The sequence below is a fragment of the Kitasatospora phosalacinea genome, assembly GCF_030268885.1.
In the GTDB taxonomy this organism is placed as follows: Bacteria; Actinomycetota; Actinomycetes; order Streptomycetales; family Streptomycetaceae; genus Kitasatospora; species Kitasatospora phosalacinea_C.
In genome coordinates, this window is sequence record NZ_BSSA01000030.1 from 55,556 (window position 1) to 103,139 (window position 47,584).

General features: G+C 75.3%; 42 protein-coding genes and 2 pseudogenes (1 of these 44 only partly in view). 25 read left to right on the plus strand and 19 right to left on the minus strand.

Annotated features, from left to right (window positions below; all coding sequences use genetic code 11):
* Positions 1–243: the start of a PP2C family protein-serine/threonine phosphatase gene (locus QSK52_RS31410; RefSeq protein WP_285739618.1), read on the minus strand. 900 nt of this gene lie to the left of the window's left edge; 243 of the gene's 1,143 nt are visible here — the first part of the coding sequence; the start codon lies at positions 241–243; its stop codon lies beyond the left edge, outside the window.
* A gap of 267 nt (positions 244–510) precedes the next feature.
* On the opposite strand from QSK52_RS31410, the gene QSK52_RS31415 reads away from it, so the two are divergent.
* The 3 genes from QSK52_RS31415 to QSK52_RS31425 all read left to right on the plus strand — a co-directional run bounded on the left by QSK52_RS31415 (position 511) and on the right by QSK52_RS31425 (position 3,892).
* Complete coding sequence (locus tag QSK52_RS31415) at positions 511–2,064, plus strand: APC family permease (protein WP_285739619.1); 1,554 nt, start codon at positions 511–513, stop codon at positions 2,062–2,064.
* Complete coding sequence (locus tag QSK52_RS31420; RefSeq protein ID WP_285739620.1) at positions 2,061–2,426, plus strand: cupin domain-containing protein; 366 nt, start codon at positions 2,061–2,063, stop codon at positions 2,424–2,426. The genes QSK52_RS31415 and QSK52_RS31420 overlap by 4 nt, the downstream gene beginning before the upstream one ends.
* A gap of 74 nt (positions 2,427–2,500) precedes the next feature.
* Positions 2,501–3,892, plus strand: coding sequence for an NAD(P)/FAD-dependent oxidoreductase (locus QSK52_RS31425; protein ID WP_285739621.1), 1,392 nt, complete (start codon positions 2,501–2,503; stop codon positions 3,890–3,892).
* A gap of 72 nt (positions 3,893–3,964) precedes the next feature.
* Here QSK52_RS31425 and QSK52_RS31430 read toward each other — a convergent pair whose 3' ends face one another.
* From QSK52_RS31430 to QSK52_RS31440, 3 genes are all read right to left on the minus strand, one after another.
* Positions 3,965–4,600 (minus strand): hypothetical protein, encoded by a 636-nt coding sequence (locus QSK52_RS31430; RefSeq protein WP_285739622.1) that lies wholly within the window; start codon positions 4,598–4,600, stop codon positions 3,965–3,967.
* 66 nt (positions 4,601–4,666) lie between these two features.
* Positions 4,667–5,359: an IMP cyclohydrolase gene (locus tag QSK52_RS31435; RefSeq protein ID WP_285739623.1), complete on the minus strand. Its 693-nt coding sequence runs from the start codon at positions 5,357–5,359 to the stop codon at positions 4,667–4,669.
* A gap of 125 nt (positions 5,360–5,484) precedes the next feature.
* Positions 5,485–6,111, minus strand: coding sequence for a DinB family protein (locus QSK52_RS31440; protein WP_285739624.1), 627 nt, complete (start codon positions 6,109–6,111; stop codon positions 5,485–5,487).
* A gap of 77 nt (positions 6,112–6,188) precedes the next feature.
* On the opposite strand from QSK52_RS31440, the gene QSK52_RS31445 reads away from it, so the two are divergent.
* Entirely contained in the window at positions 6,189–6,641 is a 453-nt protein-coding gene (locus QSK52_RS31445) for a cytidine deaminase (protein ID WP_285739625.1), read from the plus strand.
* Between the two features lie 27 nt (positions 6,642–6,668).
* Here QSK52_RS31445 and QSK52_RS31450 read toward each other — a convergent pair whose 3' ends face one another.
* Positions 6,669–6,938: an acylphosphatase gene (locus QSK52_RS31450; RefSeq protein WP_285739626.1), complete on the minus strand. Its 270-nt coding sequence runs from the start codon at positions 6,936–6,938 to the stop codon at positions 6,669–6,671.
* 93 nt (positions 6,939–7,031) lie between these two features.
* On the minus strand, positions 7,032–8,318 hold the full coding sequence (locus QSK52_RS31455) for an MFS transporter (protein WP_285739627.1): 1,287 nt from the start codon (positions 8,316–8,318) through the stop codon (positions 7,032–7,034).
* A gap of 362 nt (positions 8,319–8,680) precedes the next feature.
* Between QSK52_RS31455 and QSK52_RS31460 the strand changes: the two genes are divergently transcribed.
* From QSK52_RS31460 to QSK52_RS31485, 6 genes are all read left to right on the plus strand, one after another.
* On the plus strand, positions 8,681–10,558 hold the full coding sequence (locus QSK52_RS31460) for an FUSC family protein (protein ID WP_285739628.1): 1,878 nt from the start codon (positions 8,681–8,683) through the stop codon (positions 10,556–10,558).
* A 159-nt stretch (positions 10,559–10,717) separates the two neighbouring features.
* Positions 10,718–11,746 carry a LacI family DNA-binding transcriptional regulator gene (locus QSK52_RS31465; RefSeq protein WP_285739629.1) on the plus strand — a complete coding sequence of 343 codons (1,029 nt, stop codon included), beginning with the start codon at positions 10,718–10,720 and terminating at the stop codon, positions 11,744–11,746.
* Positions 11,747–11,814: 68 nt separating this feature from the next.
* On the plus strand, positions 11,815–13,023 hold the full coding sequence (locus tag QSK52_RS31470) for a hypothetical protein (RefSeq protein WP_285739630.1): 1,209 nt from the start codon (positions 11,815–11,817) through the stop codon (positions 13,021–13,023).
* Entirely contained in the window at positions 13,007–13,780 is a 774-nt protein-coding gene (locus QSK52_RS31475) for a hypothetical protein (protein ID WP_285739631.1), read from the plus strand. Before QSK52_RS31470 ends, QSK52_RS31475 begins: the two co-directional genes overlap by 17 nt.
* Before the next feature lie 124 nt (positions 13,781–13,904).
* A complete protein-coding gene (locus tag QSK52_RS31480) occupies positions 13,905–15,113 on the plus strand; it encodes an MFS transporter (RefSeq protein WP_285739632.1) in 1,209 nt (402 codons plus the stop codon).
* A gap of 108 nt (positions 15,114–15,221) precedes the next feature.
* Positions 15,222–16,199 carry an LLM class flavin-dependent oxidoreductase gene (locus tag QSK52_RS31485; RefSeq protein ID WP_285739633.1) on the plus strand — a complete coding sequence of 326 codons (978 nt, stop codon included), beginning with the start codon at positions 15,222–15,224 and terminating at the stop codon, positions 16,197–16,199.
* 22 nt (positions 16,200–16,221) lie between these two features.
* On the opposite strand, the gene QSK52_RS31490 is transcribed toward QSK52_RS31485, so the two are convergent.
* Positions 16,222–17,325 (minus strand): phytanoyl-CoA dioxygenase family protein, encoded by a 1,104-nt coding sequence (locus QSK52_RS31490; RefSeq protein ID WP_285739634.1) that lies wholly within the window; start codon positions 17,323–17,325, stop codon positions 16,222–16,224.
* Between the two features lie 281 nt (positions 17,326–17,606).
* A complete protein-coding gene (locus tag QSK52_RS31495; RefSeq protein WP_352230331.1) occupies positions 17,607–20,057 on the minus strand; it encodes an ATP-binding protein in 2,451 nt (816 codons plus the stop codon).
* Between the two features lie 149 nt (positions 20,058–20,206).
* Here QSK52_RS31495 and QSK52_RS31500 point away from each other — a divergent pair, with 149 nt between their 5' ends.
* Positions 20,207–20,848: a GNAT family N-acetyltransferase gene (locus tag QSK52_RS31500; protein ID WP_285739636.1), complete on the plus strand. Its 642-nt coding sequence runs from the start codon at positions 20,207–20,209 to the stop codon at positions 20,846–20,848.
* Positions 20,849–20,915: 67 nt separating this feature from the next.
* Entirely contained in the window at positions 20,916–21,212 is a 297-nt protein-coding gene (locus QSK52_RS31505) for a hypothetical protein (protein ID WP_285739637.1), read from the plus strand.
* Here the strand turns inward: QSK52_RS31505 and QSK52_RS31510 are convergent.
* Positions 21,178–23,481: an FdhF/YdeP family oxidoreductase gene (locus tag QSK52_RS31510; protein WP_285739659.1), complete on the minus strand. Its 2,304-nt coding sequence runs from the start codon at positions 23,479–23,481 to the stop codon at positions 21,178–21,180. The genes QSK52_RS31505 and QSK52_RS31510 overlap by 35 nt on opposite strands.
* 220 nt (positions 23,482–23,701) lie before the next feature.
* Here QSK52_RS31510 and QSK52_RS31515 point away from each other — a divergent pair, with 220 nt between their 5' ends.
* The 3 genes from QSK52_RS31515 (at position 23,702) to QSK52_RS31525 (ending at position 27,252) form a co-directional block, all read left to right on the plus strand.
* Positions 23,702–24,517: an ABC transporter ATP-binding protein gene (locus tag QSK52_RS31515; protein WP_285739638.1), complete on the plus strand. Its 816-nt coding sequence runs from the start codon at positions 23,702–23,704 to the stop codon at positions 24,515–24,517.
* A complete protein-coding gene (locus QSK52_RS31520; RefSeq protein WP_285739639.1) occupies positions 24,514–25,899 on the plus strand; it encodes an FtsX-like permease family protein in 1,386 nt (461 codons plus the stop codon). The genes QSK52_RS31515 and QSK52_RS31520 overlap by 4 nt, the downstream gene beginning before the upstream one ends.
* Before the next feature lie 63 nt (positions 25,900–25,962).
* Complete coding sequence (locus tag QSK52_RS31525; protein WP_285739640.1) at positions 25,963–27,252, plus strand: sensor histidine kinase; 1,290 nt, start codon at positions 25,963–25,965, stop codon at positions 27,250–27,252.
* On the opposite strand, the gene QSK52_RS31530 is transcribed toward QSK52_RS31525, so the two are convergent.
* A complete protein-coding gene (locus tag QSK52_RS31530) occupies positions 27,187–28,110 on the minus strand; it encodes a helix-turn-helix domain-containing protein (protein WP_352230332.1) in 924 nt (307 codons plus the stop codon). The genes QSK52_RS31525 and QSK52_RS31530 overlap by 66 nt on opposite strands.
* Positions 28,111–28,264: 154 nt before the next feature.
* On the opposite strand from QSK52_RS31530, the gene QSK52_RS31535 reads away from it, so the two are divergent.
* Positions 28,265–29,080, plus strand: a complete 816-nt coding sequence (locus QSK52_RS31535) for a phytanoyl-CoA dioxygenase family protein (RefSeq protein WP_285739641.1) — start codon at positions 28,265–28,267, stop codon at positions 29,078–29,080.
* The gene (locus QSK52_RS31540; protein ID WP_285739642.1) at positions 29,077–29,415 is read left to right on the plus strand and encodes a hypothetical protein; all 339 of its coding nucleotides are present in this window, start codon (positions 29,077–29,079) and stop codon (positions 29,413–29,415) included. Before QSK52_RS31535 ends, QSK52_RS31540 begins: the two co-directional genes overlap by 4 nt.
* A gap of 49 nt (positions 29,416–29,464) precedes the next feature.
* Here QSK52_RS31540 and QSK52_RS31545 read toward each other — a convergent pair whose 3' ends face one another.
* Together QSK52_RS31545 and QSK52_RS31550 are read right to left on the minus strand one after the other, a co-directional pair.
* Positions 29,465–30,127, minus strand: a complete 663-nt coding sequence (locus QSK52_RS31545) for a response regulator transcription factor (protein WP_285739643.1) — start codon at positions 30,125–30,127, stop codon at positions 29,465–29,467.
* Positions 30,128–30,157: 30 nt separating this feature from the next.
* Positions 30,158–30,328 carry a hypothetical protein gene (locus QSK52_RS31550; protein ID WP_285739644.1) on the minus strand — a complete coding sequence of 57 codons (171 nt, stop codon included), beginning with the start codon at positions 30,326–30,328 and terminating at the stop codon, positions 30,158–30,160.
* Positions 30,329–30,390: 62 nt separating this feature from the next.
* Here QSK52_RS31550 and QSK52_RS31555 point away from each other — a divergent pair, with 62 nt between their 5' ends.
* Positions 30,391–31,023, plus strand: coding sequence for an AAA family ATPase (locus QSK52_RS31555; RefSeq protein WP_285739645.1), 633 nt, complete (start codon positions 30,391–30,393; stop codon positions 31,021–31,023).
* Between the two features lie 62 nt (positions 31,024–31,085).
* Here QSK52_RS31555 and QSK52_RS31560 read toward each other — a convergent pair whose 3' ends face one another.
* Positions 31,086–31,682, minus strand: a complete 597-nt coding sequence (locus QSK52_RS31560) for a TetR/AcrR family transcriptional regulator (protein WP_285739646.1) — start codon at positions 31,680–31,682, stop codon at positions 31,086–31,088.
* A 96-nt stretch (positions 31,683–31,778) separates the two neighbouring features.
* Here QSK52_RS31560 and QSK52_RS31565 point away from each other — a divergent pair, with 96 nt between their 5' ends.
* On the plus strand, positions 31,779–32,837 hold the full coding sequence (locus tag QSK52_RS31565) for a zinc-dependent alcohol dehydrogenase family protein (protein WP_352230333.1): 1,059 nt from the start codon (positions 31,779–31,781) through the stop codon (positions 32,835–32,837).
* A 56-nt stretch (positions 32,838–32,893) separates the two neighbouring features.
* Here QSK52_RS31565 and QSK52_RS31570 read toward each other — a convergent pair whose 3' ends face one another.
* Together QSK52_RS31570 and QSK52_RS31575 are read right to left on the minus strand one after the other, a co-directional pair.
* On the minus strand, positions 32,894–33,205 hold the full coding sequence (locus tag QSK52_RS31570) for a cupin domain-containing protein (RefSeq protein WP_285739647.1): 312 nt from the start codon (positions 33,203–33,205) through the stop codon (positions 32,894–32,896).
* 147 nt (positions 33,206–33,352) lie between these two features.
* The gene (locus tag QSK52_RS31575) at positions 33,353–33,838 is read right to left on the minus strand and encodes a hypothetical protein (RefSeq protein WP_285739648.1); all 486 of its coding nucleotides are present in this window, start codon (positions 33,836–33,838) and stop codon (positions 33,353–33,355) included.
* Positions 33,839–33,968: 130 nt separating this feature from the next.
* Here QSK52_RS31575 and QSK52_RS31580 point away from each other — a divergent pair, with 130 nt between their 5' ends.
* A complete protein-coding gene (locus QSK52_RS31580; RefSeq protein ID WP_285739649.1) occupies positions 33,969–34,469 on the plus strand; it encodes a peptidylprolyl isomerase in 501 nt (166 codons plus the stop codon).
* A gap of 78 nt (positions 34,470–34,547) precedes the next feature.
* Here QSK52_RS31580 and QSK52_RS31585 read toward each other — a convergent pair whose 3' ends face one another.
* From QSK52_RS31585 to QSK52_RS31600, 4 genes are all read right to left on the minus strand, one after another.
* Entirely contained in the window at positions 34,548–37,019 is a 2,472-nt protein-coding gene (locus tag QSK52_RS31585) for a glycoside hydrolase family 3 C-terminal domain-containing protein (RefSeq protein ID WP_352230334.1), read from the minus strand.
* Entirely contained in the window at positions 37,016–37,864 is an 849-nt protein-coding gene (locus tag QSK52_RS31590) for a carbohydrate ABC transporter permease (protein WP_285739650.1), read from the minus strand. Before QSK52_RS31590 ends, QSK52_RS31585 begins: the two co-directional genes overlap by 4 nt.
* Entirely contained in the window at positions 37,861–38,823 is a 963-nt protein-coding gene (locus tag QSK52_RS31595; protein WP_285739651.1) for a carbohydrate ABC transporter permease, read from the minus strand. The genes QSK52_RS31590 and QSK52_RS31595 overlap by 4 nt, the downstream gene beginning before the upstream one ends.
* A 109-nt stretch (positions 38,824–38,932) precedes the next feature.
* On the minus strand, positions 38,933–40,246 hold the full coding sequence (locus QSK52_RS31600; RefSeq protein ID WP_285739652.1) for an ABC transporter substrate-binding protein: 1,314 nt from the start codon (positions 40,244–40,246) through the stop codon (positions 38,933–38,935).
* Between the two features lie 300 nt (positions 40,247–40,546).
* Here QSK52_RS31600 and QSK52_RS31605 point away from each other — a divergent pair, with 300 nt between their 5' ends.
* The 5 genes and pseudogenes from QSK52_RS31605 (at position 40,547) to QSK52_RS31620 (ending at position 47,458) form a co-directional block, all read left to right on the plus strand.
* Positions 40,547–44,029 carry a discoidin domain-containing protein gene (locus QSK52_RS31605; RefSeq protein ID WP_285739653.1) on the plus strand — a complete coding sequence of 1,161 codons (3,483 nt, stop codon included), beginning with the start codon at positions 40,547–40,549 and terminating at the stop codon, positions 44,027–44,029.
* Positions 44,030–44,162: 133 nt separating this feature from the next.
* Positions 44,163–44,582: pseudogene (locus tag QSK52_RS39550) on the plus strand (discoidin domain-containing protein); the annotation flags it as partial.
* Between the two features lie 105 nt (positions 44,583–44,687).
* Positions 44,688–45,560, plus strand: a pseudogene (locus QSK52_RS39555) (DUF1996 domain-containing protein); the annotation flags it as partial.
* A gap of 101 nt (positions 45,561–45,661) precedes the next feature.
* Complete coding sequence (locus QSK52_RS31615; RefSeq protein ID WP_285739655.1) at positions 45,662–46,234, plus strand: hypothetical protein; 573 nt, start codon at positions 45,662–45,664, stop codon at positions 46,232–46,234.
* 174 nt (positions 46,235–46,408) lie between these two features.
* A complete protein-coding gene (locus tag QSK52_RS31620) occupies positions 46,409–47,458 on the plus strand; it encodes a LacI family DNA-binding transcriptional regulator (RefSeq protein ID WP_285739656.1) in 1,050 nt (349 codons plus the stop codon).
* Positions 47,459–47,584 lie beyond the last annotated feature (126 nt).

Sequence of the window (47,584 nt, forward strand, 5' to 3'; positions counted from 1 at the left end):
CAGCGCCAGCACCACCTCCGTGACCACCGAGAGCACGCCGATCACCAGCGTCCCGAAGGAGCCCCAGGTCGCCGCGGCGAGGGCGGGTGCGGCCGCCACGAACCGGTCGTAGCGCTGTCCGGCGGGGGTCTCCGCGTCCGCCGCCGCCGACAGGGCGATCAGCAGGAAGGGCGAGAGCCGGACGATCCGGGTCAGGAAGGGCCGGACGCGGCCGGAGGGGGAGTGGTCGTCGATGGTGGGCATGGCCCGAAGAACGCTACCGGCGCCGCCCGCCCGGTTGTGGGAGGCGCGGGCGGCCGGTGATCGCCGCCGGTCCGGTGCGCGGCCGGGGAGAGCGGTCTGACCTGGCACGTTGCGGCCCTGACGGGGTGTGGCCGGAGCCAGGCACTGTGTCAGGGGCGCAACAGGACGCCTGACAGATTGAATGATTGTCCTATGTCAATGGGGCGACCAGACTCGTGCCTTCGACACCACGACACATCCGTGCCGACCCCGATTGCCAAGGTGAAAATGACCGCCATCCCCGTGGCCCCGCCGGAGAACCGGTGGGCGACGCCCAAGCGCGTGAGCCTGGTCCCGCTGGTTGCCCTGATCTTCTTCAGCGTCTCCGGCGGTGCCTACGGCATCGAGCCGCTGTTCTCGACCTCCGGCCCCGGCATGGGCATCCTGCTCATCCTGGTCGCCCCGCTGATCTACAGCGTGCCGCACGCCCTGGTCTGCGCCGAGCTCGGCACCGCCATCCCCGTCGAGGGCGGCTACTACCACTGGGTCAAGCGCGGCCTCGGCCGGTTCTGGGCCTTCCAGCAGGGCCTGCTGCAGTGGGTCTGCAGCTTCGTCGACATGGCGCTGTACCCGGTCATGTTCACCTCCTACCTGTCGAGCCTGATCAGCGCCGTCGCCCCGGGGCAGCACGTGCTGTTCGAGGCCGGCCCGGTCCAGGTCGACGTGAACTGGCTGATCTGCGTCGGCGTCATCGTGGTCTTCACCCTGCTCAACCTGATGGGCGCGGGCTGGGTCGGCGACTCCTCGGTGGCCTTCGCGGTCGTCTGCCTGACCCCGATGCTGATCCTCACCGCCATCGGCGGCTACCACCTGCTCAGCGACGGCATCAACCCGGTCTCCTCGATGACGGCCGAACAGGGCCAGTCCACCTGGAACGCCTTCGGCGCGGGCCTGTTCATCGTGATGTGGAACTACTCCGGCTGGGACTCCGTCTCCACCGTCGCCGGCGAGATGGAGAACCCGAGGAAGCACCTGCCCAAGGCGCTGTTCTGGTCCGTCCTGCTGATCGTCGTCGGCTACCTGCTGCCCTCGCTGGCCTCCCTCGCGGTCGGCCCGGACGGCGAGAACGGCTGGAAGAAGTGGGAGGACGGCGCCCTCCCGGACATCGCGGGCGAACTGGCCGGGCCCTGGCTGCAGTACGTCGTCACCATCGGCGGCCTGTTCGCCTCGGTCGCGATGTTCTCCGCGCTGCTCGCCTCCTACTCCCGGCTGCCCTCCTCGCTCTCGCACGACGGCTACCTGCCCCAGTGGGTCTCCAAGGAGAGCAGGCGCTACAAGATGCCGATCGCCTCGATCGTCGGCTCCTCCGTGGTCTACGCGCTGTTCTGCTTCTCCAGCTTCCAGAGCCTGGTGATCTACGACGTCTTCCTCACCAACATCGGCATCCTGCTGGAGGTCGCCGCGCTGATCGCGCTGCGCATCCGCGAACCCCACCTGGAGCGCCCCTACAAGATCCCCGGCGGCTGGTGGAGCGTCGGCCTGATCGCCCTCTGCCTGAGCGGCGTCAGCGTCTGGGCCGCCCTGGAGCAGTACAACGAGGAGGGCACCAAGGCCGTCGTCTACTCGCTGATCGTGGTCGGCGCCTCCCTGCTGCTCTACCCGCTGCTCGCCGCCCGCAAGGCCGCCCGGGCCTCGGCCGCCGCCGACCGGGCCGCCGCGAACGGCCGGGACGCCGGGGAGCCCGGCCCGTACGAGGCGTACGGGCTGTCAGGGTGGCGGCCGGACTCGGCACAGGGTGACAGGGCCGCCGACGGGGCCGGAGCCGATAGCGTCGAAGCATGATCAACAGCTTCGCCCTGCACGTTCCGGACGCCGAACTGGAGCCCGAACCGCTCGACCCCGGGCAGATCATCTCCGGCACGCCCGAGGTCACCGGCAAGGTGGTCCGGGAGTCCGCCGACGGGCGCCAGGTCCACGGGATCTGGCAGATCACCCCCGGCGTGGTCACCGACACCGAGGCCGACGAGGTGTTCGTCGTCCTCAGCGGCCGGGCCACCGTCGAGTTCCAGGACGGGCCGGTCCTGGAACTCGGTCCCGGCGACCTCGCGGTGCTCCGCGAGGGCGACCGGACCACCTGGACCGTCCACGAGACGCTCCGCAAGGTCTACACCGTCAACCTCGGCCCGGACGCGGCCGGGGCCTGACGCCCCCGAAGCACCCGACGGCCCGGCCGCCCTCACGGCCGGGCCGCACCCTCCCTAGGCAAGGAACCGAGAGCATGGACCCCGTACACGCACTGCGGGACGCCAAACCCACCCCGTTCTGGCTGGAGGACCCGGGCCGCCCGGAGGCGAACTCCGCCCTCACCGGCGACGTCCGCTGCGACCTGCTGGTCGTCGGCGGCGGCTACAGCGGCCTGTGGACCGCGCTGATCGCCAAGGAGCGGGACCCCGGACGCGACGTGGTCCTGATCGAGGCCGAACAGACCGGCTGGGCCGCCTCCGGCCGCAACGGCGGCTTCTGCGCCGCCAGCCTCACCCACGGCCTCGGCAACGGCCTGGAGCGCTGGCCCGACGAACTGGCCGCACTCGAACAGCTCGGCGCCCGCAACCTGCAGGCCATCGAGGACGCGGTGGCGACGCACGCGATCGACTGCGACTGGGAGCGCACCGGCGAACTCGACGTCGCCACCGAGCCCCACCAGGTCGAGGAGCTCGCCGCGTTCCACGAGACCGCCAAGCAGTACGGCGACTACGAGTTCCTGGACGCCGACGCCGTCCGGGCCCAGGTCGCCTCCCCGACCTACCTCGGCGCGCTCTGGGACAAGGACGGCGTGGCGATGCTCCACCCCGCCAAGCTCGCCTGGGGCCTCAAGCGGGCCTGCGAGCGGCTCGGCGTGCGGATCTTCGAGCACACCAAGGCGCTCGACCTCGCCGAGTCCGGCCCCGGCATGGCCGTGCGCACCCCCTACGGCCGGGTGTTCGCCCGCCAGGTCGCCCTCGGCACCAACGTCTTCCCGTCCCTGGTCAAGCGGATCCGCCCGTACACCGTGCCGGTCTACGACTACGCGCTGATGACCGAACCGCTCAGCGCCGAACAGCTCGCCGCGATCGGCTGGCAGGGCCGCCAGGGCATCGGCGACAGCGCCAACCAGTTCCACTACTACCGGCTGTCCGCCGACAACCGGATCCTGTGGGGCGGCTACGACGCGATCTACCACTACGGGGCCAAGGTCCGCGCCGAGTACGACCACCGGCCGCAGACCTACCAGACCCTCGCCCGGCACTTCTTCCGGACCTTCCCGCAGCTGGAGGGCCTGCGCTTCACCCACGCCTGGGGCGGCGCCATCGACACCTGCACCCGGTTCTCCGCCTTCTTCGACACCGCCCACCACGGCAAGGTCGCCCTCGCCGCGGGCTACACCGGCCTGGGCGTCGGCGCGACCCGCTTCGGCGCCGAGGTGATGCTCGACCTGCTCGCCGGGGCCCGCACCGAGCGCACCGCCCTGGAGATGGTGCGCCGCAAGCCGCTGCCCTTCCCGCCCGAACCCGTCCGCTGGGCCGGGATCGGCCTCACCAAGTGGTCGCTGGACCGCGCCGACCGCAACGCCGGCCGCCGCAACCTCTGGCTCAAGACCATGGACCGGCTCGGCCTCGGCTTCGACAGCTGACGTCCCGGTCCGCCCCGCCCGCCCGGCCGCCCGCCCGCTCCCCGCGGGCGGGCGGCCGTCGTTCCCGCCCCGTCAGGAGCCGCTCCCGCACTGGCGGTCCAGGGTGGCGAGGTCGGCGTTGATGTCGGTCACCACCTCGTTCGGGTCGGCCATCACCATGCCGTTCAGGCGGAAGCCCAGCTCCTGGAACTCCTGGGCCAGGCGGACGATCGTCGGGCGGACGGGCGGGTCCGCGTCGGTGCCCGCGCGCATCAGGCCCTGGTAGGCGAGGTTCGCGGCGTCGGCCTGCGAGCCGCGGGTGGAACCGGCGTCGCGGCGGTAGGCGGCGACGGCGGCGGCGGCCTCGCGGCACCCGGCCGGGGGCACGGGGGGCAGGTGGACGGGGGCCTCGGCGGTGGGAGACGGGTCCGGTTCGGCGTCCGGCTCCGGCTCCGGCTCCGGGGAGGGTGAGTCGGACGGCGTGGGCGTGGGCGTCGGGGCGGGGGAGCGGCGCGGGCTCGGGGTGGTGCGTTCCGGGGCGGGCTCCGCCGAGGAGTCCACGACCGGGGCGGGGGCGGGCCCGGGGCGGGGCGGGTCCGGGGGCAGCAGGTAGGCGAGCAGGGCCACCAGGGCCGCGGCCACGCCCGACAGGGCCGCCACCGCTCCCCAGTCGGGGCGTCCGCGGCGGCGGCCCGCTTCCGGCGGCTCCTCGGGCTGACGGTCCGTCATACCGCCATCGTGGGTGGCCCGGTGGCCGTTCGTCCAGTGACCGGCGGACCCGGCCGGGGGCCGGGCTCAGTCGGTGGCGTGCCGGAGCAGGACCTCCGGGAAGGCGGACGGGGCGAAGACCGCGGCGGCGACCCGGTACTCGGCCGGGAGGGCGGACCACAGGCGGTCGAGGAGCGCGGCGGCGTCCGGGTACGGGGTGGAGACCTCCAGGTAGGGCGCGCCGGTGCCGGGCGCGGACGGGGCACCCCGGTAGGTGGTCAGCAGCACGCCCTCGCCGGGTGCGAGGGCGTCCAGGCGCAGGAAGAGGCGGTCGGTGGCGGTGCGGGCCGCGGCGCTGCGGCGGGCCGCGCCGAACCAGGCGGGGCCGCCCGGGCGGACGTCGGCGACCACGGTCAGGCGCGGGGTGAAGATCGGCGGGTCCGGCTCGTAGTCCAGGCCGTCCAGGGCCTCCAGCGGGGACCGGCCCGCGTCCAGGCGGTCCGCGACCGTCGCGACCTGCTCGCCGTTGCCGTACACCACCCGCCCGCCGCTGCGCCGCACCGCCGGGTAGTGCCGCAGGTCGTCGTGCGCGCGGACGTCGGTCGGGACGACGGTCAGCGCGCCGTCCGGGGTGACGCGCAGGGCGCGGGCGCGGGAGGCGGGGCTGCGGCCGGTCAGGAAGTAGGCGGCCAGGTCGGCGCCGTCGGCGGTGCGGCAGCGCAGCACGCCGCGGCCCGGGTACGGGTGGGCGGCGAGGGCCTCGGTGAGGTCGGTCGGCACGGGGCTGGTCCTCCGGTGCGGGCGGGGCGGTGGCGGTCGGTCGGGAAGATCATTCCAGCGGCGCGGTCCCGCCCCGGCGGCGGCCCCCGGCCGACCGGGCCCGGCCTCCCGGGCGGGTGGCCGCCTCAGTCCTCCGGCAGGCGCTCGCCGGCCGCGGCGGCGGCCTCCCGGGCGGCGCGCTCCACCCGTTCGCGGTGGGCCGACCACCAGGCCGCGTCGCCCTCGGGCAGGACCGAGCCGTTCGGGCGCAGGCCGGTCGCGCCGTCCACGAGTTCGCGGACCAGGTCGGCGTGGCCCGCGTGCCGGTGGGTCTCGGCGACCACGTGCAGCAGGATCCGGCCCAGCGTCAGCTCGCTGTGCGGCGGCCACGGAACCCTGCCCACCGCGTCCAGCGGCAGGTCGTCGATGGTGGCGTCCGCGTGCGCCCAGACCCGGCGGTACCCGTCGAGCAGCGCCTCCCGGCTCTCCTCCGGCCGCGCCCACAGGTCGGCGTTCGGCTCGGCGGCACCCGCCACCCACAGGCCCGGGCCGTCCGCGAACGGCCGGTCGAAGGCGGCGCCGAAGTACGCCGCCTCCGCGCCCGTCAGGTGCTTCACCAGCCCCAGCAGGTTCGTCCCGGTCGGGGTCAGCGGGCGGCGGACGTCGTACTCCGACAGGCCGTCGAGCTTCCACACCAGGGCGCCCCTGGCGTCCTGCAGGTACAGCTTCAGGTCCCGCTTGGTCGCGGTGAGTTGATCGTCCGTGTGCGTCATGGCCGGAGTCTGTCCGCCGTCGGCCACCGGCCACAAACCCTTTTCGCCGCCCGGAGCCGGTTCGGTAGCGTTCGGGCATGGCCATCGACCGTTCCCTCGTGGACGCCGCGATCGAACTGACCCGCCGTCGCTTCCCGGGCCGGGACCTGGCGGGCGCGGCGGCCCTGCGCCTGGACGACGGCACCGTGCTCACCAGCACCGCCCCCGAGGCCCCCAACGGCGCGGTCCAGCTGTGCCACGAGACCGGCGCGCTCTGCGAGGCGTTCAAGCTCGACCGCAGGGTGGTCGCCTCGGTCTGCGTCACCGCCGTCGACGGCGGCCGCGGCTTCTGGGTGCTCGCCCCCTGCGGCGTCTGCCAGGAACGCCTGTTCGCCCACGGCCCGGACGTCGAGGTCGGCGTCCCCCTCCCCGAGGACCCGCGCCGCTGGCGCACCCTGCGCCTGCGGGACGTCCAACCGCACTGGTTCGCCCGGGTGTTCCCCGACGACGTGTGGCCGTACGAGGGCGGGGAGGGAGCCGGGGACGGCTGAGGGGGCCGCCGCCCCGGGCGCGACCGGTCAGGCGGTGACGGCGAAGACCAGCAGGCCCTCCGGCTGCTCCTCCAGCACCTCGACCTGCTCGACCACCGCGCGGGACGGGCCGTGGCGCATCCAGGCGACCATCAGGTCGACCGCGGCGGGCTCGCCCTCGAAGACGGCCTCGACCCGGCCGTCCGGCAGGTTGCGCACCCAGCCCGCCACGCCCGCCTCCGCGGCCGCCCGGCGGCAGGAGTCGCGGAAGAAGACGCCCTGCACCGTGCCCGAGACCAGTACGCGCCGCCGGATCACCCGCCACCTGCCCTTCGTCGTCGTTGCCAGCAGGGTTATACCGCAGCGGGCCGGGGCGCGGGCGGCAGGACGCGCTGGTGGCGGCGGGCGCGGTCAACCGGTGGCGGTGGCGGGGACGACGGCGGTGGCGGGGAGCGGGGCGGGAGCGGGGGCGACCTGGTCGAGGCGGCGGCCGAACGGGCGCCAGGCGAACAGCGTCAGGCCGGTCATCACGGCGGCGGAGAACCAGAACGGGCCGGTCAGGCCGAGCAGCCGGGCGATCGGACCGCCGAGCAGCGCGCCGAGGGCCGAACCGCCGACCGCCAGCGCCATGAAGGCGTTGTTGACCCGGCCGCGCAGCTCGTCCGGCACGGCGCGCTGCACCAGCGTCCGGTCCACGCTCACCCAGATCGCCCCGTGCACGCCGAACACGCCCAGCACCGCGCCCGCGACCCACGGCGAGCCGGCCAGCGCCAGGCCGACGTGCGTCAGCGTCTCCAGCACCAGGCCCAGCCGCAGCAGCACCGAGGCGGAGAACCGGGCCTGCAGGCGCGGGGCGACCAGCGCCCCCGCCAGGCCGCCGACCGCCGAGGCCGTCAGCAGCAGGCCGTAGCCGAAGCCCGACAGGCCCAGGCGCTCGCGGGCGTACAGCACCATGACGGAGAAGGCCGCCAGCAGCGTCACGTTCATCAGGCACAGCGCCAGCGTGAGCGTCCGCAGCGCGGGCCGCTGCCACAGCCAGCGCACGCTGTCGGTGAACTGGCGGCCCAGCGGTGCCCGTCGGACGGGGGCGGGGGCTGGGGGTTCCGGGCGGGGGAGCAGGCGCAGCGTGGAGACCAGGGCGGCGGCACCGGCGAAGCTCAGGGCGTCGACCGTCAGCGGCAGCCCCGCGGCCACGCCGAACAGGGCCGCGCCCAGCGGCGGCCCGCAGAGCCGGTTGAGCACCGACTCGGTGCCGAACATCCGGGAGTTGGCGCGCGGCAGGTCCGCCGAGTCGACCACGGCGGGCAGCAGCGCCGAGGAGGCGTTGTCGCCCAGCGCGGCGCAACTGCCCAGCAGCAGGCCGATCGCGTAGATCAGCGGCAGCGACACCGCGCCCGCGTACACCGCGGCCGCCAGCACCGCCGTCAGCACGGCGCGCGCCGCGTTCGCCGCCACCGTCAGCCGTCGGCGGTCCACCCGGTCGACCAGCACCCCGCTGACCGGGGCCAGCAGCAGCCACGGGAGCTGCTGCACGAACACCGCCAAGGCGACCGGCACCGGATCCCTGGTCAGTGACGTCACCAGCAGCGGGGCCGCGGCCGACACGATCCCGTCGCCCAGCGAGGACACCGCCGCCGCCGACCACAGCGAGGCGAAACCGCGCCCCAACCCGCGGCCGCCGCCGCCCTCGCGCCCCACAGGTGCCCACCTTCTTCGCGTTCGTCCGGTTCCGGTCGAGTTCGAAGGGTGAGGCTAATCGGCGCTCCGGGTGCTCGGCACGCGGTTTTCCGGCCGCCGGTGGACAACTCCGCGGCGCTGCGCGGTTCCGGCAGCTTCCGCAGCTTCCGCGCAGCTCGGCGGCGTGGCACGTCAGGACGGGAACGGCCCCGGTCGGCGGTCGTCACCGCGGCGTAACGCGGGCGCAGCGGACGCGACAAGATCCACACCTAGGCTGCGGACGGAGCAGGGGAACGGACGCACACGAGGAGGGGGTCCCCACGGACAGCAGACGAGCGCGACCCGACTGGCTCACCCACCCGCTGCGCTGGCAGCGCGGCCCCGTGCCCTGGGCGGCGACCGTGCGCGGCGCGGCCGGGATGGCGGTGCCGCTCGGGCTCGCCGTCGCCGCCGGACGGCCCGCCGAGGGCGTGCTGGCCGGGCTCGGCGCGATGTTCGCGGGCGTCAACGACCGTCCCGCCGGGCGGCGCACCGGCGCCGTCCAGCAGGCCGTGCCCGCGCTCGCCGGAGCCCTCGGCCTGCTGCTGGGCGCCGCCACCGGCTGGTGGGCGGTACCGCTGCTGGGTGCGGTCGGCGTGCTCTGCGGGGCGATCAGCGTCACCGGGCCGGTCGCCTCCGCCGCGGCCGTCCAGCTGATGGTGCTGACCGTGCTCGGCTGCGGCATGCCCGTCCCGCTGCCCGGCTGGGCCAAGGCCGCCTGCTACCTGGCCGGCGCCGGCTGGCTCCTGCTGCTGCGCCAACTCACCACCCACCCGCGGCCCCTGCACGCCGAACGGCAGGCCGTCGCCGCCGTCTTCGACGCCCTCGCCGACGCCCTCGACGCGACCGGCACCGACCGCGCCGAGACCGCCCGCCGCCGCCTCACCGCCGCCCTCGACCGGGCCGGGGAACAGCTGCGCACCGACCACCGGCACACCCGCACCCTGCGCACCCGGCTCGCCGCCGCGTCCGCCCTCAGCGAGGCGGGCGTCGCCCTGCTGCGCGACGCCCGCCCGCTGCCCGCCCGGCTCGCCACCGGCCCGCGCCGCCTCGCCGCCGCCGTCCGCGCCGACCGCCTCCCCGGCCCGCTGCCCGTCCCCGCCGCCGAGACGCCCGCGGCCGCGGCCTTCGACCGGGCCGTGCTGCAGGCCGCCACCGCCTTCGGCGGGACGCCGCAGCCCCCGGGGCCCCGCGAACGGGCCCGCCGCCACGGGCTGCGCCGCCGGCTGGCCGGCTGGGTGCTGGGGGTGCGGCCGCAGCGGCGCCCCGGAGCGGTGCCGGGCGTGCGCCCGTGGGGACGGGCCGGGCGGGCGTACGGGGTGCGGGTCGGGGTGTGCGTGGCCGCCAGCGCGGCGCTCGCGCTCGGCCTGCGGGCCGGGCACTGGTACTGGCTGCCGGTCACCGCCGCGTTCCTGGTCAAGCCCGACCTGGGTCCGCTGTTCTCCCGGGTCGTCAACCGCTTCGCCGGGACGGTCGCCGGGGTCCTGCTGGTCGCCGCGCTCGCGCCCGCGCTGCCCGACCCGTGGTGGCCGGTCGCCGCGGTGGCCGCGACCGGGGCGCTGATACCCGTCGCGCAGCGCCACTTCGCCGCGCAGACCGCCGTCATCACCGTCACCGTGCTGGCCTTCGTCACCACCGGCGGCGACCGCGGCGCCGCCCCCGGGCGGCTCACCGACACCACGCTGGCCTGCGTCCTCGTCCTGCTGGTCGGCCACCTCCCCGGCCTCGCCGACACCCGGGCCCGGGTCGGCCAGCGCGCCGCGCACGCCCTGCGGCACACCCAGCGCTACCTCGACCACGTCCTGCTGACCGAGCGCCAGGACCGGGCCCGCCCCACCGACGACGCCGTCGCCGCCCGCCGCGCCGAACTGCGCCGCACCGCCTACCGCGCCCTCGCCCAGGCCCGCGCCGCCGCCGAGACCGCCGCCGCCGAACTCCGCCCCGGCGCCCCCGCCGAACCCGACTGGCTGCGCCTGACCGTCCACGCCGAACGCCTCGCCGACGCCGCCACCGCGTACGCCGTCGCCCGCGACCACGGGACCCCCGTCCCCGCCACCCCCGCCGCGGCCCGCACCCTCACCCGCACCCTCGCCGCGGCCGCCGACGCCCTCGACCACCCCGGCCCCGTCCCCGTCCCGCCCGCCGCCCCCGCCGCACTGCCCCCCGAACTCGACGGCGTCGCGACCGAGGTCCGCCGCATCCGGGCCCTGTCGGCCGGCTGAGCACGCCCCGCCCGGAGCACCCACCGCGCCGCGGAGGCGGAGAACACCCGGCCCGGTGGCGGTGCGGGGCGGTAGCCTGCGGGTCCGGGCCCGCCGCCGGGCTCCGCGGGGCGGACGGCGGGGCGCGGCAGGGGACTTCGGACGGACGGGGGCGGGAGCATGGACGGCAGAGGGACGGCGGCGGAGGGCAGACGGCCGACCTTGGAGGCGGTCGCCGCGCGGGCGGGCGTCGGGCGGGGCACCGCGTCCCGGGTGGTCAACGGGGCGGAGAACGTCAGCAGCAAGGCGCGGGAGGCGGTGCTCCGGGCGATCGGCGAGCTCGGCTACGTGCCCAACAACCTGGCCCGGGGCCTGGTGCGGCGCCGCACCGACACCGTCGCGCTGGTGATGGGCGTCTCCGAGGACACCGTCTGGGACGAGCCCTACTTCTCCGTCCTGGTCCGCGGCATCAAGCGCGGGCTCGCCGGGACGGGGCTCCAACTGCTGCTCGCCATCGCCCAGTCGGCGCCGGAGGAGGAGCAGCTGATGCGCTACCTGACGGCCCAGCACGTCGACGGCGTCCTACTGACCTCGTTGCACGGCAACGACCCGATGCCCCGCCACCTGGAGGAGAGCGGCATCCCCACCGTGGTCATCGGCGCCCCCATCGGCTTCGACCCGCCCTGCTGCGTGGACGTGGACAACCGCGACGGCGCCCGACGCGCCGTCCGCCACCTCGCCCGGCAGGGGCGCCGCCGGATCGCCACCATCACCGGCCCGCAGGACACCCGGCCCGGCCTGCAGCGCCTCCAGGGGTTCCACGACGCGCTCGCCGCCGCCGCGCTGCCCGCCGGGCCGGTCGCCCACGGCGACTTCTCCGCCGACTCCGGGGCACGCGCGATGCAGGAGCTGCTCCGGCGCGACCCGGGACTCGACGCCGTCTTCGCCGCCTCGGACAGCATGGCGATCGGCGCGATGCGGGTCCTGAAGGAGCAGGGGCGCCGCGTCCCCGAGGACGTCGCGGTGGTCGGCTTCGACGACTCGCCCATCGCCGTGCACACCGACCCGCCGCTGACCTCCGTCCACCAGCCGCTGGAGAAGATGGGCCGGGAGATGACGCGGATGCTGATCGCCCGGATCAACGGCGAGACGGTGGACCGCCCGATGGTGGTCTTCGAACCGCAACTGGTGGTGCGGGACTCCACCTGAGCCCGCCCACCCCCCTCGGTGGAGTCAGTGAACGACAGCGAACGGCAGCGAACGGCAGGTGCAGTGCGATGGACGCGGCAGAACGGGCGGAGGCCCGCCTCGACGACTCCGGCCACGTGCTGGTCGTGCCCCGGCGGGCGCGGGAGGAGGAGGCGGCGGTCGGCGACTTCTTCGGCGCCGTGGTCACGCCGGAGGAACTGGCCTCCGGCGCGGTCGACCTCACCGGGCGGACCGTCCACCTGCACCCCGACGCGGCCGCGACCGACCCGGCCCTGCTGCGCGCCGCCGACCGGGTGCTCACCGACCCGGGCCGGGCACCGCGGCGGGTCGGCGGCCCGGGGGGCCAGGACGGCCCCGGCCCGGCCCTCGGCGTGTACTACCGCCGGTTCTTCGACCCCGCCGAGGGCCACTTCCGGCGGATCAGCACCGAGCACGCGTTCCAGTCGCTGACCGAGTCCACCAAGCCCGGGACGGCCCACCGCAGCGGCATCTACCTGACGCCCGTCACCGCGGACGGCGCCGACCTGCACTTCCGCCTGCTGCGCTGCTCCACCAACCTCTCCGGCCCCACCGAGGGCTTCCGTGCCACCGACACCCGCATCGTCGAGGCCCTGAACCGGGAGGCCGCCACCGTCCTGCGGGGCCACGCGCCGCTGAACCACGTCCTCGCGCAGATCTACCACAACACCCCGGCCGCGGCCGGGCGCAAGCAGTCCAAGGCCCGGATCTCGGCCCACGCCGACAAGACCAAGGACATGCCCGCCAACGGCCTGATGGCCTTCTGCACCTTCTACGACGAGCGGCTCGACACCCTGCCGCCGCTGCCGGCGGACCCCGACGACCGCGGCCTGAACGGCGTCAGCGCGCTGACCGGGCTGCGCTTCCGCCGCAAGGAGCAGCCCGCGCCACCGGGAACGGGCCCGCTGCCCGCGCAGTTCACGGTGACGCTGCACCCCGGCTCGGTCCTGCTCCTGCCGCTCTCCACCAACCGCCTCTACACCCACGAGATCCGGCCCTCCGCGCTGGACGCCGCCCTGCTCCCGACCCGCCTCGGGTACGTGGTGCGCTGCTCGAACGCCGAAGCCGTCCACCGGGACGGCCGCACGTACCTCAAGACCGCCGACGGGCCGGTCGAACTCGGGCCGCCCACCGAGGCCGGGACGGACGAACTGCGCCGCCGGTACGCCGAGGAGAACCGCAGCACCTCCTTCGTCGACTACGGCGCGCGGTTCCCGTTCAGCCTGAACGAGGGGGACTACCGTGCCCCGCGCCCCTGAGCCCGCCGCGGACGTCCGCACCCACCACCTGCCGACCGGCCGGGACCTGTTCGCCGAGCTGTCCGCGGCCACCCGCTGGGAGGAGGTCGGCAAGGGCCGCTGCAGCGCCGTGCTGGTGCGGCCGGACGCGGCGGGCGGCGTGCCGCTGGTGCGCACCACCGCCCGGTACGCGCACCCGGCGCAGCGCTTCCGGCCGGTGCACGCGTGGCTGGCGGAGCAGGTCCGCGAACGCGCCGGGCTGCCGGACGCGTTCGACAACGCCCTCGCCGAGGTCTACACCCGCGCCTACACCAGGATGGGCGCCCACAGCGACCTCGCCCTCGACCTGGCCGAGGGCTCGTCCATCGCCGTCTTCTCCTGCTACCGGGACGCCGCGGCGGTGCTGCCGCGCACCCTGCGGGTCCAGGCCAAGGAGGACGGGGGCGGTGAGTTCGAGGTGCCGCTGCTGCACCACGGCGTCGTGGTGTTCTCCGTCGCGGCCAACCGGCGGCTGCGGCACCGGATCGTGCTGGACCCGCCCGCCCGGGCGGTGGACAACGAGTGGCTGGGGGTGACCTTCCGGACCTCGCGGACCAGGCTCGACTTCCGCGACGGGCGCCCGCACCTCCCGGACGGACAGGGGGAGTTGACGCTCGCCACCGAGGAGCAGCGCAGCGAGTTCCACCGGCTGCGGCGCCGCGAGAACGCGGAGAGCGACTTCCGCTACCCGCCGCTGGCGTACACCGTCAGCGAGAGCGACCTGCTGCCGCCGCACTGACCGCCCGGTGGGCGGACCGCGGGCAGCGGGCGTCGGCGGGGCCGGTAGACTCGGCGGGCACTGACAACGTTGACATCCGCCTCGGTGCACCGCCGGACCCGCCCCGCCCGCCTGGAGTACCCGCATGCCACTGGCGCTCGTCGCCCTCGCCGTCACCGCGTTCGCGATCGGCACCACCGAGTTCTCCGCGATGGGGCTGCTCCCGCAGATCGCCCACGGCCTGGACCGGACGATCCCGCAGACCGGCTGGCTGATCTCGCTGTACGCGCTGGGCGTGGTGATCGGGGCGCCGCTGCTGACCGCGGTGGCCGCGAAGCTGCCGCGCAAGACGGTGCTGATCGGGCTCGCCGGGCTGTTCACCCTCGGCAACCTGCTGTGCGCCGTCGCCCCGAACTTCGCCTTCCTCGCGGTGGCCCGGCTGATCACCGGCCTGCCGCACGGCGCGTTCTTCGGCGCCGGGGCGGTCGCCGCCGCCGAGATGGCCGCCCCGCACCTGCGGGCCCGCGCCGTGTCGGTGATGTTCTCCGGGCTGACGGTCTCGAACATCCTCGGCGTGCCCGCCGCCACCCTGCTCGGCCAGCAGCTCGGCTGGCGGGCCGCGATGCTCGTCGTGGTGGTGATCGGCCTGCTCGGCGCCGCCGCCATCGCCCGCTTCGTCCCGCACCTGCCCAGCCACCCCGGCGCGGGGCTGCGCAGCGAACTCGCCACCTTCCGCAGCGGACAGCTCTGGCTGGCCCTGGCCACCGTGGTGTTCGGCTGCGCCGGACTGTTCGCCTGCTACACCTACATCACCCCCACCCTCACCGAGGTCGCCGGGTTCGCCGAGGGCTCGGTCACCCTGGTCCTCGCCCTGTTCGGCGTCGGCATGACCATCGGCAACGTGATCGGCGGCTACGCGGCCGACCGGGCGCTGCGCCCGTCGATCTGCGCGACCTTCCTGGCGATGGCCGCAGCGCTCGGCCTGTTCGCGCTCACCGCGCACAACCGCTGGTCGGCCGCCGCCACGGTGGTGCTGATCGGCACGGCGGGCTTCGCCACCGTCCCGACCGTGCAGACCCTGGTCATCCAGAAGGCGCGCACCGCCCCCACACTGGCCTCCGCGACCGTGCAGGGCGCCTTCAACCTGGCCAACGCGACGGGCGCCTGGCTCGGCGGCCTGGCCATCGACGCCGGGTTCGGCCTGACCTCGCCCTCGCTGGTCGGCGCGGGCCTGTCGCTGCTCGGCTTCGCGATCGCCGCCGCCTCCTGGTCGGTGGACCGCCGCACCCCGGTGGCCGTCGCCGACCGGCCGGTGGCGGCCGGGCCCGCGGAGGCGGTGGCCACGACGGGCTGACGGGGCGGGCCAGCGGGGCTGGCCTCGACGGGACCGGGCGGTAGATGATCTTATGAGTCCGTCCGGGTCCTCGTGCGGGAGGCCCGCGCAGCCCGAAGGAGACCCCTCATGACCAGCCCCGACACCCGCCCCGGCCGGGTCGGCGTCATGCTGCCCCGCGACCTGCCCGTGCACCAGCTCCTCCCGTACGCGCGCCGCGCCGAGGAGCTCGGCTTCGACGAACTGTGGGTGGTCGAGGACCTCGGCTGGCGCGGCGGCGTCGCCCAGGCCGCCAGCGTGCTCGCCGCCACCGAGCGGATCACCGTCGGCATCGGCATCCTGCCCGCCGGGGCCCGCAACGCCTGCTTCGCCGCGATGGAACTCGCCACCCTCGCCCAGCTCCACCCCGGCCGCCTCACCGCGGGCGTCGGCCACGGCATGCGCGCCTGGATGGAACAGGCCGGCGGCGCCTGGCCCGCCAGCCCGCTCACCCTGCTGCGCGAGTACGCCACCGCGCTGCGCACCCTGCTGCGCGGCCAGGACGGCCCCGCCGACGGCCGCTACGTGCGCTGCCACGGCGTGCGGCTGACCGAGACCCCCGAGGTGGTGCCGCCCGTGCTGCTGGGCGTGCGCGGCCCCCGGTCGCAGGCCCTGGCCGGGCAGGTCGCCGACGGCCTGCTGCTCGCCGAACCCGCCGCCCCCGCCTACGTCGCCGCCTCGCTGCGCCACCTCGGCCGCCGGGACGCCGAGGTGGTCACGTACGACGTCGCCGCCGTCGACGAGGACGGCGGGGCCGCCGTCGACCGCGTCCGGGCCGGGCTGGCCGCGATCGGCGAACCCGACTGGGCGCCGCACGTCGACCCGCTCCCGTTCGCCGCCGAGTTCCGCGCCCACCGCGCCGCCAGCGCCGACGGCGCGCAGTTCGCCCGCACCCTGCCCGCCGAGTGGGTGCGCGCCCTCGCCGTCACCGGCACCCCCGCCGAGGCCCGGGCCGCGATCGCCGCCCGCCACGCGGCCGGGGCCACCTGCGTCGTCCTCGCCCCCGTCGGGCCCGACCCGCTGGGCGCCCTGAAGTCGCTTTCCCTCGCCCTGCCCGGCAACGGCTGACCCGGCGCCCGGAGCCGCCGGGTCACAGCGGCGCGGTGCACCGGTCGGCCCAGGACAGGGCCGGTTCGAGCGGCTCGTACCAGGAGCTGAGGCCGAGCAGCCTGCTGCCGAGCTCGGTGAGCCGCGCCGTCGGGTAGCGCTTGGACTCGTCCAGGACCGGGGCGCCGTCGGGGGTGCCGCCCGTGGTGCGGTCCCAGCGCGGGGTGCGCAGGTGGCGCCAGGCGTCGACGCGGGACTTGCGCAGCCGCTCGTGCTCCTCCAGGGCGGGCGCCATCGACAGGTACTGCACGGCGCGCACGCCCCGCTCGGAGCGGTTGGGGGCGACGCCGTGCGCCAGCAGGCCGTTCCAGATCAGCAGGTCGCCGGGGTGCAGCTCGGGGCGGACCAGCGGGAACTCGGCGCGGTCGACGGCCGGGCGCAGCGGGTCGCGGCCCGGCGGCTGGGCGAGCCGCCACGGCTCGAACCGGCGGAACAGCTCCGGGCTGCAGTGGAAGCCGCCGGTGTCCGGCGCGGTCTCGTTGAGCGCGATCAGCCCCTGCACCCGCTGCGGCGGCACGCCCAGGGAGGTGTCCACGTCCCAGTGCAGCTCGACCCCGTCGGAGCCGCGGTCGTCGGAGCAGCGGTCGACGGGGTCGAGGCGGGCCCGGTCGCGGCTGCCGCGGTTGGGCGGGTTGAGGTTGAGCCGGTCCAGGGTGACCCACAGCTCCTCGCAGTCCCAGACGTCCACGAAGGCGTCGTAGACCCGCTGGTCCTGCCGGCTGTCCCACTGCAGCTGGTGGTGGTACGCCTCGACGAAGCCGTGGACGTGCAGCTCCCGGTCCAGGTCGGAGCGGAACGGCCGGTCGGTGAACCAGCCGGCCGGGTCGTGCGGGTCCAGGCCCTGGAACTCCCAGGCGAAGTCGAGCATCCGGCGGGCGTGCTCGGCGGGCACCGCCTCGCGGACCACCACGTAGCCGTGGGTCTGCCAGTGCGCGAAGTCCTGCGGGGAGAGCACCCGCAGCGGACGGGACTTGGCCAGTTCGCGCAGGGTGTGCTGGGCGAGGAAGGACTCGCCGTCGGTGCTGAAGTACGGGCGGTCGCTCGCGGCCCGGTACAGGTGGGCGCGGCGGGACGGTGCGAACAGCATGGGGAAACCCCTCCGAGGAGCGTGCGGGAGGCGGGCGGACGGCCGTGCGCCCCGGCGGCGGCCCGCGAGCACGGCAGCGGCCCGCGGACACGGCGGCGGGCCCGGCCGGGCGGTTGACCCGGCAGGGCAGGGGCGCGGGCGACGGGGAAGGGCGGCACGGGGAGTGCGCCGCGGTCGCTCCGATCGCCAGATTGGTTCAGACCAAAGGTGTTGTCAAGTTCCTGACCGGTAACCAGGAGGGCCGCACGTCAAGCCCGTTGGGACCACGACCCGGCGGACGGTCAGGACCGGAACCGGGAACGGCGGGAGGCCGCCTCCGGACCCGGCGCCTCCGGCGGCCCGGAGGCCGCCGCGTCCGCCAGCACGGCCAGCGCCTCGTGCCACAGCGGGACCGCCTCCTCGGGCCGCCCCAGCGCGACCAGCGCGTGCCCGAGCTGCTCCAGGGCCCGCCCCCGGGCCCACCGGTCACCGGAGGCGCGGTGCAGCTCCAGGGCCCGGCGCAGGCAGCCGACCGCCTGCGGCAGCCGCCCGGACGCCCGGTGCACGGCGCCCAGGTGCAGCAGGGCCAGGCCCTCGGTGCGCGGGTCCGGACCGGTCGAGCGCAGCGACAGTGCCTCCAGCAGGAAGCGCTCCGCGTCCGCCAACCGCCCCAGCCGCAGCGAGGCGTCGCCCAGGTTGGTCAGGGTCACCCGCTCCACCCGGCGGTGCCCGAGCGTCCGGGCCAGCGGCAGGGCGGGTTCCAGCAGCTCCAGGGCCTCCGCGGCCCGCCCCTGGCGCAGGACCAGCTCCGCCAGGTGGTTGCGCGCCGCGCACTCGCTCTCCGGCTCCGTCCCGCCCTCCGCGCAGCGCTCCAGCGCCCGCCGCAGGTGGATCTCCGCCTCCACCGGCCGCCCCGCGTGCAACTGCGCCGTGCCGAGCAGCGCCAGCGACACCGTCAGGGCCCGCGGATCGGTGCTGCCGGCCGCCGCCGCGACGGCTATCCGGGCCGCGGCCAACCACTCCGCCCGGTGGTGCTGCCGGTGGAAGAACGACCAGAGCGCGAACGGCAGTTGCCAGGCCGCGGGCGGCCGCCCCGTCAGCGCCGCGTGCCGGATCAGCGCCAGCAGGTCGGCCAGGTGCGCCTCGCACCAGGCCACCGCGTCCTCGGCCGCCCCGAACACCGGCGGCCGCACCCCCGGCAGCGGCGCCGGCCCCGCCGGGCGGGACCCCGGCTCCAGCAGCCGACCGGCCGCGTCCGCGCCCTGCCGGTACCAGTCGTACAGCCGGTCCAGCGCCGCCGCCCGGTCCCGCGGGGAGTCCTGACCCTCCGCCAGCTCCCGCCCGTACACCTGCAGCAGCGAGTGGAAGCGGAACCGTTCCGGCCCCTCCGGCTCCAGCAGGTGGACGTCCGCCAGCACGTCCAGCAGCTCGTGCGCGTTGCCCGCGGTGGTGCCCAGCAGCGCCGCCGCGCTCTCCGCGGTCAGCGCCGCGCCCGGGTGCAGCGCCAGCAGGCGGAAGGCCCGGGCCGGCTCCGGGGCCAGCGCCCGGTACGACCAGGAGAACACCGTCCGCAGCGCCGAGTCGCCGTCGTCCGCCGCCGCCAGCACGTGCAGCCGGGTGCGGTCCGAGCGCAGCTCCTCGTTGACCCGGGACAGCGACAGGCCCGGCCGGGACAGCGCCCGCTCGGCCGCCACCAGCAGCGCCAGCGGCAACCGGCCGCAGCGGCGCACCAGTTCACCGGCCGCCGCGAGGTCCGCGTCCACCCGCTCCGGCCCCAGGGTGCGGCGCAGCAGCTCCACCGCCCGCTCCTGGGGCAGCGGGGCCAGCGTCACCCGCCGCGCCCCGTCCCGCACCACCAGCCCGGCCATCCTGGTCCGGCTGGTCACCAGCACCACGCACCCCGGCGCGCCCGGCAGCAACGGACGCACCTGGGCGGGCGCCGCCGCGTTGTCCAGCACCAGCAGCACCCGCCGCTCGGCCAGCAGCGTGCGCAGCAGCGCGCTGCGCTCCGGCACCCGCGGCGGGATCGTCCCCGCGTCCGCGCCCAGCGCCCGCAGGAAGCCGTCCAGCACCTCGCCCGGCTCCCGCGGCGCCCCCGAACCGCCGTGCCCCGCCAGGTCGCTGAACAGCACCCCGTCCGGGAACCGGTGGCGCACCCGGTGCGCCCACTGCACCGCCAGCGCGGTCTTGCCGATCCCGCCCATCCCGTCCAGCACCCACACCCGCGGCCCGCCCTCGCCCCAGCGCGGCCGGGCCGGGGACAGCGCCCCGTCCAGCTCGGCGAGCGCCGCCTCGCGGCCCGCGAACACGCCCGGCGCGGGCGGCAGTTGCACGGGCACGGCCACCGGTGGCGGCGGGGGAGCGGCCGCCGGGCGACCGGGACCGTCGAGGGCCGGGGCCTCCGGGGCGTCCGGCGGGCCCAGCCGTTCGGGGTCGACCCCCAGCGCCCGGACGCAGGCCGCGGCCAGCAGCGCGTTGCCGGGCCGCCGCCCGGTCTCCACCCGGCTCAGGTAGCTCTTGCTGTAACTGGTCGCCCGGGCGAGCTCCGCGAGGGACACCCCGCGCTCCTCCCGCAACGCCCGCAGCCGCTCGCCGAACCTCACCGGCCCCGGCCCCCACTTCCCCTGATGTGCCGTCACTGCCCCGCGGCGCGCGGTGCCCGAGGTGTTGCCAGTCGCCCCTGTCAACGGGCAACACCTTGCCGCCGCCCCGCACGGACCGGAGGATGGCGGACGGTGCCAGGCCCGCAGCACGCCGACGCGCCAGCCTATCCGCCGTCAGGGAAGCGGCGGAGCGGCCGCCCACCGGAACCGACCAGGCCGGCGCAGCGCGGTGCCCCGACGGACGCGGTGCCCCGGCAGAACCGCCCCGCCCCGCACCCCGCCGCGGGCACACTCGACAGATGCCCACCGAACACTGGCCGCTGCCCGGCCTGACCGTCCGCACCGAACGCCTCGAACTGCGGCTGCCCGCCGAAGCCGAACTGCACGAACTCGCCGACCTCGCCGCTCGCGGCGTGGTCGTGCCCGGCACCAGGCCCTTCGGCTCCACCTGGGCCTACGGCACCCCCACCGAACGCGCCCGGGCCGTCCTCAGGTCGCACTGGCGCGCCCAGGCCACCTGGACCCCCGAGGAGTGGAGCCTGCCGCTGGCGGTCTTCGTCGACGGCCACCCCGTCGGCGTCCAGTCCGTCCGCGCCACCGACTTCGCCCTCCGCCGCGAGATCCTCTCCGGCTCCTGGCTGGCCCTCCCGCACCACGGCCGCGGCCTCGGCACGGCCGCCCGCGCCGCCATGCTCCACCTGGTCTTCGCCGGGCTCGGCGCCACCGACGCCACCTCGCACTGCTACGCCGACAACGCCCCCTCCCTCGCCGTCTCGCGCCGCCTCGGCTACCGGCCCGACGGCATCCGGCGCGACAGCCGCCGCGGCGAGCCCGCCACCGTCCTGCGGCTGCGGATCACCCGCGAGCAGTGGGAGGCCACCGAACGCCCCGAGGCCCGGCTGACCGGCCTGGACGCCTGCACCGAACTCTTCGGCCTCTGACGCCGGGCACGACCGCGGGCACCCGTCCGTTCAGCCGGTGCGGGGAGGAGAACGGAGCGGAGCACTGGTGCCCTACCTGATCGTGCTGGGCGTGCTGGGCGCGGTGCTGACCGCGCTCGGCCTCGCCGGGCGGGCGCTGCGCCGGCGCGGCGGCACCGGCGCGTCCGCGCTGCGCGGCGCACTGGCCGGGTACGAGGAGGCGATGCGCGCCACCTCGTACCAGGCGCACGTGGAGCTGCGGGCCGAGGCCGACCGCGTCGCCCCGGTCGCCGCGCCCGACGGCTTCCGGCCCGTCCCGGGCCCGCGCGGCGACCGCCGCCCCGACCCGGTCAGGCGCGGGCGTCGCCGGTGGCGGCGGCGGTGACCGTCACCTTGAGGTGCTTCATGATCGGCTGGTCGCTCTGCGTGGAGTAGTCGCCGAGCGCGCACAGCACGTTCATCTCCGGCATGTAGCCCGCCGCGCAGCCCCGGGGCAGGTCGTACGGGACGGCGAGGTAGCCGTGCAGCGAGCGGGTGGAGCCGTCGCGGGCGGTGGCGGTGACGTCCACCGGGTCGAACTCGCCGAGGTGGCGCTCGCGCATGTCCTGGCGGTTCATGAACACCAGGGTGCGCAGGTTCTTCACGCCCCGGTAGCGGTCGTCGTCCGAGTAGATCGTGGTGTTCCACTGGTCGTGCGAGCGCATCGTCCCCAGGACCAGGGTGCCGGGGGCGGGGATCACGTCGGGCAGCGGGGCGGTGGAGAACTCGGCCCTGCCCGAGGGCGTCAGGAACACCAGCTCGCGGGCGGGCTGCCGCAGCCGGAAGCCCAGCGGCAGGCGCACCCGCCGGTTGAAGTCCTCGAAGCCGTCCAGCACCTTCGCCATGGTGTCGCGGATCCGGTCGTAGTCCTCGACGTACCACTCCCAGGGCGTCGCGCTGCCCGGCAGCGCGGCCCGGGCCAGACCGGCGATGATCGCCGGCTCGGAGAGCAGCTGCCGGGACGCGGGCTTCTTCCGCATCCCCACCGACAGGTGCACCATGCTCATCGAGTCCTCCACCGAGACGGACTGCACCCCGCCGCGCTGCCGGTCCTGCTCGGTGCGGCCCAGGCAGGGCAGGATCAGCGCCCGCCGCCCGTGCACCAGGTGGCTGCGGTTCAGCTTCGTCGACACGTGCACCGTCAACTCGCAGCGGCGCAGCGCCTCGTGCGTGCGGGCGGTGTCCGGCGCGGCCAGCGCGAAGTTGCCGCCCATCCCGACGAAGACCTTCACCTCGCCGCGCGCCATCGCCCCGATCACCCCGACGGTGTCCAGCCCGTGCGCACGCGGCGCGTCGATCCCGCAGACCTGCGAGAGCCGGTCCAGGAACTCCGGCGCCGGACGGTGGTCGACCCCGCAGGTCCGGTTGCCCTGCACGTTGGAGTGCCCGCGCACCGGCGACGGACCGGCGCCCTCCCGGCCCAGGTTGCCGCGCAGCAGCAGCACGTTGACGATCTCCCGCACGGTGTCCACCCCGTGCTCGTGCTGGGTGACGCCCAGGCACCAGGAGAAGATCGACCGGTCCGCCTCCCGGTAGATCCGCGCCGCCGCCAGCAGCTGGGGCCGGCTCAGGCCGCTCTGCCGCTCCAGCTCCTCCCAGGGGGTCTTCTCCACCAGCTCCCGGTACGCCGCGAACCCGGTGGTGTACCGCTCGATGAAGTCCTCGTCCAGCGCCTTCGGGTCCTGCGCCGACTGCTCCAGCACCGCCTTCGCGATCCCCCGCAGCAGCGCCAGGTCGCCGCCGATCCGCACCTGCAGGTTCAGGCTGCTGGTGGACGTCGCCCGCCCCAGCGCCATGTTCGCGAACTCGTGCGGCACGATGGTGCGGGTCGCCGCCGCCTCCACCAGCGGGTTGACGTGCACCACCTTCGCCCCGCGCCGGGTCGCGTCGGCCAGCGCCGTCAGCATCCGCGGCGCGTTGGACGCCGCGTTCACGCCCAGGATGAACAGCGCGTCCGCGGCCTCCCAGTCGCGCAGGTCGGCCGTCCCCTTGCCCGTCCCGAGCGCGGCCGTCAGCGCCCGCCCCGACGCCTCGTGGCACATGTTCGAGCAGTCGGGCAGGTTGTTGGTGCCCAGTTCGCGGGCCATCAGCTGGTACAGGAACGTGCCCTCGTTGCTCAGCCGCCCCGAGGTGTAGAACGCCGCCCGGTTCGGGTCGTCCAGGCCGCGCACCACCTCGCCGAACAGGTCGAAGGCCCGCTGCCAGTCGATCGGGACGTACCGGTCGGTGTCGGGGTCGTACACCATCGGCTCGGTGAGGCGCCCCTGGTCCTCCAGCGCGAAGTCGCTCCACTGCGACAGCTCGGAGACGGTGTGCGCCGCGAAGAACTCCCGGCCCACCCGCTTGCCCGTCATCTCCCAGGTGACATGCTTGATCCCGTTCTCGCAGATGTCCAGGTGCAGGCCCTTGTAGTCGTCCGGCCAGGCGCACCCCGGACAGTCGAACCCGCCGTCCTCGTGGTTCATCCTCAGCACCGCCCGGGGGCCGTCCACCCACTCCCCGGTCGCCGCCAGCACCTTCGTCACGCTCTTCGCGGCCCCCCAGCCCGCCGCCGGATGCCGGTACGGTGCGAACGACGGCGGCGCCGACGGCTCCGCCCCCACGCTCGGCTCCACCTGCGGTTCCTCTTCGGCAGCGGTCACGGCACGCCTCCCGGCTCTCGGGCACTCCTCACGGCAACGGCACCCCCATCGTGCCCACCGCGGCCCCGTCCGCGCCCCACCGCCGCGCCGGGCGGGTGGTACCCGGCACGGCGGGACAGGGCGGTTTCCCGAACCCCGAAGACGGGCGCTGGCACCATCGAAACGCCCCGCCCCGCCCGGCCACGATGAAGGCATGGACGAGCGAACGACCGACGCGAACGGCACCAACGGCACCAACGGCACCAACGGCACGGCAGCCCGGGCGGACGGACTGCACCGGCAGTACGGGCGCGGCCCCCGGGCGGTGGCGGCCCTGCGCGGAGTCAGCGCCCGGTTCGCGACCGGCACCTTCACCGCCGTGATGGGGCCCTCCGGGTCCGGCAAGACCACCCTGCTGCACTGCCTCGCCGGAATGGACCGCCCCGACCGCGGCACCGTCCGGTGGGGCGACACCGAGATCGGCGCCCTCCCCGAACGCCGACTCGCCGTCCTGCGCCGGGAGAACGTCGGATTCGTCTTCCAGGCCTTCAACCTGATGCCCGCCATGACCGCGGCCCAGAACGTCGAACTCCCCGGCCGCCTCGCCGGACACCGCCCCGACCGGCGGCAGGTCCACGAAGCCCTGGCCAGGGTCGGCCTCGCCGACTGCGCACGCCACCGCCCCGCCCAGCTCTCCGGCGGCCAGCAGCAGCGCGTCGCCCTCGCCCGGGCCCTGGTCACCCGCCCCCGCGTGCTGTTCGCGGACGAGCCCACCGGCGCCCTCGACCGCGCCACCGGACGGGAGGTCCTCGCCCTGCTGCGCGACGGCGTCGACCGCGACGGCCGGACCTGCGTCATGGTCACCCACGACCCGGTCGCCGCCGCCTACGCCGACCGGGTCCTGCTGCTCGCCGACGGCCGCCTGGTCGACGAACTCCACCACCCCACCGCCGACCGGGTCGCCCGCGCGCTCGCCCTCGCGGACGGCACCCACGGCACCCACGCGACGACCGGAGGGACCGGACGATGACCGGCACGACCGTCGCCCTCGCCTGGGCCCAACTGCGGCGCCGACCGGCCGGGTTCACCGGCCTCGCCGCGGCCCTGCTGCTCGCCGTCGCCGCCGTCACCGCCCTCGGCGCGCTGCTCGGCGCCGAACGCGGCCTCACCGCGGCGCAGCGGCAGGCCGTCGACGGGCCCGGCGTGCCGCTGATCGCCGGGGCGTTCGGGGAGATCACCGTCCTGGTGGCGTTCTTCGTCGCCCTGCACACCCTCGGCTTCGCCCTGCGCCACCAGTACCGCGACCTCGCGCTGCTGCGCACCGTCGCGGCCACGCCCCGACAGGTCCGCCGACTGCTGCGCGCCCAGAGCGCCCTGGTCGTCCTGGCCGTCGCCGCCCCCGGCGCCCTGCTCGGCACCGCCGCCGCCCGCGCCTTCCTCACCGGCCTGCAGCGCCACGCCCTGGCCGCACCGCGGGCCCGGATCACCGACACCGTCCCCGCCGCGCTCGCCGCCACCGCCGTCACCCTGCTCCTCGCCACCGCCGCCGCGACCGCCGCCGCCCGCCGGATCACCCGGCCCGCCCCGGCCGCCGCGCTCACCGGCAGCACCGGCACCACCCCCGGCCCCGGGCCGCTCCGGCTCGCCGCCGCCGCGGCCGCCCTCACCGGCGGCGTCCTGCTGCTGCGCCTCGCCGCGACCCGACCCGCCGAACACGTCGACAAATCGGCCCAGGCCGCGCTGCTCGCGACCCTGGCCCTGCTGGCCGCCGCCGCCCTCGCCGGACCCCTGCTCACCCGGCCCGCCGCCGCCCTGCTCGGCGCCGCCACCCGCGTCCTCGCCCCCGGCACCGGCTGGCTCGCCGACGCCAACCAGCGCGGCCACGCCCACCGCCTCGCCGCCGCGGTCGTCCCCGTCGCCCTGCTCACCGGACTGTCCACCACCATGGCCACCATGACGGCCACCGCCCGACACGCCGCCCGCGCCACGGGCGCACCGGGCGGGGCCACCTCCGCCACCGACATCTGGCTGCGCCAGACCGAACTCGGCCTCCTCACCGCCTTCGGCGCCGTCGCCACCCTCACCACCCTGATCGGACTGACCGCCGAACGCCGCCGCGAACTCGCCCTGCTACGGCTGGTCGGCGCCACCCGCCCGCAGGTGCTGCGCACCGTCACCACCGAAGCCGCCCTCACCTGCGCCGTCGGCCTGCTCCTCGGCACCCTCGTCACCGCCGCCACCACCAGCGCCTTCAGCACCGCGGCGCTCGGCGGCCCGCTCCCCGCCGTCCCGCTCGCGACCTGTGCCCGCATCGCCGCCGCGGCCCTGCTGCTCACCGTGCCCGTCACCCTCGCCACCGCGGCGGTCGCCCTGCGGGGGTCGGCGGTGGAGGCGGCGGGCGGGCGCGAGTGAGGCACGGCGGGGTGGTGCAAGGTGGTGTCCGGATCGGGGTCGGTGCGAGAGGCGGGGAGGTCGGTGGCGGTGGGCAGGACGGGGCGGTGGTGGGCGGTGCGGCCCGGGGAGTGGGGGTTCGCGGTGGCGGGGCTGGTACCGGCGCTGCTCGGCGGGGCGTACGCGTGGGCCGCGCTGTACGTCGGGGTGCTGCTGTCGCTGACCGTGGTCGGTCTGCCGGTGGTGGCGGCCGCCCTGACCGGGGCCAGGGCGCTGGGGCGGCCGCACCGGTGGCTGGCCGGGCGGCTGCTGGGTGCGCAGGTGCCCGACCCCGGGCCCGTGGTGCGGGCGCCGGGAGCGGTCGGGGCGCTCCGGGCGGCGCTCACCGACGTCGTGGCCTGGCGCACCCTCGGCTACCTGCTGCTGCGACTGCCGCTGGGACTGCTCGGGGCCGCCCTCGTCCTGCTGCCGATCGGCTGCCTGTGGCTGCTCGGCTTCCCGCTGTGGCTGCGGCTGCTGGAGGACGGGCCGCACCCCGCCGGGGCGTTCGACCTGCTCGGACCGCTGCTGGGCCTGGCCGTGCTCGCCGCCGTCCCGCCCGCCGTCCGGCTGCTCGCCGGGGCCGAGCGGCGGCTCGCCCGCCACCTGCTCGGACCGGCCCGCGCCCAGCAGCGGGTCCGCGACCTGGAGGCCGCCCGCCACACCCTGCTCAGCACCGGGAGCGACCGGCTCCGCCGCCTCGAACGCGACCTGCACGACGGCACCCAGGCCCGCCTGGTCGCCGTCGCCATCACCCTCTCCCTCGCCGACGACGTCCTCGCCGACCCGCACCCCGACCCGGCGCGGCTGCGCGCCCTGGTCGACCGGGCCCGCCACCAGACCGACGACACCATCGCCGAACTGCGCGTCCTCACCCGCGGACTGCGACCCACCGGTCTCGACGGCGGACTCGCCGAGGCGCTGCCCGCGCTCGCCGCGGGCTGCGCCGTCCCCGTCACCCTCCGCCTCGACCTCCCGCGGCGTCCGGACGAGGCGGTCGAGCAGACCCTCTGGTACTGCGCGGCCGAGCTGCTCACCAACGTCACCCGGCACAGCGCCGCCCGCTCCGCCGAACTCACCCTCGAACCCGTCGCGGTCGGCACCGCCGGAGCCGTCGACACCGCCGGTGGCCGCCGCGAGCTGATCCGCCTGACCGTCCGGGACGACGGCCGCGGCGGGGCCGCCCCCGACCCGGGTGCCGCCGCGGACGCCGCCGCGGGCAGCGGCCTCGCCGGACTGGCCGAACGCCTCGCCGCCGTCGACGGCCGCCTACGGGTCGACAGCCCGCCCGGCGGCCCCACCACCGTCACCGCCGAACTGCCCGCCCGGCTGTGAGCCGGGCCCGCCCCGCAGCCCGGCCGGGCCCGCGGCCGGGGCGCGGCCCGGCGGGGGCCCGAGCGGCGGTCGCGGCTCCCGGCCGCCCGGACCGTTGCGGACGGCGCGCGGGGAGGCGCCGAGCTCGCGGCGGCACGCCTTGTTGAACGCCTGGAGGTCGGGGATGCCGACCGACGCCGCGACGGCGGGGATGGACAGGGTGGTGGCCTGCAGGAAGTGGCGGGCCCGCTCCATCCGCCGGGCGCGCAGGTAGCCGACCACGGTGCTCCCGGTGGCGGCGCGGAAGAGCCTGGTCAGGTGGTTGTGCGAGACGCCCGCCGCCCTCGCGATCTCCGCCACGCCCAGCGGCCCGGCCAGGCGCGCCTCGATCACCGCCAGGGCGGTCGCGACCGCCGGATGGGGCGCGGCGGCGTCGGGCGTGCGCGGCGGGGCCAGCTGGGCCACCCGCCACAGCGCCGCCCAGACCTCGGCCGTCGCGCGGGCCGGTGAGTGCGGCCAGGCCGCCAGTGCGCTGTTCAACTGCGCGGCGAGCGGCGCGAGTTCGGCTCCGGCGTCCTGGATCACCGGAATGCCGGTCGGCGGACCGGCCGATCCGAGGCGCAGGTGCACGTACAGGTGCTCGGAGCGGCCCCGGTAGCGGTAGCGCACCGTGCTGCCGGGCGGGACGAGGCTGACCCGGCCCGGGCGGATCGCGTGCGCGGTGCCGTCCACCGTCAGGTCGGCCTCGTAGCCGTAGAGGTGCAGCTGCCACAGGTTCGGCAGCGAGAACACGTCCGTACGGTCGGCGCAGCCGTGCACGCCGATGCCGACGGCGGCCAGGCCGGGAGGTTCGTCGAGGTGGGCGAGTGCGGTGTCCACGCCCGAGTTCTACCACCCCGCCTGCCGCCCCGGTCCGCCGCCGTCCCCGTCCCCGGCGACGGCCCCCGGCGGGGCGGCGGACGGTGAAAACCGACCAGTGGACGGCGAACCTGGCCCACCCGCGGAGCGGGCCCGCGGCCCTAGCGTCCTCGCCATGGACAACGAACCGATCCTGCTCGACTCGGTCCGGATGGCCCGCTTCGTGGCCCGCGGCTCCCTCCGGCTGGACGCGGTCGTGCCCGCGGACCTGAACGCCGAGGCGCTGACCGTGCTGGCGCAGGAGGTGCCCCCGGTCCCGTACGGGACGCCCCTGGCGCGGGCGTACGCCCCCGACTCCTTCCCCGCCAGGCTGCTGGCGGTCCCGCAGGTCGCGGGCGCGCTGCGCAGCCTGGTCGGCCCCGGACCGCTCGTGGACCACCACGCCGTCCACGTCCGGGAGCCCCGCGGCGGGGACGCGCAGCCGCTGCACGCGGACGCCATCATCGACGTCAGGCCGGACGCCTTCGACGTGCAACTCATGTACTACCCGCAGGAGGTGACGCTGGAGATGGGCGGCACGCTCAGCGTCCCCGGCAGCCACCTGCGCCGGACCAACGAGACCGACACCGGCCGCTACCAGAACCTCCGCGGCCAGGACCGGCTGGTCTGCCCGGCCGGGACGGTGGTGTTCGTGCACCACGGCCTCTGGCACGGCGGCCGCCGCAACGACAGCGACACCACCCGCTACATGTTCAAGATCCGCTTCAACCCGACGGTCCGCCAGCGCCTCCTGTGGGACACCTCGGACCTGCACGACCCGCGCGTGCGCGCCGAACTGGACGTCCACTTCCCCTGGTACGAACAGGCCACCGGCCGCCTGGAGCGCTACAACCGCGCCCTGCTGTGGCGCGAACTGACCGGCGACCCCGACTTCGACCTCGACCACTGGGTGACCAGGGTCTCCAACCGGCCCCAGGAGGCGACGGCATGACGGCCGACCCCCGCACGGACACCGCCCCCGCCCCCGTCCTCCGCCAGCAGGTGCTCGTGCTGTACCTGAGCACCTCCGCACTGGACTCCGAGGTGCTCGGCTGGTCGCGCTACGACGGCACCGGTCGCACCTCCCCGACCACGGGGGACGGCGCGGAGCCGCCCTACGGCACCGGACTCGACGCGCTCAAGGACGGCTGGCGGCTGATCCAGGCCGCCCAGCTCCTGCCGCCCCACCCGGGCCACGAGTACGACGTCTCCTTCCTCAAGCACGAGTTCTTCCTCGAACGGATCGAACGGATCGAACGGGTCGAGGACCCCCGCACCGGCGCGTGACGGGCCCCGGCGGGTGTCGGGCCCTGGCGGGTGTCGGCCCGGCCGGCGGTCAGGCCGGCCCGGACAGGTACGCCAGTACCGCCAGCACCCGCCGGTTGTCCGACGGGGAGGCGAGCAGCCCGAACTTCGCGAACACCGAGGCGACGTGCTTCTCCACCGCGCGCTCCGACACCGACAGGCGCTCGGCCACCGCCCGGTTCGACCGGCCCTCCGCCATCAGCGCCAGGACCTCCCGCTCGCGGGAGGTCAGTGCGTCGACCGCGCTGCGGCGGCGGGCCCGCACCAGGTGGCCGACCACCTCCGGGTCCAGCGCGGTGCCGCCCGCCGCGACCCGGTGCAGGGCCTCCACGAACTCCGAGGTGCGGGCCACCCGCTCCTTCAGCAGGTAGCCGACCCCGGCCGCGCCGTCCGCCAGCAGCCGCTCCGCCCAGGAGGGCTCCAGGTGCTGGGAGAAGACCAGCACCCCGACCCCCGGGTGCGACTCCCGGATCCGCAGCGCCGCCCGGAGGCCCTCGTCGGTGTGGGTCGGCGGCATCCGCACGTCCACCACCGCGACCTGCGGACGGTGCGCCGCGACCGCCGCCAGCAGGTCCTCCGCGGTGGCGACCGCCGCGAGGACCGCGCAGCCGCGCACCGCCAGCAACTCCGCCATGCCGTCCCGGAGCACCGCCGAGTCCTCGGCCAGCACCACCCGCAGCCGTTCCTCCGTCATCCCCCCATTGTGGCCCGGCCCGAACGCCCGTCAGTCCACCGGCGCCGCCCGGCGCCTGACCACCCGCGGGCCCTCGTCCGCGGAGACCGGCCACAGCCGGATCCGCACCCGGCGCTGTCGCACGCAGTCGCAGGGGTCGACCGGCCCGGCGGGCCCCGGGAACCGGTTCGCGAAGACCTGCCGGGGCTGCTTCTCGTCCATCCGCCCACCCTACGGACCCACCGGGGCCCGGGGCAGGGGGATGGTGCGTACGATGGCGAACCGTGCTGATCTGGATCAACGGGCCGTTCGGCGGGGGCAAGACCCAGACCGCCCACCACCTGGCCCACCGCCTGCCCGGCGCCGCGATCTGCGACCCCGAGCACCTCGGCTTCGGGCTGCGCCGGATGCTCCCGCCCGACCTGCGCGGCGACTTCCAGGACCTGCCCGCCTGGCGCCGCGGCACCGTCGAGGTCCTCGACCTCGCCGCCCGCGAACACCCCGGTCCGGTGCTCGTCCCGATGACCGTCACCGACACCCGCTACTTCGCCGAGACCGTCGGACGGCTGCGCGAACTCGGCCACGACGTGCGGCACTTCACCCTGCTCGCCGACCGCGCCACCGTCCTGCGCCGCCTCGCCGAACGCGACCTCGTCCACCGCCTGCGCCGCCTGGCCGGGCTGAACGGCCCGCGCCCGCGCGAGAGCTTCGCCGTCGCCCGGCTGGACGACTGCCTCACCCGCCTCGCCGCCCCCGCCTTCGCCACCCACCTCACCACCGACCGCCTGAGCATCCGGCAGACCGCCGAGCGCATCGCCGACCTCGCGGGCCTGCACCTGCGCCCCGACACCGACTCCCCGCTGCGGGCGAGCCTGCGCCGGGCCGCGGTGAAGGTCCGTCACATCCGCCTGGGCTAGGAACGGCCCGGAGGCGTGCCGCGTCCTCCGGCGTCCCGGGCCGCTGCGGGTGCCGGGGCCCGTCAGGCCCGCGGTTCCAGGGGCGGCCGGTCGTGGGCCTGCCCGATGACCTGCTCGGCGAGTTCGCGGGCGGCTGCGGCCGGGTCGGTCGCGGGGCGGGTCGCGCCGGCGGCGAGTGCGCCGTCGACGAGCAGCAGCAGTTGGTCGCCGGCGGCGGCGGGCCGGGGGTGGCCGAGGCGGGCGAGTTCGGCGGCGAACAGGGCGGCGACGCGTTCGCGGTACTCGCGGGTGACGGCGTGGCCGGGGTGCTCGGGGTCGGCGAGGGCGAGGTCGGCGGCGAGGTAGCGGCAGCCGCGGTAGCCGTCCCCGGCGACGATCTCGCCGATCCGGTCGAAGACCGCCAGCAGCCGGGCGCGCGGGTCGTGGCCCGCGGCGTCCATGGTCCGCCGGTAGCGGGCCTCGTCCTCGGCGGCGCTGCGCCGCAGCACCTCGGTGATCAGGCCGTCCTTGCCGCCGAAGTGCTCGTACAGCGAGCGGCGGGCGACGCCTGCGCCCTTGAGCAGCGCGTCCACGCCGACGCCCATGCCGTGCTGGTACGTCAACTCCTGGGCGGCGTCGAGGAGTCGCTGTCGGGGGCCGGGTTCGGTGCGGGTGCTCATGGGTTCAGGGTGCCAGGGGTTGACCGGTAGATCAACCGGTCTATACATTCACGGCCGACAGTGATAGACCGACTGTTCTATCTACGAGGAGTCCCCGTGTCACCTCGCACCACCACGGACGTGACCGCCCCCGCGCGGATGCGCAGCTACCACGTCGACAGCGGCGCCGGCATCGACGGCCTCACCCTGCGCGAGCACCCCGTCCCCGCGCCCGGACCGGGCCAGGTCCTGGTCGCGGTCCGGGCCGTCTCGCCCAGCTACCGCGACCTGCTGGTCCTCGGCGGCCGGTACGTGCTCCCCGTCCGGCCCGACGTCGTGCCCGTCGCGGAAGGGGCGGGCGAGGTCGTCGCGCTCGGGCCCGGCGTCGACACCGTCCTGGTCGGTGACCGGGTGACGGCGTCGCTCTTCCCGAGCTGGCAGGACGGCCCGTTCGGCCTGCTGCACCTGCCGCAGCTCGGCGGCACGCTGGACGGGCTGCTCACCGAGTACGCGCTGCTCGACGCGCACGCGCTGGTCCCGGTGCCCGCGCACCTCTCGTACGCCGAGGCGGCGACCCTGCCCTGCGTCGCCGTGACCGCGTGGAACGCGCTCACCGGCGACGGCGGACTGCGCCCCGGCCAGACCGTGGTCACCCAGGGATCGGGCGGGGTGTCGCTGTTCGCCCTGCAACTCGCGCGGGCGCTCGGCGCCCGGGTGGTCGCCACCACCAGCGGGCCCGCCAAGGCCGCGCGGCTGGCCGCGCTCGGGGCGGACCGGGTGGTCGACTACCGCGCCGAACCGGACTGGCCCGCCGCCGTCCGCGACGCCACCGGCGGTGCCGGCGCGGACCGGGTGGTCGACGTGGTCGGCCGGCTCGACGAGTCGGTGCGCGCCGTCGCCCTCGGCGGGCACATCGCGATGGTCGGCTTCGTCTCGGAGACCGCCCCGCCGATCGACGCCCGGCGGCTCTTCGCTTCCGGCGCGGTCCTGCGGCCGGTCGCGGTCGGCAGCCGCGCGCAGTTCCGCGAACTCACCAAGGTCGTCGAGCAGCACCGGATCCGCCCGGTGATCGACCGGTCCTTCCCCTTCGACCGGGCCGTGGACGCCTTCCGGCACTACGCCTCCGGCTCGGCCTTCGGCAAGGTGGTGATCGAACTGCCGCCCCCCGCGGCTTGAGGCCCCCACCGCGGACGCGCGGGCGCCGTCGCCCACCCGCCCGACCCCGGCGGCCTTCAGGCGCCCTCCTCCGGGATTTCCACGATCACCAGGGTGCCCCGGCTGCCCGGCCCGACCGCGTGCGCGGTGTCCGCCGGGACGGTGAACAGCTCGCCGGTGCGGAGCGGGACCGGGGCGCTGTCCACCAGCAGTTCCAGGCGGCCGTCGAGGACGAGGAGGGTCTCGGCGGTGCGGTGGCGTTCCTCCGGCAGCGGGGTGCCGTCCATCCGCAGGACCTTCACGCAGGCCGCGCCGGCCCGGCCGACCGGGAGCGAGTCCCACGCCCCCGGGAGCCGGGCCGCCACGTCCGACAGGTTGAGCACACTCATGGCACGCGCCTTCCGGCAGGCCCGCGCGGGGAACCGGGGGCCCGCCCGTCGAGTTGACCGGACGGCCCGAAACTACCCGTCCGGGGGCGGGAGTTGGTCGACCGTTCGGTAAAGACCGCGGCCGGGCGGGATCAGTGCGGGGAGGGATCAGCGCGGGGCGGGCCCGGCGAGGGCGTCCCAGCGGGTGAAGCCCGCGGTGAACAGGGCGCGGACGGCGGCGGTCTCGGCGGGCGTCCAGGATTCGGGGTCGGAGGTCGGGTCGAGCGCCGTGCCGCCGAACAGCTTGTCGTAGGCGCTGTCGTGCACCGGGCCCTCGGCGGGCAGGGCGCCGGGCAGGTCGGTGAAGAAGTTCCAGGTGTCGAGGAGGAGCCGGCAGCTCGCGGGCGGCTGCCGCTCGGGGGCTTCGGTCCAGAGGCGGGCGGCGGTCAGGTCGAGGGTGTTCCCCGCGCCCCAGAAGAAGTCCAGCCCGTGGTGCAGGCAGTGGGCCTCGGCCGCGGCCGGGTCGGGGAAGCGCAGCAGGAGACCGTCCGGGCCGGTGAGGAAGGTGTCGGGCTCGTCGTTCTCGCCGAGGCGCCACAGCAGGGTCGGGTCACCGGTGGGGGTCAGGACGCGGTACGGATAGTGGTCGGGCACGGGGCGAGGGTAGCCCGGCGGGGTGGCGGGGTGGGTTGCGGGGCGGTAACTGCGACAATGGACGGCGACGATCTTCGGGTCTGCGCACCGGACAGTGAGCAGACAGCAACAGACAGACAGTGAGGTTGCCTTGTCCAAGGTCAAACTGAGCACCAATCACGGCGACATCGTGATCCGGCTGGACGCCGAGAAGGCTCCGGCGACGGTCGCCAACTTCCTGCAGTACGTCCGGGACGGCTTCTACAGCGGCACCGTCTTCCACCGGGTCATCGACGACTTCATGGTGCAGGGCGGCGGCATGGAGCCGGGCCTGCGCCGCAAGGAGACCCGCGCCCCGATCCAGAACGAGGCCGACAACGGCCTGAAGAACACCCGCTACACCGTGGCGATGGCCCGCACCGCGGACCCGCACTCGGCCACCGCGCAGTTCTTCATCAACGTCGCGGACAACGCCTTCCTCGACCACACCGCCAAGAGCGGCCCGGGCTGGGGCTACGCCGTGTTCGGCGAGGTCGTCGAGGGCCGGGAGGTGGTGGACGAGATCAAGTCGGTGCCCACCACCTCCAAGGGCGGCCACGCGGACGTCCCCAAGGAGGACGTGCTGCTGGTCAGCGCCGAGGTCGTCGAGTAGCCGGAACCCCCGGGCGACGGCGCCGCGCAGCCCGCCGCCCCGCCCCGGAGGAACGGGGCGGGGCGGCGGGCCCGGGCCTCAGGGGCCGACCGTCAGGGCCGCCGTCAGCGGGAGCTCGCCGCAGTGCGGGCCCGCCTGCAGGACGAAGCCGCCGGGCTCGGTCCGCCAGCCCCGCTCCGCCACCGACCAGTGCTCCAACGCCCGCGCGGGCACCCGCAGTTCCACCTCGACCTGCTCGCCTGGCCCGGCCTCCGCGGCGCCGAAGGCGGCCAGCCAGCGCACCGGCCGCTCCAGCGCCGAACCCGGCCGCGACAGGTACAGCTGCACCGTCTCCCGGGAGCGCCGCGGCCCCTCGTTGCGCAGCACCACCCGCACCGTGCGCGAGCCGTCCGCCGCCGGGGCCGAGGGCGCGCCCAGTGCCAGGTAGCGCCACTCGCCCCAGCCCAGCCCGTGCCCGAACCAGTACGCGGGGGAGCGGCCGGTGCGCAGCCAGCCCCGGTGGCCCAGGTGCAGGCCCTCCGCGTACTCCAGCCGCCCGTCGGTCGGGGCGGTCGCGTACACCGGGCAGTCGGCCTCGGCGTCCGGCCAGGTGGTGGGCAGCCGCCCGCCCGGCTCGGACCGGCCCAGCAGCACCTCGGCCAGCGCGTCCCCGCCCTCCTGGCCGGGGAACCAGCAGGTCAGCACCGCACCCACCCGCTCGCGCCAGGGCAGCAGCACCGGGCTGCCGGTGTTCACCACCACCACCGTGCGCGGGTTGGCCGCCGCCACCGCCGCCACCAGCTCGTCCTGGCGGCCCGGCAGCCGCAGGCCCGCCCGGTCGAAGCCCTCGCTCTCGTGCTCGTCCGTGGTGCCGACCACCACCACCGCGACGTCCGCCGCCGCGGCCAGCTCCACCGCGTGCGCGAACTCCCGCTCCAGCTCCGCCTCCGGCGGGTCGGCGGCCAGCACCAGCACCCGGCCGTGCGCGGCCTCCACCGTCCGCCGGGCCAGCAGCGCGACCTGCTGGCCCGCCGCCAGCTCCAGCTCCACCTGCCGGAACGAGGGCGACACGTGCAGGTACGTCGGGTCGTCCGAGAGCGGCTCGACGTACTCCTCCAGCAGCACCTCCCCGTCCGCCTCCAGGCGCAGCGCGCCCAGGCCCACCACGCCCAGGCGCCAGCGGCCCGCGGACGGCGCGGTGAACCGGGTCGCCACCTCGACGGTGCGCACCGGCGCCAGGTCGACCTCCCCGGCCGGCTCCAGCACCCGCCCGGTCGCCCGCGCCTCGGTGTGCACCGGCGAGCCGTCGGCCGCCAGGTAGCGCACCAGCACGCCCGGCGCCGAACCGTCCGGCAGCACGCAGTCCGCGGCCGCCAGCGGCGTCGGACGCAGGTTGGTGCGCACCCCCGGCGCGTACACCAGCTCCACCGCCGGGTCCAGCGCCGCGCGCAGGCCCGCCAGCGGCGAGACCGGCGCGGCCGGGAACACCGAGGCGCTGCCGCCGCCCTGCACCCGGGCCGTCGCCGCGTTCGGGCCGATCAGCGCGACCCGGCGCAGCGCCGACTCCTCCAGCGGCAGCAGCCGCTGCGGGTTGTGCAGCAGCACGGTGCCCGCGACGGCCGCCGCCCGCAGCGCCCCCCGGGTCGCCGGGTCGGTGGGCACCGGCTCCCGCCCGCCCGCCGCGGGCGGGTCGAACGCGCCGACCCGCTCCGCGAGCCGCAGCAGCCGCGCCACCTTGTCGTCCAGCGCGGCCGCCGATACCCGGCCGGCCCGCACCGCCGCCGCCAGCGCCGCGCCCCACGCCGGATTGGGCCCCGGCATCGACAGGTCGCAGGCCGCGGCCCCCGGCCCGTCCGCCGCGTGCACCGACCCCCAGTCCGAGACCACCAGCCCGTCGAAGCCCCACTCGCCCTTCAACGGCTCGGCCAGCAGCGGGTGTTCGACCATCGACGTCCCGTTGACCCGGTTGTACGCCGACATCACCGCCCACACCCCGGCCCGCACCGCCGCCTCGAACGGCGCCAGGTACACCTCGCGCAGCGTCCGCTCGTCCACCCGGGCGTCCACGGTCAGCCGCTCGGTCTCCGAGTCGTTCGCCACGTAGTGCTTGGCCGTCGCCGCGACCCCGCGCGCCTGCACGCCCGCGACGTACGCCGCCCCGATCCGGGCGGTCAGCAGCGGGTCCTCCGAGAAGCACTCGAAGTTCCGCCCGCCCAGCGGCGAGCGGTGCAGGTTCAACGTCGGCGCCAGCACCACGTGCACGCCCTTGCGCCGGGCCTCCGCCGCCAGCAACCCGCCCATCCGGGCGGCCAGTTCCTCGTCCCAGGACGCGGCCAGCGCGGTCGCGCACGGCAGCAGCAGCGCGGTGTCCGCCTCGTCCCACCGCTCCCCGCGCACCCCGACCGGCCCGTCCGAGCAGACGACCGGGTGCATCCCGATCGCGGGCTCCGCACTGGTGCGGAAGGTGTCCCCGCCGGAGACCAGCCGGGCCTTCTGCTCCAGGTCGAGCACCTGGTGGTCGGATTCGCTTGCAGAGGCGGTGAGTTGAGGTGACATGGAGAGCTGGGTCATCCTTTCGTGGCTCCTTGCATGATGCCGTCGATGATCTGGCGGCCCATCAGGAGGAATGCGACGAGGACGGGCGCGCTGGCGACCAGGGCGCCGGTGAGGACCAGCGAGTAGTCCTTGATGTAGCCGCTGGCGAGTTCGGAGAGGGTGAGCTGGACGGTCGGGTTCTGCTGGGTCATGACGACCTTGGGCCAGTAGAAGTCGTTCCAGGCGGCCATGAAGGTGAGCATGCCCAGGACGCTCATCGCGGGGCGGGCGGCGGGCAGCACCACGTGCCAGACCAGGCCGCGGGTGGTGCAGCCGTCCATCCGGCCGGCGTCCAGGAGTTCGTCGGGGACGGCGCCGACCAGGTACTGGCGCATGAAGAACAGGCCGAAGGCGTTGGCCGCGGCCGGGACGATCAGGGCCTGCAGGTGGTCGGCCCAGTGGAACCAGTTCGCCATCATGATGTAGAGCGGGATGATGCCCAGCTGGGTGGGGACCATCATGGTGGCGACCACCGAGGCCAGCAGCGGGCCCCGGCCGCGGAAGCGGAGCTTGGCGAAGGCGAAGCCGCCCAGGGTGCTGGTCAGCACCACGCTGGCGGTGACGGTGGTGGCCACGACCAGCGAGTTGACCATCGCCAGCCGCAGGTCGGTCTGGGCGAACACCTGGGTGGCGTTGTGCCAGAGCCGGCCGCCGGGCAGCAGCACCGGGGGCATCCGGTGGATCTCGGTGTTGGAGCGGGAGGCCGCCACCAGCGTCCAGTACAGCGGGAAGAGCGAGAGCAGCACGGCGGCGCCGAGGACGACGTACACGCCGCGTCCGGCGGTCAGCTGCCGGGTGGCACGGGAGCGTCCGGCGGTCATTCGGCACCTCGCATCCGGCGCGCGGCCAGGAAGTTGACGGCGGCGACCAGCACGATCAGCAGGAACATCGCCCAGGAGATCGCCGCGCCGTAGCCGTACTTGAAGCGGCCCCAGAACTGGTTGTACGAGTACAGGGCCAGGGTCTGGAACTGGTGCTGGGAGCCGCCGGTGGTCGGGTCCTGCTGCTGGCTGAACAGCATCGGCTCGCCGAACAGCTGCAGCGCGCCGATGGTGGAGACGATGACGGTGAACAGGATCGTCGGCCGCAGCATCGGGATCGTGATCGAGCGGAACTGCCGCCAGCGGCTCGCCCCGTCCAGCGCGGCCGCCTCGTACAGCTCGAACGGGACGGACTGCATCGCGGCCAGGTAGAGCAGGGCGTTGTAGCCCGTCCAGCGCCAGGTGACGATCGCGGCGATCGCCGACCAGGAGGAGAGGGTGCCGGCCTGCCAGTCGACGTGGTCGACGCCGAACAGCGACAGGAACCAGTTGACCATGCCGAAGTCGCGGCCGAACAGCTGGACGAAGATCAGCGTGACGGCGGCCACCGAGGTGACGTTCGGCAGCAGGATGCCCAGGCGCATCAGGGTGCGGCCGCGCATCCGGTAGTTGAGCAGGTGGGCCAGGCCGAGCGCGAGCAGCAGTTGCGGGACGGTGGCCAGCACGCCGATGCCCAGGGTGTTCTTGACGGCGTTCCAGAAGAACGGGTCGTCCAGCAGCCTGCGGTAGTTCTCCAGGCCGACCCACCGGCCCTCGCTGCCGGGGCGGTCGGCCCGCCAGGCGGTGAACGAGACGTAGCCGGTGTACAGCATCGGGAACAGCCCGAAGACGCCGAAGACCACGAAGAACGGCGAGAGGTACAGGTAGGGCGAGACGGTGCGGTCGAGCCGGTGCCAGCGGTGGCCGGCGGGGCGGGCGGGGGCGCGGGCGCCGCGGGCGGCGGCGGTCGATGCGGCCAAGGGGAGCTCCCGGGGGCGGGGACGGGACGGGGACGGGGCGGGCGGGTGGCGCGGTGCCGGTGCGGCGTCAGGTCCGCACCGGCACCGCGGGTCTCGGGGGAGCGGACCGTCAGTTGACGATGTTGCCGACGTCCTTGAGGGCCTGCTTCCAGGCGCCGTCCGGGTCGGCCTTGCCCTGCTCGATCGAGGTCAGCGCGTTGCCGAGGGCGGTGCCGATCTCCGCGCCGTGCGCGCCGAGCGGCTGCGGGTTCAGGTCGCGGGCCGACTGGGAGAAGATCCTGCCGGTCGGGGCGTTGTTGAACAGCGGGTCGGTGTGCTCGGCGATGTCGGGCTGGGTCCACAGCGCCTGGTCGGAGGGGAAGTAGCCCTTCTCCTTGAAGAGCCGGGCCTCCTGCTCGGGGGCGGTGAGCCACTTGGCCAGCTCGGCGGCGGCCTTGGTGTGCTTGCCGGACTTCGGGACGGTCAGGTACGAGCCGCCCCAGTTGCCGCCGCCGCCGGGGATCCGGGCGATGTCCCACGTGCCGCCGTCGGCGGGCGGGTTGGCCTTGAACTCGTAGCTCATCCAGGCCGGGCAGGCGACGGTGGCGAACTGGCTCTTCTGGAAGCCGGTGTCCCAGGCGGGGGTGAACGCCTGGATGCCCGCGGACTCGCCGTCCCTGACGGCACCGGCCACCAGGTCGAAGGACTGCTTGACGGCCGGGTTGGTGGTGACCACGACCTTGCCCTCGGCGTCGTAGACGCCCTGCGGGGCCTGGGCCAGGATCGCGCTGAACAGGTTGCCGCCGCTGTCGAACCAGCGGACGTCCTTGTTCGGGCTGGCGGCCAGGAACTGCTTGCCCGCGGCCAGGTAGGACGGCCAGTCCTTCATCAGCGCGGCGACCGCCTCGCGGTCAGTGGGCAGGCCCGCGGCCTTGAACAGGTCGCTGCGGTAGCACAGCGCCAGGCCGCCCATGTCGGTGCCCAGGCCGAACAGCACCTTGCCGTCGGGGCTGGAGGCGGGGGCGGTCTTGGACGGCACCCACTGGTCCTTGCTGACGCCGTTGTCCAGGAAGTTGAGGAACTTCCCGGCCTCCGGCTGGAAGCCCGCGACCTGCCCGATCTCGATCGCCTCGACGTCGGCGGTGCCGGAGCCGGCCAGCAGGTGGGCGTGCAGGTTCTGGTGGTGCGCGCCCATGTCGGCGCGGTTCTCCTTGACGGTGACGTTCGGGTGGGCCTGCTCGTACTCCTTGTACAGGTCCGCGTAGCCGAAGTCGGAGAACAGGTTCACCGTGAGGGTGATCTTCGCGTTCGGGTCCTCGTCCGCGGACGGGCCGCCGCCGCTGCCGCTGGAGCAGGAGGTCGCGGCGGTCAGGGCCAGCACCAGCAGCGCGGAGCAGGCGAGCAGGCGGCCTCTCGGGCCGGTGCGGGGCAGGGGAACGGGCATGGAACGGCTCCTCGCGGGGATGGCAGGTGGGGCCCGGGAGCTGCGCTCTGGGAGAGCGCTCTCCCGGGTGGCATCCGGAGCTTGGTCGCTCCACCCGTCCCCCGTCAAGGGGTGCGGTCGCGAAACATCACAGTCGTAGCTGGGGTTTGACGACGTTTCGCTGGCGAACGAACTGTCGTCGCCCTTGACACGGGTGAAACAACGGGGCAACCATCACTGGCGTAGTGAGAGAGCGCTCTCCCTGATCCGGGCACCGGCCCTCGACGGTGCCGCCCCCACCCCACCCGATCGGGAGCCCCGATGCCCGCCCCACCCCTGCCCGCCCCACCCCTGCCCGCCCCCCGGCCCGTGCGGCCGACCACCTCCGCACCCCCGCACCGCGCCCTGGCCGCGGCCCTCGCCGCCGCGCTGGTCGCCGCGCTGGTCCTGCTGCTGCCCGTCGGCCGGGCCCAGGCCGCCCCCGTCCTGCTCTCGCAGGGCAGGACCGCCACCGCCTCCAGCACCGAGAACTACGGCACCCCCGCGTCCAACGCCGTCGACGGCAACACCGGCACCCGCTGGTCCTCGGCGAACACCGACCCGCAGTGGCTGCAGGTCGACCTCGGCGCACCCGCCGCGCTCAGCTCCGTCACCCTGCAGTGGGAGGCGGCGTACGCGAAGGGCTACCAGATCCAGCTGTCCACCGACGGCACCGCCTGGACCACCGCGTACACCACCGCCAACGGCGCGGGCGGCACCGAGACCGTCCCGGTCACCGGCACCGCCCGCTACGTGCGGATGTACGGCACCGCCCGGGCCACCGGCTACGGCTACTCGCTCTGGGAGTTCCAGGTCTACGGCGCCACCGGCGGCGCCCAGGGCTGCGGCACCGCGAACGCCGCCAAGGGCAGGACCGCCACCGCCTCCAGCACCGAGAACTACGGCACCCCCGCCTCCAACGCCGTCGACGGCGACACCGGCACCCGCTGGTCCTCGGCGGCCGCCGACCCGCAGTGGCTGCAGGTCGACCTCGGCTCCGCGCAGAGCGTCTGCGGCACCTCGGTCAGCTGGGAGAGCGCCTACGCCAAGGCGTACCGGATCCAGCTGTCCACCGACGGCACCGGCTGGACCGACGCCTGGAGCACCACCAACGGCGCGGGCGGCACCGAGAAGCAGGAGTTCACCGGCACCGCCCGCTATGTCCGCCTGTACGGCACCGCCCGGGCCACCGGCTACGGGTACTCCGTCTGGGAGTTCCAGGTGTTCACCGGCTCCGGCGGCAGCACCGGCCCCAGCCCGACCCCGACGCCGACCCCCACCGGCACCACCCCGCCCGGCAACTGGACCACCGTGTTCAGCGACAACTTCACCGGCGGCCCCGGCAGCGCCCCCTCCGCCGACAACTGGACGGTGCGCACCGGCACCTCCGAGCCCGGCGGCGCCGCCAACTGGGGCACCGGCGAGATCCAGAACGACACCGCCAACCCGGCCAACGTCGCGATCGACGGCAACGGCCACCTCAACCTGACCGCCGTCCGCGACGGCAGCGGCAACTGGACCTCCGGCCGGGTCGAGAGCAGGCGCGGCGACTTCGCCGCCCCCGCGGGCGGACAGCTGCTGATCTCCGCGCAGATCAAGCAGCCCGGCGTCGCCGACGGCACCGGCTACTGGCCGTCCTTCCGCGCCGTCGGGGCGAACGACCGCAGCGGCGGCTGGCCGAGCACCGGCGAGACCGACATCCTCGAGGACGTCAACGGCCGCAGCCAGACCTCCGCCACCCTGCACTGCGGAACGGCCCCCGGCGGCAACTGCAATGAGTACAACGGCATGACCAGCGGACTCGCCTCCTGCCCCGGCTGCCAGAGCGACTACCACACCTACAGCCAGGTCATCGACCGCACCGTCAGCGACGAGCAGATCCGCTGGTACCTCGACGGCCGGCAGATCTGGCAGGTCAACGAGTCCCAGGTCGGCACCACCGACTGGAAGAACGCCGTCGACCACGGCTTCAAGCTGGTCTTCAACCTCGGCATCGGCGGCTCCTTCCCCGACAGCGTCTGCGGCTGCACCACGCCCAGCGCCACCACCACCTCCGGGGGCGCGCTGTCCATCGGCACCGTCACCGTCGCCACCACCACCGGCACCGCCCCCGCCGCCCTCGCCGACCCGCCCGTCCCCACCGGGAAGAGCACCGTCAAGGTCACCGGCAGCCAGGGCAACTGGGGCCTGAGCGTCAACGGCCGGCCCTACCAGCTCAAGGGCGTCACCTGGGGCCCCGCCCAGTCCACCGCCGACGCGCACATGCGCGACCTCAAGGCGCTGGGCGTCAACACCCTGCGCACCTGGGGCACCGACGCGGCCAGCAAGCCGCTGCTGGACGCCGCCGCCGCGTACGGGCTCAAGGTCGTCAACGGCTTCTGGCTCAACCAGGGCGCCGACTACGTCAACGACACCGCCTACAAGACCAGCACCCTCGACTCCATCAAGCAGTGGGTGACCACCTACAAGGACCACCCCGGCGTGCTGATGTGGGACGTCGGCAACGAGGTCATCCTCACCACCCAGGACCACGCCTACAACGGCGCCACGGTGGAGCAGGAGCGCGTCGCCTACGCCCAGTTCGTCGAGCAGGTCGCCCAGGCGATCCACGCCGTCGACCCCGACCACCCGGTCACCTCCACCGACGCCTACACCGGCGCCTGGGCGTACTACAAGCAGTACGCCCCCAGCCTCGACCTGCTGGCCGTCAACTCCTACGGCGCGGTCTGCAACGTCAAGCAGGACTGGACCAACGGCGGCTACACCAAGCCGTACATCGTCACCGAGTCCGGCGACGCGGGCGAGTGGGAGGTCCCGAACGACGCCAACGGCGTCCCCACCCAGCCCACCGACACCCAGAAGCGCGACGGCTACACCAGCGCCTGGAACTGCATCTCCGGCCACACCGGCGTCGCGCTCGGCGCCACCATCTTCAACTACGGCACCGAGAACGACTTCGGCGGCACCTGGTTCAACCTGATCCCCGGCGGCTGGAAGCAGCCCGCCTACTACTCCGTCGCCAAGTCCTACGGCGGCAGCGCCAAGGACGGCAACACCCCGCCGGTGATGCCGAACGTCACCCTGAGCAAGACCTCCGACGTCCCGGCCGGCGGCACCTTCACCGTCAGCGCGCCCGCCACCGACCCCGACGGCGACCTGGTCCGCTACCAGCTGTACTACAGCTCCAAGTACGTGGACGGCGGCACCGGCTTCAGCCAGGTCCGCTTCACCCAGACCGGCGACGGCCAGTTCACCGTCACCGCGCCCAGGACCCTGGGCGTCTGGAAGGTCTACGTCTACGCCTACGACGGCCACGGCAACGTCGGCATCGAGTCGAAGTCCTTCCGCACCGTCGCCCCCACCCCCGGCGGCACCAACGTCGCCAAGGGCAAGGCCACCACCGCCTCCAGCTACCAGGCCGTCGGCAACGGCGCCCCCTACCCGCCGTCCAACACCACCGACGGCAACTGGTCCACCCGGTGGGCCAGCGAGTGGGCCGACCCGCAGTGGCTCCAGGTCGACCTGGGCCAGACCACCTCGTTCAAGCACGTGCAGCTCGGCTGGGAGTCCGCGTACGGCAAGGCGTACCAGATCCAGACCTCCACCGACGGCACCAACTGGACCACGGTCTACACCCAGGCCAACGGCACCGGCGGCATCGAGGACATCGACGTCAACGGCAGCGGACGCTACGTCCGGGTCGCCATGACCCAGCGCGGCACCGCCTACGGCTACTCGATGTACGAGTTCGGCGTCTACGCCTGACGACCGGACGACGCAGGGGCGCCCGGACCGTGCCACCGGACCGGACGCCCCGCCGAAGAGCACCCGGTGCCGCGCGGCAGGGAGCGCCGCGCGGCACCGGGCCCCCACCCACCCTTCCTCACCCGGAGGTCCGATGAAACACCGCACCTCGCGCGGCGCGCCCCACCGCACCGCGCTCGCCGGGGCCCTCGCCGCGATCCTCGCGGCCGGCGCCCTCACCGGCGGCGTCCTCGCCCAGCAGGCGGCCGCCGCCGCCGACCCGCTGATCAGCCAGTCCAAGCCGGTCACCGCCTCGTCCGTGGAGAGCGCGAGCTTCCCCGCCGCGGCCGTCGCCGACAACAACCTCGCCACCCGCTGGGCCAGCGCCTGGACCGACTCCCAGTGGGTCCAGATCGACCTCGGCGGCACCGCGAGCATCAGCCACGTCGAACTCGACTGGGAGGCCGCGTACGCCAGCGGCTACCAGCTGCAGACCAGCAACGACGCCACCACCTGGACCACCGTCTACACCAAGGCCAACGGCACCGGCGGCACCGAGCAGATCGACCTCGCCGGCAGCGGACGGTACATCCGGCTCAACCTCACCAAGCGGGCCACCGGATACGGCTACTCGGTGGAGGAGTTCAAGGTCTACGGCCAGGTCTCCACCGCCACCACCGGCTACGTCCCGGCCAACCCCCAGGTCACCGGCGTCACCCCCGCCACCGGGAACCCGCCGCACGCCTACTTCCACGAGTTCCAGGCCAACTGCACCGCCACCCACGACCTGCCCGACGACCCGATCGTCTACCCGGGCAAGCCCGGCGCCTCGCACATGCACACCTTCATGGGCGCCACCAACACCAACGCCAACTCCACGCTGGAGTCGCTGCAGGCGAGCACCACCAGCTGCCTCGCCCCCGGCGACAAGTCCGGCTACTGGATGCCCACCATGTACGACGGCGACACCCCCGTCGACCCGGTCGGCCTGCAGACCATCTACTACAAGAGCGGCATCAACGACTACACCGCCGTCCGCCCCTTCCCGGCCGGCCTGCGGTTCGTCGTCGCCAGCCCCACCGACAGCGCCACCGACTTCGCCACCCACCCCGGCTACGTGGCCGGCTGGGAGTGCGGCACCAGCTACCACACCTCCGACCTGCCCACCAGCTGCCCCGGCGGCGGCCAGATCGACATCCGCTTCCAGGCCCCCAGCTGCTGGAACGGCCTGTACCTGGACACCCCCGACCACAAGAGCCACATGGCCTACCCCATCGACGGGGTCTGCCCGGCCGACCACCCGGTCGCGCTGCCGATGATCGAGTTCAAGATGGCCTTCCCGGCCAACCTGGACCACCTCGCCCAGCTCCACCTCTCCAGCGGACGCGGGTTCTCCTTCCACTACGACTTCTTCAACGCCTGGGACGCTCCGACCCTGGCCGCGATGGTCAACCACTGCATCGTCGGCGGGCTCCAGTGCAACGCCCGCGGCTACGACGAGAACCAGCCCGGCAAGGGCGCGGCGCTCAACGAGCAGTACCTTCTGCCGTAAGCCCTGAGCCGTAGCCCCACCGCGGACCCCGGCCCCGCCGCCACGGACCCCACATCCGGCGGCGGGGCCGGCCCGCGCCCCACCCCCACGGAGGACCACCGATGAGGCTTCGCCGCACCGCCGCGCTGCTCCTGCTGCCCCTGCTCGCCGCCGTCGGCTGCGGGTCGGGCACCACCCCCGCGGCCGGGCCCCCGCCCGCCGCGGCACCCCCGGCGTCCGCGGCGCCCTCGTCCAGCGCGCCCGACCGGCCCTCCGACGCCACCTCGATGATCTGCAACCCGTACTTCCGGCAGGAACTCGCCGGGGCGCTCGGCACCGACATCGTCCAACCCCTCGCCCCCACCTGGGAGAAGCGCGTCTACAGCTGCGAGTACCGCTACGACCGGGGCAGCATGACGCTCTCGGTCAAGGAGCTGCCCGACGCCGCCACCGCGCTCGCCCAGTACGACGGCCTGCGCGGCAGCGCCGGGGCGGTCACCGACCTGAACGGCCTCGGCGAGGCCGCGTACAAGCGCGCCGACGGCACCACCGTGGTGCGCAAGGACAGCTTCGTGCTCACCGTCGACGTCGCCAAGCTGCCCGAGACCTTCGGCACGCCCCCGCGCAGCCGGGCGGACGTCGCCGTGATGACCGCCACCACCGTCATGATCTGCTGGCAGGAGCACAGTTCCTGATCGGACGCGGCCCGGGAGGGCCACTGCCGACCGGGCGCGCCCGGGGGAGCGCCCCCGGCCGCGCCCGGCCCCGGCGCGCCCCGCTTCCCGCCCGGGGAACGGGTGGGGAGCGGCGTCGACCACGGTTCGGAACGGGCTGGGAGAGCGCTCTCCGAGCGTGCTATAAAGGGCCCCATGAGCAGCGAAGCCCTCAAGCGCGCCACCACCCTGGAGGACGTGGCGCGGGTCGCGGGCGTCTCCCGGGCCACCGTCTCCCGCGTCATCAACGGCGTCCGCAACGTGGACCCCGCGATCCAGGACGCCGTCCGCCAGGCCATCACCCGCACCGGCTACGTCCCCAACAGCGCCGCCCGCTCGCTGGTCACCCGGCGCACCGGCGCCCTCGCCCTGGTCATCTCCGGCAGCGACGCCCCCGAGACCCCCGACCACCACGTCGGCGGCGAGATCTTCGCCGACCCCTTCTTCGGACGCGTCGTCAGCGGCGTCTTCACCGGCCTGCGCCCGCTCGACCTGCACCCCGTCCTGATGCTCGCCGACAGTGCCGAGGCCCGCGACAAGGCGCTCACCTACCTGCGGCAGGGCAACGCCGACGGCGCCATGGTCGTCTCCACCCACAGCCGCGACCCGCTCCCCGCCCAACTCCTCGCCGCCGGGATCCCCACCGTCCTGTTCGGCCGCCCCCCGACGCCGCTCTCGCTCTCCTGCGTCGACCTCGACAACCGCGAGGGCGGCCGGATCGCGGCCGACCACCTGCACGCCCGCGGCCGCCACCGGGTCGCCGCCGTCTCCGGGCCGCTCGGCGTCCGCGCCGCCCGCGACCGGCTCTCCGGCTTCCGGGAGGCGATGGCCGACCACGGAATCCACCAACTCCCGCACGTCGAAGGCGACTTCACCCGCGAGGACGGCGAACGCGCGATGGCCTCGCTGCTGCGCCGCTACCCCGACCTGGACGGCGTCTTCGCCGCCAACGACCTGATGGCCCAGGGCGCCCTCGCCGTCCTCGCCGAACACCGGCGCCGCGTCCCCGAGGACATCGCGGTGATCGGCTTCGACGACTCCTCCGCCGCGACGGCCGGACGCCCCCACCTCACCACCGTCCGCCAGCCCGTCGAGGAGATGGCCGCCGAGATGACCCGCGTCCTGCTCGACCACCTCGCCCGCCCCGGCCGCGCCGCCACCACCGTCCTGTTCGAACCCACCCTGATCGAGCGCCAGTCCGCCTGAGAAAGTGTGGGGTAATTGATCAACTGCGTGGCGTGATCGCTGGGGGTGGTCGTCGCGGTCGAGATGTCCGCGATGATCGCCGCCATGTGTGTCTGCGCGTGCAAGCCGTCCTACGAGTCGTCTCTG

Bases quoted from the DNA above. Each gene is read 5' to 3' on its own strand.
- QSK52_RS31570 (WP_285739647.1), bottom strand. From the start codon at position 33,205: ATGAGTGTGCTCAACCTGTCGGACGTGGCGGCCCGGCTCCCGGGGGCG.
- QSK52_RS31470 (WP_285739630.1), top strand. From the start codon at position 11,815: ATGGACGCGGCAGAACGGGCGGAGGCCCGCCTCGACGACTCCGGCCAC.
- QSK52_RS31500 (WP_285739636.1), top strand. From the start codon at position 20,207: ATGCCCACCGAACACTGGCCGCTGCCCGGCCTGACCGTCCGCACCGAA.
- QSK52_RS31485 (WP_285739633.1), top strand. From the start codon at position 15,222: ATGACCAGCCCCGACACCCGCCCCGGCCGGGTCGGCGTCATGCTGCCC.
- QSK52_RS31430 (WP_285739622.1), bottom strand. From the start codon at position 4,600: ATGACGGACCGTCAGCCCGAGGAGCCGCCGGAAGCGGGCCGCCGCCGC.
- QSK52_RS31440 (WP_285739624.1), bottom strand. From the start codon at position 6,111: ATGACGCACACGGACGATCAACTCACCGCGACCAAGCGGGACCTGAAG.
- QSK52_RS31490 (WP_285739634.1), bottom strand. From the start codon at position 17,325: ATGCTGTTCGCACCGTCCCGCCGCGCCCACCTGTACCGGGCCGCGAGC.
- QSK52_RS31465 (WP_285739629.1), top strand. From the start codon at position 10,718: ATGGACGGCAGAGGGACGGCGGCGGAGGGCAGACGGCCGACCTTGGAG.
- QSK52_RS31540 (WP_285739642.1), top strand. From the start codon at position 29,077: ATGACGGCCGACCCCCGCACGGACACCGCCCCCGCCCCCGTCCTCCGC.
- QSK52_RS31600 (WP_285739652.1), bottom strand. From the start codon at position 40,246: ATGCCCGTTCCCCTGCCCCGCACCGGCCCGAGAGGCCGCCTGCTCGCC.
- QSK52_RS31615 (WP_285739655.1), top strand. From the start codon at position 45,662: ATGAGGCTTCGCCGCACCGCCGCGCTGCTCCTGCTGCCCCTGCTCGCC.
- QSK52_RS31515 (WP_285739638.1), top strand. From the start codon at position 23,702: ATGGACGAGCGAACGACCGACGCGAACGGCACCAACGGCACCAACGGC.
- QSK52_RS31480 (WP_285739632.1), top strand. From the start codon at position 13,905: ATGCCACTGGCGCTCGTCGCCCTCGCCGTCACCGCGTTCGCGATCGGC.
- QSK52_RS31520 (WP_285739639.1), top strand. From the start codon at position 24,514: ATGACCGGCACGACCGTCGCCCTCGCCTGGGCCCAACTGCGGCGCCGA.
- QSK52_RS31535 (WP_285739641.1), top strand. From the start codon at position 28,265: ATGGACAACGAACCGATCCTGCTCGACTCGGTCCGGATGGCCCGCTTC.
- QSK52_RS31445 (WP_285739625.1), top strand. From the start codon at position 6,189: ATGGCCATCGACCGTTCCCTCGTGGACGCCGCGATCGAACTGACCCGC.
- QSK52_RS31550 (WP_285739644.1), bottom strand. From the start codon at position 30,328: ATGGACGAGAAGCAGCCCCGGCAGGTCTTCGCGAACCGGTTCCCGGGG.
- QSK52_RS31560 (WP_285739646.1), bottom strand. From the start codon at position 31,682: ATGAGCACCCGCACCGAACCCGGCCCCCGACAGCGACTCCTCGACGCC.
- QSK52_RS31585 (WP_352230334.1), bottom strand. From the start codon at position 37,019: ATGACCCAGCTCTCCATGTCACCTCAACTCACCGCCTCTGCAAGCGAA.
- QSK52_RS31590 (WP_285739650.1), bottom strand. From the start codon at position 37,864: ATGACCGCCGGACGCTCCCGTGCCACCCGGCAGCTGACCGCCGGACGC.
- QSK52_RS31415 (WP_285739619.1), top strand. From the start codon at position 511: ATGACCGCCATCCCCGTGGCCCCGCCGGAGAACCGGTGGGCGACGCCC.
- QSK52_RS31425 (WP_285739621.1), top strand. From the start codon at position 2,501: ATGGACCCCGTACACGCACTGCGGGACGCCAAACCCACCCCGTTCTGG.
- QSK52_RS31545 (WP_285739643.1), bottom strand. From the start codon at position 30,127: ATGACGGAGGAACGGCTGCGGGTGGTGCTGGCCGAGGACTCGGCGGTG.
- QSK52_RS31605 (WP_285739653.1), top strand. From the start codon at position 40,547: ATGCCCGCCCCACCCCTGCCCGCCCCACCCCTGCCCGCCCCCCGGCCC.
- QSK52_RS31420 (WP_285739620.1), top strand. From the start codon at position 2,061: ATGATCAACAGCTTCGCCCTGCACGTTCCGGACGCCGAACTGGAGCCC.
- QSK52_RS31620 (WP_285739656.1), top strand. From the start codon at position 46,409: ATGAGCAGCGAAGCCCTCAAGCGCGCCACCACCCTGGAGGACGTGGCG.